This window comes from Sporosarcina sp. P26b (genome assembly GCF_002743245.1).
Taxonomy (GTDB): domain Bacteria; phylum Bacillota; class Bacilli; order Bacillales_A; family Planococcaceae; genus Sporosarcina; species Sporosarcina ureae_C.
This window is the reverse complement of sequence record NZ_PDYW01000019.1, coordinates 1-49,722: the sequence shown is the minus strand read 5'-3', so window position 1 is coordinate 49,722 and position 49,722 is coordinate 1. Positions and strand designations below refer to the sequence as shown.

The 49,722-nt window shown below is 42.3% G+C and carries 46 protein-coding genes and 2 pseudogenes; 43 read left to right on the top strand and 5 right to left on the bottom strand.

Annotated elements, in window-relative coordinates; translation table 11 throughout:
• The first annotated feature begins 107 nt into the window (after positions 1–107).
• On the top strand, positions 108–1,721 hold the full coding sequence (locus CSV69_RS13325) for an ATP-dependent nuclease (protein ID WP_233192396.1): 1,614 nt from the start codon (positions 108–110) through the stop codon (positions 1,719–1,721).
• Positions 1,711–2,799, top strand: a complete 1,089-nt coding sequence (locus CSV69_RS13320) for a UvrD-helicase domain-containing protein (protein ID WP_099693664.1) — start codon at positions 1,711–1,713, stop codon at positions 2,797–2,799. The genes CSV69_RS13325 and CSV69_RS13320 overlap by 11 nt, the downstream gene beginning before the upstream one ends.
• A 126-nt stretch (positions 2,800–2,925) precedes the next feature.
• Here CSV69_RS13320 and CSV69_RS13315 read toward each other — a convergent pair whose 3' ends face one another.
• Complete coding sequence (locus CSV69_RS13315; protein WP_099693663.1) at positions 2,926–3,543, bottom strand: recombinase family protein; 618 nt, start codon at positions 3,541–3,543, stop codon at positions 2,926–2,928.
• A gap of 533 nt (positions 3,544–4,076) precedes the next feature.
• On the opposite strand from CSV69_RS13315, the gene CSV69_RS13310 reads away from it, so the two are divergent.
• Both CSV69_RS13310 and CSV69_RS13305 read left to right on the top strand, forming a co-directional pair.
• Complete coding sequence (locus CSV69_RS13310) at positions 4,077–4,571, top strand: RNA polymerase sigma factor (RefSeq protein ID WP_233192395.1); 495 nt, start codon at positions 4,077–4,079, stop codon at positions 4,569–4,571.
• Positions 4,561–5,292, top strand: a complete 732-nt coding sequence (locus tag CSV69_RS13305; RefSeq protein WP_199170424.1) for a hypothetical protein — start codon at positions 4,561–4,563, stop codon at positions 5,290–5,292. The genes CSV69_RS13310 and CSV69_RS13305 overlap by 11 nt, the downstream gene beginning before the upstream one ends.
• Before the next feature lie 195 nt (positions 5,293–5,487).
• On the opposite strand, the gene CSV69_RS13300 is transcribed toward CSV69_RS13305, so the two are convergent.
• Both CSV69_RS13300 and CSV69_RS13295 read right to left on the bottom strand, forming a co-directional pair.
• Positions 5,488–6,753 (bottom strand): ATP-binding protein, encoded by a 1,266-nt coding sequence (locus tag CSV69_RS13300; RefSeq protein WP_099693661.1) that lies wholly within the window; start codon positions 6,751–6,753, stop codon positions 5,488–5,490.
• Positions 6,754–6,812: 59 nt separating this feature from the next.
• Positions 6,813–7,199 (bottom strand): rhodanese-like domain-containing protein, encoded by a 387-nt coding sequence (locus CSV69_RS13295; protein WP_085426088.1) that lies wholly within the window; start codon positions 7,197–7,199, stop codon positions 6,813–6,815.
• Between the two features lie 145 nt (positions 7,200–7,344).
• On the opposite strand from CSV69_RS13295, the gene CSV69_RS13290 reads away from it, so the two are divergent.
• The 4 genes and pseudogenes from CSV69_RS13290 to CSV69_RS13275 all read left to right on the top strand — a co-directional run bounded on the left by CSV69_RS13290 (position 7,345) and on the right by CSV69_RS13275 (position 12,896).
• Positions 7,345–8,178 carry a lipoate--protein ligase family protein gene (locus CSV69_RS13290; RefSeq protein ID WP_085426089.1) on the top strand — a complete coding sequence of 278 codons (834 nt, stop codon included), beginning with the start codon at positions 7,345–7,347 and terminating at the stop codon, positions 8,176–8,178.
• A 163-nt stretch (positions 8,179–8,341) separates the two neighbouring features.
• A pseudogene (locus CSV69_RS13285) lies at positions 8,342–9,814 on the top strand (vitamin B12-dependent ribonucleotide reductase); the annotation flags it as partial.
• A gap of 240 nt (positions 9,815–10,054) precedes the next feature.
• Positions 10,055–11,173: pseudogene (locus CSV69_RS13280) on the top strand (vitamin B12-dependent ribonucleotide reductase); the annotation flags it as partial.
• Between the two features lie 298 nt (positions 11,174–11,471).
• Positions 11,472–12,896 (top strand): carbon starvation CstA family protein, encoded by a 1,425-nt coding sequence (locus CSV69_RS13275; protein ID WP_099693658.1) that lies wholly within the window; start codon positions 11,472–11,474, stop codon positions 12,894–12,896.
• Positions 12,897–12,990: 94 nt separating this feature from the next.
• On the opposite strand, the gene CSV69_RS13270 is transcribed toward CSV69_RS13275, so the two are convergent.
• Complete coding sequence (locus CSV69_RS13270) at positions 12,991–13,980, bottom strand: DUF1385 domain-containing protein (protein ID WP_099693657.1); 990 nt, start codon at positions 13,978–13,980, stop codon at positions 12,991–12,993.
• Between the two features lie 122 nt (positions 13,981–14,102).
• Between CSV69_RS13270 and CSV69_RS13265 the strand changes: the two genes are divergently transcribed.
• From CSV69_RS13265 to CSV69_RS13145, 26 genes are all read left to right on the top strand, one after another.
• Positions 14,103–14,528, top strand: coding sequence for a hypothetical protein (locus CSV69_RS13265; RefSeq protein WP_099693656.1), 426 nt, complete (start codon positions 14,103–14,105; stop codon positions 14,526–14,528).
• A gap of 70 nt (positions 14,529–14,598) precedes the next feature.
• Positions 14,599–15,045: a type II 3-dehydroquinate dehydratase gene (gene aroQ, locus CSV69_RS13260; protein ID WP_099693655.1), complete on the top strand. Its 447-nt coding sequence runs from the start codon at positions 14,599–14,601 to the stop codon at positions 15,043–15,045.
• Entirely contained in the window at positions 15,039–16,100 is a 1,062-nt protein-coding gene (locus CSV69_RS13255) for a M24 family metallopeptidase (RefSeq protein ID WP_199170426.1), read from the top strand. Before aroQ ends, CSV69_RS13255 begins: the two co-directional genes overlap by 7 nt.
• A 24-nt stretch (positions 16,101–16,124) precedes the next feature.
• Complete coding sequence (efp, locus tag CSV69_RS13250; protein WP_085426098.1) at positions 16,125–16,682, top strand: elongation factor P; 558 nt, start codon at positions 16,125–16,127, stop codon at positions 16,680–16,682.
• Positions 16,683–17,383: 701 nt separating this feature from the next.
• Positions 17,384–17,593, top strand: coding sequence for a hypothetical protein (locus CSV69_RS13245; protein WP_029054553.1), 210 nt, complete (start codon positions 17,384–17,386; stop codon positions 17,591–17,593).
• Positions 17,594–17,971 carry a stage III sporulation AC/AD family protein gene (locus CSV69_RS13240; protein WP_085426100.1) on the top strand — a complete coding sequence of 126 codons (378 nt, stop codon included), beginning with the start codon at positions 17,594–17,596 and terminating at the stop codon, positions 17,969–17,971. It abuts the gene before it with no gap.
• Positions 17,972–18,006: 35 nt separating this feature from the next.
• Positions 18,007–18,906: a stage III sporulation protein AE gene (locus CSV69_RS13235; RefSeq protein WP_158232677.1), complete on the top strand. Its 900-nt coding sequence runs from the start codon at positions 18,007–18,009 to the stop codon at positions 18,904–18,906.
• 9 nt (positions 18,907–18,915) lie between these two features.
• The gene (locus CSV69_RS16905) at positions 18,916–19,083 is read left to right on the top strand and encodes a hypothetical protein (RefSeq protein WP_157129904.1); all 168 of its coding nucleotides are present in this window, start codon (positions 18,916–18,918) and stop codon (positions 19,081–19,083) included.
• A gap of 64 nt (positions 19,084–19,147) precedes the next feature.
• Positions 19,148–19,570 carry a hypothetical protein gene (locus CSV69_RS13230; protein WP_085426102.1) on the top strand — a complete coding sequence of 141 codons (423 nt, stop codon included), beginning with the start codon at positions 19,148–19,150 and terminating at the stop codon, positions 19,568–19,570.
• Positions 19,557–20,108 carry a SpoIIIAH-like family protein gene (locus CSV69_RS13225; protein WP_099693653.1) on the top strand — a complete coding sequence of 184 codons (552 nt, stop codon included), beginning with the start codon at positions 19,557–19,559 and terminating at the stop codon, positions 20,106–20,108. The genes CSV69_RS13230 and CSV69_RS13225 overlap by 14 nt, the downstream gene beginning before the upstream one ends.
• 269 nt (positions 20,109–20,377) lie before the next feature.
• Positions 20,378–20,869, top strand: coding sequence for an acetyl-CoA carboxylase biotin carboxyl carrier protein (gene accB / locus CSV69_RS13220; protein WP_085426104.1), 492 nt, complete (start codon positions 20,378–20,380; stop codon positions 20,867–20,869).
• 13 nt (positions 20,870–20,882) lie between these two features.
• Positions 20,883–22,229, top strand: coding sequence for an acetyl-CoA carboxylase biotin carboxylase subunit (gene accC / locus CSV69_RS13215; RefSeq protein ID WP_085426105.1), 1,347 nt, complete (start codon positions 20,883–20,885; stop codon positions 22,227–22,229).
• Positions 22,230–22,245: 16 nt separating this feature from the next.
• Positions 22,246–22,632 carry an Asp23/Gls24 family envelope stress response protein gene (locus tag CSV69_RS13210; RefSeq protein ID WP_099625168.1) on the top strand — a complete coding sequence of 129 codons (387 nt, stop codon included), beginning with the start codon at positions 22,246–22,248 and terminating at the stop codon, positions 22,630–22,632.
• A gap of 479 nt (positions 22,633–23,111) precedes the next feature.
• On the top strand, positions 23,112–23,486 hold the full coding sequence (gene nusB, locus CSV69_RS13205; protein WP_085426107.1) for a transcription antitermination factor NusB: 375 nt from the start codon (positions 23,112–23,114) through the stop codon (positions 23,484–23,486).
• A 77-nt stretch (positions 23,487–23,563) separates the two neighbouring features.
• Positions 23,564–24,433: a bifunctional methylenetetrahydrofolate dehydrogenase/methenyltetrahydrofolate cyclohydrolase FolD gene (gene folD / locus CSV69_RS13200; protein WP_099693652.1), complete on the top strand. Its 870-nt coding sequence runs from the start codon at positions 23,564–23,566 to the stop codon at positions 24,431–24,433.
• Between the two features lie 63 nt (positions 24,434–24,496).
• Positions 24,497–25,846, top strand: a complete 1,350-nt coding sequence (gene xseA / locus CSV69_RS13195) for an exodeoxyribonuclease VII large subunit (RefSeq protein WP_099693651.1) — start codon at positions 24,497–24,499, stop codon at positions 25,844–25,846.
• A 2-nt stretch (positions 25,847–25,848) separates the two neighbouring features.
• On the top strand, positions 25,849–26,091 hold the full coding sequence (locus tag CSV69_RS13190; protein WP_099625171.1) for an exodeoxyribonuclease VII small subunit: 243 nt from the start codon (positions 25,849–25,851) through the stop codon (positions 26,089–26,091).
• On the top strand, positions 26,084–26,968 hold the full coding sequence (locus CSV69_RS13185) for a polyprenyl synthetase family protein (protein WP_099693650.1): 885 nt from the start codon (positions 26,084–26,086) through the stop codon (positions 26,966–26,968). Before CSV69_RS13190 ends, CSV69_RS13185 begins: the two co-directional genes overlap by 8 nt.
• Positions 26,969–27,105: 137 nt before the next feature.
• A complete protein-coding gene (gene dxs, locus CSV69_RS13180) occupies positions 27,106–29,004 on the top strand; it encodes a 1-deoxy-D-xylulose-5-phosphate synthase (RefSeq protein ID WP_099693666.1) in 1,899 nt (632 codons plus the stop codon).
• 11 nt (positions 29,005–29,015) lie between these two features.
• A complete protein-coding gene (locus tag CSV69_RS13175) occupies positions 29,016–29,825 on the top strand; it encodes a TlyA family RNA methyltransferase (RefSeq protein ID WP_369823961.1) in 810 nt (269 codons plus the stop codon).
• Between the two features lie 77 nt (positions 29,826–29,902).
• A complete protein-coding gene (ahrC, locus tag CSV69_RS13170; protein WP_085428934.1) occupies positions 29,903–30,352 on the top strand; it encodes a transcriptional regulator AhrC/ArgR in 450 nt (149 codons plus the stop codon).
• A 17-nt stretch (positions 30,353–30,369) separates the two neighbouring features.
• Entirely contained in the window at positions 30,370–32,070 is a 1,701-nt protein-coding gene (gene recN / locus CSV69_RS13165) for a DNA repair protein RecN (protein ID WP_099693648.1), read from the top strand.
• 109 nt (positions 32,071–32,179) lie between these two features.
• Positions 32,180–33,133 (top strand): SpoIVB peptidase S55 domain-containing protein, encoded by a 954-nt coding sequence (locus CSV69_RS13160; RefSeq protein WP_085426114.1) that lies wholly within the window; start codon positions 32,180–32,182, stop codon positions 33,131–33,133.
• Positions 33,134–33,362: 229 nt separating this feature from the next.
• On the top strand, positions 33,363–34,157 hold the full coding sequence (gene spo0A / locus CSV69_RS13155; RefSeq protein WP_085426115.1) for a sporulation transcription factor Spo0A: 795 nt from the start codon (positions 33,363–33,365) through the stop codon (positions 34,155–34,157).
• Between the two features lie 799 nt (positions 34,158–34,956).
• On the top strand, positions 34,957–36,510 hold the full coding sequence (locus CSV69_RS13150) for a flagellar assembly protein A (RefSeq protein WP_158232676.1): 1,554 nt from the start codon (positions 34,957–34,959) through the stop codon (positions 36,508–36,510).
• Positions 36,503–37,222: a glycerophosphodiester phosphodiesterase gene (locus CSV69_RS13145; RefSeq protein ID WP_099693646.1), complete on the top strand. Its 720-nt coding sequence runs from the start codon at positions 36,503–36,505 to the stop codon at positions 37,220–37,222. The genes CSV69_RS13150 and CSV69_RS13145 overlap by 8 nt, the downstream gene beginning before the upstream one ends.
• A gap of 19 nt (positions 37,223–37,241) precedes the next feature.
• On the opposite strand, the gene CSV69_RS13140 is transcribed toward CSV69_RS13145, so the two are convergent.
• Positions 37,242–37,484 carry a DUF2627 domain-containing protein gene (locus CSV69_RS13140; RefSeq protein WP_085426118.1) on the bottom strand — a complete coding sequence of 81 codons (243 nt, stop codon included), beginning with the start codon at positions 37,482–37,484 and terminating at the stop codon, positions 37,242–37,244.
• A 211-nt stretch (positions 37,485–37,695) separates the two neighbouring features.
• On the opposite strand from CSV69_RS13140, the gene CSV69_RS13135 reads away from it, so the two are divergent.
• The 9 genes from CSV69_RS13135 (at position 37,696) to CSV69_RS13095 (ending at position 49,587) form a co-directional block, all read left to right on the top strand.
• Complete coding sequence (locus tag CSV69_RS13135; protein ID WP_099693645.1) at positions 37,696–38,790, top strand: Leu/Phe/Val dehydrogenase; 1,095 nt, start codon at positions 37,696–37,698, stop codon at positions 38,788–38,790.
• A 102-nt stretch (positions 38,791–38,892) separates the two neighbouring features.
• Positions 38,893–40,320 carry a dihydrolipoyl dehydrogenase gene (gene lpdA, locus CSV69_RS13130; protein WP_099693644.1) on the top strand — a complete coding sequence of 476 codons (1,428 nt, stop codon included), beginning with the start codon at positions 38,893–38,895 and terminating at the stop codon, positions 40,318–40,320.
• Between the two features lie 13 nt (positions 40,321–40,333).
• On the top strand, positions 40,334–41,338 hold the full coding sequence (locus tag CSV69_RS13125) for a thiamine pyrophosphate-dependent dehydrogenase E1 component subunit alpha (RefSeq protein ID WP_085426121.1): 1,005 nt from the start codon (positions 40,334–40,336) through the stop codon (positions 41,336–41,338).
• A complete protein-coding gene (locus CSV69_RS13120; protein WP_085426122.1) occupies positions 41,338–42,321 on the top strand; it encodes an alpha-ketoacid dehydrogenase subunit beta in 984 nt (327 codons plus the stop codon). Before CSV69_RS13125 ends, CSV69_RS13120 begins: the two co-directional genes overlap by 1 nt.
• An 18-nt stretch (positions 42,322–42,339) precedes the next feature.
• Positions 42,340–43,662, top strand: coding sequence for a dihydrolipoamide acetyltransferase family protein (locus tag CSV69_RS13115; protein WP_099693643.1), 1,323 nt, complete (start codon positions 42,340–42,342; stop codon positions 43,660–43,662).
• 463 nt (positions 43,663–44,125) lie between these two features.
• Positions 44,126–45,799 (top strand): methylmalonyl-CoA mutase family protein, encoded by a 1,674-nt coding sequence (locus tag CSV69_RS13110; protein ID WP_099693642.1) that lies wholly within the window; start codon positions 44,126–44,128, stop codon positions 45,797–45,799.
• Positions 45,792–47,948, top strand: coding sequence for a methylmalonyl-CoA mutase (gene scpA, locus CSV69_RS13105; protein WP_099693641.1), 2,157 nt, complete (start codon positions 45,792–45,794; stop codon positions 47,946–47,948). The genes CSV69_RS13110 and scpA overlap by 8 nt, the downstream gene beginning before the upstream one ends.
• Before the next feature lie 32 nt (positions 47,949–47,980).
• Entirely contained in the window at positions 47,981–49,030 is a 1,050-nt protein-coding gene (meaB, locus tag CSV69_RS13100; protein ID WP_099693665.1) for a methylmalonyl Co-A mutase-associated GTPase MeaB, read from the top strand.
• A gap of 116 nt (positions 49,031–49,146) precedes the next feature.
• The gene (locus CSV69_RS13095) at positions 49,147–49,587 is read left to right on the top strand and encodes a BrxA/BrxB family bacilliredoxin (protein WP_099693640.1); all 441 of its coding nucleotides are present in this window, start codon (positions 49,147–49,149) and stop codon (positions 49,585–49,587) included.
• Positions 49,588–49,722: the final 135 nt, after the last annotated feature.

The following is a 49,722-nucleotide window of genomic DNA, read 5'->3' as shown; positions in this document are numbered from 1 at the left end:
GTATGGTATTCTCAAGTTGTGCCACTATAAAACTTCCTCTCATTGTTTGTCTCGTAACTTCAATGATACACGAAATTTTATAGTGGCATTTTTTTATTTGAATTTAGATGGCTAACTTGATTGTACAATTGGCCATTATTAAAAACTTTAAATCGATAGAATCTTTATCTCTAAATGTTGATGAAGATATTAATATTATTGTAGGGGATAACGAGCAAGGAAAATCTACAATACTGGAAGCCATAAACTTAGCACTTACTGCATATTTGAACAAAAGAAGTATACATAATGAAATATCCCCTTTTATTTTTAATAGAAAAACTGTTAACACATATCTTAATTTTCTTCGAGATGAAAAGACAGTTGAACCTCCAAAAATTCTAATAGAGGTATACTTTCAAGAAAATGAAACAGTAGCAAGTTTGAAAGGAACAAATAACTCATTAAAAGAAGATACCTGGGGAATTAGTTTGTCAATAGAGTTGGATGAAGAGTTCACGGAAGAATACAAAGAGTACATTAAAAATCCGAATGATATTAATAATATTCCTATCGAGTATTATACTGTTAAATGGTATTCATTTGCTTTTTCTCCATTGACGACTCGAAGTAATCCCGTAAAATGTGTGCTTATAGATGCCACTGAAGGGAAAGCTTGGAATGGAACAGAAAGATATATTTCCAGTATTATTGGGAATACATTGGATTTAAAACAAAAAGTAGCATTGAACGTGAACTACAGAGACTTAAAAGAAAGTTTTTCTAGCATAGATACTATCAAAAATATCAATACTAGCTTATCGAGTAAGACGGGAGAGATATCAGATAAAGGTTTAAGTATATCATTAGACGTTTCTCAAAAGAGTGGCTGGGAAAGCCATTTAACAGCTTATCTAGATGATATACCTTTTGATTTAATCGGAAAAGGTGAACAAAATTCCATCAAATTAAAACTATCCTTAGAAACTAACTTAGGAGATGTGCATGTTATTTTAATAGAAGAGCCTGAGACTCATTTATCATATACTAACATGAGCAAATTGGTTAAGCAGATTTCTGAGAAATGCGTAGGAAAGCAATTATTAATTACTACTCACAGCACTTATGTTTTGAATAAACTCGGTTTAGATCACGTTATTTTTCTGAACAAGGGTAATACAATGACTTTAAAAGACCTTGATAAAGATACTTATAATTATTTCAAAAAGCTTCCTGGTTATGATACTCTTCGATTAATTTTAAGCGAAAAGGCTATTTTAGTAGAAGGGCCATCCGATGAATTGATAGTTCAAAAAGCATATTCACAAAAATATGGAAGACTTCCAATTGAAAATGGAGTGGATGTAATTACGATAAGAGGTCTTTCGTTTAAGCGGTATTTGGAGATTGCCGATAAATTGTCAAAGAATGTTTCTGTCATTACGGATAATGATGGTGATATTGAAAAGAATATAATTAAAAAATATGGTGAAAGATACTTAAACCACCCTAGTATCAGTATTAATTACGGTATTGATGAAAATTATAGAACATTAGAGCCACAGCTCGTTAAAGTAAATGGCGTGGATTTTTTGAATAAAATTTTAGACGTTGATTACCCTACTGAAGAAGAGTTAATAAAATATATGACAAGTCCAAGTAAGAAAAGCGAGTGTGCGATGCAATTATTTGATAGTGATGAAATTCTGAAGATACCGAAGTATATAGAAAATGCAATATAATAACGAAGTAATAATTGCTGCTGCCGGGTCTGGAAAAACAAGTGAACTAATTTGTAAGTCAAATAAAATGTTAAATAAAAGAATTTTAATTACCACATTTACTATTGAAAATTCTGAGGAAATAAAAAGGAAGTTTTTTGAGGACTCAGGATGTACTCCTTCCAACGTAAAGATTCAGACTTGGTTTTCATTTTTATTAAGCGATGGTGTAAGGCCTTATCAAAATTTTTTATATGATAAGAATAGAATTGAAAACATCGAGTTTGTCACTGGCCGATCTACGAATTATGTAAGAAAGAGTCATACTGAAAGATATTATTTTAGATCTGGGAAATATATTTATACGGATAAAATGTGCGACTTTATCATGGAAGTTAACAGACTCTCTAATCGAGCGATTATTAAAAGACTAGAGAGTTTATATGACGTAATTATGATTGATGAAGTGCAAGATTTAGCTGGGTATGACTTAGATTTTCTATTTGAACTATTTAAGTCGAAAATTAAAATTATAGTGGTAGGCGATAACCGACAAGCGGTACTATTTACCAATAATTCAGCCAAAAATAAGAACAAAAAAGGTGAGCATATCTTTAACCTTTTTAAAGAGTGGGAGGATAAAGGACTTTGTATAATTAGATATAAAACAGATTGTTATAGAAGCAATCAAGAAATTTGTGATTTAGCAGATTTACTTTATCCAGAGATGCCTAAAACAAAATCTTTAAATAAGGAAGCAACAGGACATGATGGTGTATTTCATATTACTAGCCAAGAAATTGGAAGTTATATATCAAAATATAAGCCGCAAGTATTGCGATATTATAGAAAAACAAAATTTGAAGGTGATAGCCTTCCATTGAATTTTAGAAAGTCGAAAGGCCTTACGTTTGATCGAGTTTTGATATTATGTAATGGTCCATTAAATAAATTTTTAAAATCTGGGGATTTTCAGACACATTTAAAATCTAGAGCCCCATATTACGTTGCTTTTACAAGAGCGAGACACAGTGTTTGTTTTGTAAGCAATGAAAAAAAAATAAAGAATGAGTATATTAAAAGTTACACACCTGAATAATCGGTATAGAATAGTCAAAGATTTTCAGCTGTAATCAAAAAAATAACAAGAGTATAAATGAAAAAGAAGGACTATTAAATTCACTCACTGACTTTGGTAGACCTTCTTTTTATTGAGTTTCTGCTATTATAAAGTTTTTGCTATCTCTTTCTCGAGTACTTTAACCAACTTGTAAAAGCTGGTCTTTTTTACTTGGGCTTCCTGCATGGCTTTCACTGCTGTTAGTTCTCCGGATTTCCACCTTTTATAAACTTCTTTGAATTCCTCTGTAACATGAACTGTTGGTCTGCCAAATCGAACACCTTTTTTTAAGGCCAAATCGATTCCTTCACGCTGCCGTTTCCGGATGCGTTCTCGTTCCTCTTCAGCCATCCATGAAAGAATCTGCAGAACCAAATCTGCAATAAATGTCCCCATATTATCTTTGTATCGTGTCGTATCGAGTAATGGCATATCTAACACCACAATATCTGCTTCAATATTTTTCGTAAGGTCATTCCATTCCTGTAGGATTCCTTCTTTGTTTCGACCAAATCGATCCAGCGAATGGATATACAAAATGTCGCCTTTTCGGATAATCATTTTAAGCAATTGATAGTTTACACGTTCAAAGTTTTTTCCGCTTTGCTTATCCAAATAAATATCGCGTTCATTAATACCCAATCTTTTCATAGCTTCCAATTGCCGATCTTCTTTTTGATCTTTGCTGCTGACGCGTATGTAACCAAATTTGCGTTGTTCCATAATTCACCTCGAAAAAGATTCTTTTCTCTTATTATACCTAAAAACATTTCGTAAAAGTGTATGCAAATTAATGAACGTTCGTAAAGTGTTTTAATACGTTTATGGACATTCTTTCCGCTGTTTTTGAATCCTTTTTAAATCGTTCGTAAAAGAGTACTTTTATGAACGGTAGGATTTTGAAGTTTATTTTGCGGATTTAAGAACAATGGTAAATCTGAACAGCATTGGAACTTACTATTACAAAATTTATACTTAGAAGCTGCAAAAAATATTGGGAGCAGAGATTGTTGAATACTTGAACACCGATATACTAAAGAAGTGCTTAGTTTCTCTATAACTAAGCGCTTCTTTCTATATACATAACTTATCTAGGTTATTGTGTTGACGTTTTCCTAATCTGAGTGCAATTCTATATATTTTTTTCAATCATTAGTCTAAATGCAGATTATATTAAGTGAAATATATTTTTTTGAAAAAACATGTCACCATTTCGTGTGTTCAAGTGTGTTAGTAGTGAAGGGAGTTGAGGGAGGTTGCGACAAAAGTGGTCGGATGAACGAGATGCAAAGCGAATGGTTGATACATATGGCAATATGTTATTTAGTATTTGCCTGGTTATTTTATGTAATGAGAAAGATGCAGAGGATGCCGTACAAGATACTTTTATGACGTATGTAACGAAATCTCCAACTTTTAATGATTCGGAACATGAGAAGGCTTGGTTGATAACGATTGCCACGAATCGCTGTAAGAATATGAGAAGGTACAATATTATTCGTAAGCATATAGATATCAATGATTTACAACTATATTCCAAGAATAATCAAAACCATGATCTACTCGACCACTTAATGAGATTGCCAACTAAACATAAAGTGGTTTTATTACTTCATTATGTGGAAGGTTATAAAGTCGATGAAATAGCAAAAATCCTTACCATTACTACGTCAGCCGTGAAAAAGCGATTACAGCGGGGAAGAGTGCTTCTTCGAGAAAGATATCGAAAGGAGAATGAATATGGATTTTGAGAAGATTAAAGATGCCGTTTCTTCTATTGAAATGTCAAAAGCCATGGAAGATCGTATAAAAGAGAATATCGTAAAGAAAAAATCGAGTTCAGGGAATTATATAAAGTGGATTTCGGTAGCATGTGCATTTGGAATCCTTCTATCTATATTAATAGGCACTTCGTTTTTTAATGAAAATGGCAATTTTACGATTATCGCTTATGCATCTAGTAAAGATGGGAATCAACTTAACACAAAACTCACATCAGAAAAAGCTACATTTAAATTATCAACTGAAGATAGAACGGATGGTAGTTTAATTAGTATAAGTGGTGGTGGAGCTAATTTGATTTTTACAGATGTTAGACTGAAAATAACCGGGGAACAGATTCAATCTATCACGTATACGTTAAGTGAAGGCAAGTTTGTGGAGGATGTTACATTTACATCTAAGGAGTATGTAAATACAGAATGGTTAGAAGCGGAAAAGATAAATTTTATTACTACTGAGCCTGGTTCTGGGAAATTCCAAGGGATAAAGGAAATCGGAAATACGTATACCGTTCAGTATAATGAACAAGACAAATATGAATATACACTTGCTATCCCCCATGATGGTAATAATATACTAACTGACGACAAAATAATTGAAGTAGTTGTTATCTATACCGACGGAAAATCCGAACAACAAGATATTATCGTAACTCAAGAATCAGATTCTATTTCATTGAAACTCCATTAAATCAATCAGATCTTTTAAGGTGTGTAGTAGCAGTGCTAAACTGGTTTTTTATGACTGTTGAATAATCTGCTGAAAAGCTCTCAAGGGATTGATGAATGGATAAAGCAAAGACACCGAATTCATAGGCAAATTCGGTGTCTTTGTGGTTTTAGTCACTAAACTGATTACTAGTAAAGGCGACATGTTTTATGTGTTTCAATACCCAATTGTCGAATCCGTTTCCCAATCATGCCGTGTAGCTTGTCTGTGCTGTTTTTGCAATTGGCGAATACGTTCTTCGTATTGAATAGTTGCTTCATAATGATAGGTAAGCGCGATTGACATATATAATTCGTTCAGCTGCGATACCGAAAGGCCTTTCGTTTGTTTTGCTATTTCCTCAACTTGGGCAATGGAGAGGATTTTTTTGCGGTCCAGCTTTTCAATGTATTGCTTGCGTACTGTTTCTGTCGGAGATTTGATTTCATACGTGCTGTCAAAGCGGCCTGCGCGATTGATGAGTGCAGGGTCGATACGTTCGGGATAATTGGTCGTGCCGATGATGAACAGGCCGTCACGGACATGTACGCCGTCGAGGATGTTCAAAAACGTGCTTCTCATATGTTCCGGCATGGAGTCGATGTCTTCGATCACGAGAATAGCGGGCGCCAAACGTTCGACTGTATTGAACACTTCTTGGACCGAATGACTACCCGTGTATTCTGTGATTTGCCAGTAGACGACAGGTGCGTCGGTTGTTCCCGTAATTGAGCGAACGAGCGTTGTTTTGCCGTTACCAGGCGAGCCGTATAATAATATTCCACGCTTATAAGGTAGACCGTATTCTTTAAAAAATGCGCCGCCATCTCGGAAAAATTCATCAATCGAACGGAATAGATCGTTCTTCAAATCTTCATCCAGCAAGACGTCGCTACGTTCGATTTGTGTGCCCGCAGCATATGTCTTTTTCTCCATACCTTCTTCGGTGTCCACCAAATACGTAATATTTGACTTCATCGCGTTCCGCTGTAATTGATTGAGTGACTCGATGAATTCTTTTACATGAGTGGCGGATGGGGCGAATACGGTATGTTCCGACCAGGTGGAGCCAGTTGCCACGTAATAGCTGATGTTGGCGATGGCGATTTCATGTTCAGGAAAGTAGATCAACTGATTGTCGATCGTGTCCGCACTCTGCAACGAAAATGCATTGGCGTCAGGGTCTTGTTGGATTTTTTGAGTCGGAAGCGTCGGGTATATGTGACTGAGTGACTCGAATGGCAATTGCTTGCGTTGGATCAGCTCTGGCAACATCGTTTCAGTGTATGAAGCGAATTCATCTACTTGGATGATTTGCCAGTCTGCAGGTGAACGCTGTTGAAGTGTGTCGAGTATGGCTTCAATGACGACACCATAATATTGGTAGTGTGTCAGTTTTTCGTATTGTGTGGGGTGAAGAGGAACTAAAAAGTCTGGTTTCATTACGTAACACTCTCCTTATAAATAAGTAGATCCCCCTTAAAAAGGAGGATCCATGATGATTATTTTGTTTTAATTTTTCCTGACCATTGCTTGAAACCACCGCGAAGTTGATAGATCTCCGTGCATCCTTTTTTCTTCAGGAACAATGCAGCACGGCCAGTACGGCTTGTGTTTTGATCGTAAAGATAAACCGGCTTATCGGGACGGATTTCTTTATAGCGCTGTGAAAACTGTGTGAATGGGATATTACGAGCGCCTAAAATATGTCCTGCGTCAAAATCTTTCGGTTCGCGCACATCGATTAATTGTGCTTTACGATACCCTTGAATAAATTCTTCTTGTGTTAAAGTAGTCAATGCTTTTCCGACCCGTATGTATGTGATGACAAAATACAAGATGACCGCGAGCACAGCTGCCCCTAAAACATAGTAATTTAAATAACTCAACAAACTTCCTCCTTCATCAATATCTCTATTATAAAGATTATCTAGCATCAGTTCAATCCTAATGATAAAATGAAAGGCGTTATTGTTTTTTTCATTGACGAATTCCTATACTATAAGTGAAGTATGAATACGAAGGAGAATGAATATGACAAAATCCATATGGCATTACGTGGACTCTGGAAAATGCAGTCCATCCTTCAATATGGCACTGGATGAAGCGCTTCTCGACTTACATAGTCGCGGAGAAATCGGTCCGGTTCTGCGGTTTTATGAATGGGAACCTGCTACATTATCCATTGGCTATTTCCAGCAGATAAAAAAAGATATCGATATGGAAAAAGTAAAAGAATTAGGACTCGGTTTCGTCCGCAGACCTACAGGGGGCCGTGGTGTCCTGCATGAACATGAACTTACATACAGTGTCATTGTCAGCGAAGAATATGAAGGTATGCCCGAAACCGTAACGGAAGCGTATCGTGTCATATCGGGTGGATTGCTCGAAGGGTTCCGTAACTTGGGACTTCAGGCAGAGTTTTCGATTCCTGACAAAGAGGTAACAGAACAGCTACGCAGTCCTAAAAGTGGTGTGTGTTTTGATGCACCAAGCTGGTATGAGTTGGTCGTCGAAGGAAAGAAAGTGGCGGGCAGCGCGCAAACACGTCAAAAAGGTGTCATTTTACAACACGGGGCTATTTTGATGAGTTTAGATGTCGATAAATTGACATCGATCTTCACCTATTCATCTCCTGCACTGAAAGAACGTGTCCGCAGAACGTTACCAGATCGTGCGATTGCGATTGATCGTTTGACCGATCGTGACATTTCAGTGAATGAATGCAAAGAGGCCTTTTCAAGAGGGTTTGAAAAATCCCTTGATATTTCACTGGAACCACTGGAATTAACCGCTGAACACCTTGCATTGGTTCACAAGATTGAGAAAGAAAAGTATGCGAACGATGACTGGAATTACAAAAAATAAAATTGGTTCTTTGGTTTTATTTTTTTGGACAAAATGGTATGACATCAACGATTTTAGAATTCTGATGAAAACTGTCGATTGATATACTATTCAATATGTAGTAGATTATTTAATAAGACAAACACTATATGTTGTGTTTGATGCTGTAGAAGGAGGATGTTATATGGTTACGATGTCGAAACAAGGCGAACCATCTTTGAACAAACAACAACTGAATGAGGACATTGCAAATTTCCCTCAAGTGCACCCGATTACAGATGATATGAAGTTGACTCACAGTGGGGTATCACGTCTGGTGATGATCGATCGATATTCATTTAAGGATATGGAAAAGAAGACATTGAAAGAAGGCGATTTCGTCGTTCTGACAGTGAGAGAAGATCCGAAGTTTCCGGCACGAGGGTTAGGCTATATTACGAAGCTCGACCTAGAGAACAACAAAGCGGATATTTGGATTGAGGAAGAGTATCGTTCATCCATCGAAGATATGGACGCTCAATCTAAAGGAATTATTACGCGTCCGCTTGATGTGCTTGAAAAACCTCTTGAAGTGTTCTACGAGCAGATCGCGAAACGTAATGCAACAGGTCTTGCTTCCGTTGAGAAATCGGAAGATCGACGCACACAGTCGTATAACATGTTTTATGATCAGTTGAGTGCATTGAACTTCATTCCGGCGGGGCGTGTACTGTATGGTGCAGGGTCAGATACGGATGTAACGTTCTTCAACTGTTACGTTATGCCGTTTGTTCCCGATTCACGCGAAGGGATCTCTGATCACCGCAAGCAAGTGATGGAGATCATGAGTCGTGGTGGCGGTGTAGGAACGAATGGTTCGACATTGCGTCCACGCAACACATTGGCGCGCGGTGTCAACGGTAAATCATCCGGTTCGGTTTCATGGCTTGATGATATTGCGAAGCTGACTCATTTGGTTGAGCAGGGTGGATCAAGACGTGGAGCACAAATGATCATGTTATCCAACTGGCACCCGGACATTTATGAATTCATCATCTCCAAGATGCAAAATCCGCGAATTTTGCGTTATTTGATCGAAAACACAGAAGATGAAATGATTAAGAAGCTGGCACATGAAAAATTGAATTTCAAACCATTGACAGCACAAGAAGAAGCGATGTATCAAGGTGTTGCAAATTATAAAGAAATCCCCGGTCAAGGTGGATTCAACGCAGCGATCATTCGTGACGCGGAGTTGAAACTCCAAGATGGCGGAACGTATACTGTTCATAATCCAGAATTCCTGACAGGCGCGAATATTTCCGTCACATTAACGGATGATTTCATGAAAGCGGTGGAAGAGAACGCGGAGTATGACTTGCGCTTCCCAGCAGTCGAAAATTATTCACCTGAACAAATGAAACATTATAACGAACAATGGCATGAAGTCGGCGATGTTCGTGAATGGGAACGTCAAGGACATGAAGTGCGTGTCTATCGTACGATCAAAGCCCGTGCATTATGGGATTTAATTAATATCTGTGCTACGTATTCGGCAGAACCTGGCATTTTCTTTATTGATAATGCTAATAATGAAACGAATGCGAAAGCCTATGGACAGCAAGTTGTAGCAACGAATCCGTGTGGTGGACTTCGCCTCACGTTAAAAATTGCGGGATGAAGCGGGAAAGCTGAGAAATAGTATAATTTATTGTACTTGCCAATCCGAACCGAAGGCTGGAAGTAAAATTCTAGTCAGGGGCAACGCATACCTGGTGATCCTGATCGATATTGATCAGACTATAATCCAGGCACGAGACCGCAACACTGTATGAAAGAAACAGTGAAAATGTATGCTGAACTTACAGGAAGACAACTGTAAGAACTAGAGGATAAAAAGCCTTTAGGATAACAACTGGAACAACCACTTGCACCATATTCTGTCTGTAACTTAGCTGCTGTGAACCTAGCTGAAATGACAGACAAAGAAACTAAAACAGTGAACTTTAAGAAATTGATAGAAACAGTTAAAACAGGTGTACGTATGCAGGATAACGTCATCGACGCGACACCGTATTTCCTTGAAGACAATAAAGTGCAAGCCCTTGGCGAACGCCGTGTAGGACTTGGGGTCATGGGACTTGCCGACCTTCACATCTATTGTGAAAAAACATATGGCTCCCCTGAAGGAAATCAATTAGTGGAAGAAGTATTTGAAACAATTGCAACCACTGCTTATCGTGAATCGATCGAATTAGCGAAAGAAAAGGGAAGTTTCCCATTCTTGATCGGTAAAACAGATGAAGAAACGAAAGCATTGCGTCACGCGTTTATCAATTCGGGCTTCATGAAACGCATGCCTGAAGATATCCGTGAAGCGATTCTTGAACATGGTATTAGAAATTCCCATCTACTTACAGTTGCACCTACGGGATCTACAGGAACCATGGTAGGCGTTAGTACAGGTCTTGAACCATATTTTTCATTCACATATTACCGCAGTGGCCGTCTAGGGAAGTTCATCGAAGTAAAAGCAGAAATCGTGGAAGAGTATTTGCAAGCTAATCCAGATGCAGATCCGAATAACTTACCTGATTGGTTTATTTCTTCAATGGAACTAGCACCAGAAGCACATGCGGATGTACAATGTATCATTCAACGCTGGATTGACAGCTCTATCTCTAAAACTGTTAACGCGCCGCGCGGTTACACAGTGAAGCAGGTTGAGAGTGTCTATGAGAGATTGTATAAAGGCGGAGCGAAAGGCGGTACAGTATACGTCGACGGTAGCCGTGATTCACAAGTACTCACCCTAAAAGCGGAAGATAATATCCCCGACACAGGAGAAGAAGTCGAAGTGGCGGAACAGCCAAAAGTTGTGCTCGTCAATACGATTCAGGCACTGCGTTCTACAAATGTTACGATCGGTTCAGAAGTGGGCGACACATGCCCGGTTTGCCGACAAGGCACAGTAGAAGAAATTGGTGGATGTAACACATGTACGAATTGCCAAGCGCAATTAAAGTGTGGATTATAAACAAATAATAGCGACCCTCAAGTGCATGTATAGCACTTGGGGGTTTTTTCAATATAATAATAACGATAAGTACTTTAGACTTGATATTTCTCTTTGCGTGTATAATTACTTACGCATACAACCCACAGTGCATAAGCGAATTATTGATACATATTTAACTACTTTCTAGAAAAATTAGATAAATCCATTAATCTGTATTGATAAAATATTCTCATTATTATATACTAAGATAACAAATAATCTGAGTATTCATTATAGAATCAGATCATTACATAGCAGACGAGAAAGAAGGGGTTTCATGCTGACGTTTTTATCATCCATCGTCTTGTTAATTGTAGGTTACCTGACGTATTCAAAAGTAGTAGAAAAGGCATTTGTAATTGATGATGCTAGAAAAACGCCTGCGTACTCGCAGGAAGACGGAATGGATTATGTACCGATGAGTTGGTGGAAAGGTTGGCTGATCCAGCTACTCAACATTGCAGGGCTAGGTCCTATTTTCGGAGCGATTGCAGGTGCATCATACGGTCCGGTCGCATTTATTTGGATCGTGTTCGGTAGTATTTTTGCAGGTGCTGTGCATGATTATTTCTCGGGTATGTTGTCCTTGAAGCATGGGGGCGCACAATTCCCTAGAATTGTAGGAGAGTATTTGGGAGATATCGCAAGGCGCTTCATCAATGTTATTTCCATCGTCTTAATGGTTCTTGTAGCAGCCGCTTTTACAGCAGGGCCTGCTCAACTTATTTCATCTATTACACCGCTATCATTTATCGTGTCACTCATACTAATATTTGGTTATTTTGTCTTGGCTGCTATTTTGCCTATCAACAAAATTATTGGACGTTTGTATCCGGTATTCGGCGTAGTGTTAATCGTCATGGCCGTCGGGATCGGTGGGGCGTTATTGTTCGGACCGGAGAAAATACCGAATCTGACATTACAAAACTTACATCCAGGTGAATTACCGATTTGGCCGCTACTAATGGTCACCATTTCTTGCGGGGCCATTTCTGGTTTCCACTGTACACAGAGTCCAATAGTTTCACGTACGATGAAAAAGGAATCGGAAGGGCGTAAAGTCTTTTACGGTGCGATGATTGCTGAAGGCGTTATTGCGATGGTGTGGGCTGCGGCAGGTATGACGTTCTTTGGGGGCACGTCCGGATTACAAGGCGCGTTGGCTGCAGGTGGTCCAGCAGGTGCGGTCAATGAAATCTCTAGTACTTTGCTCGGTTCATTTGGAGGATTATTAGCTATATTAGGTGTTATCATTTTACCGATTACAACAGGCGATACAGCACTACGTTCAGCGCGTATGATCTTTACGGAAGCGACTTCCAAATGGTTCAATCCCGATAAAAAGTGGGTCATTCTTGCTTCTACACTGTTGTTGGGTGTTCCGATGTTCTATCTTTCTACTATTGATTACTCCTTCTTATGGCGTTATGTAGGCGGAACAAACCAGTTAGTGGCAGCCGTTATGCTTTGGACCGCCACTTCCTACTTAATAAGAGGGAAACGGTCTCATTGGATTGCAGGTATTCCTGCGATGTTCATGACCGCAGTTGTCGTGACGTACTGGATGTATGCCCCTGAAGGACTGCACTTAGGTTACGGTTTATCAGTAAGTACGGGAATCATAGTATCCGTTGCGATTGGGGTGTTTTATGTACTGAAAGTAATCGAATCCAAACGACTACCAGCGTTTGTAAGTGAATAACGAAAAGGACTCTCAGCATTCGTGCTAAGAGTCCTTTTTGTGTTTTAACTAGACAAAGCCTCAAATGCATAACGCATTCGGGGCTCGTTTTCACTTATGAAAGAAGAGGTTTTGGCTCATTTGCTTCTTCTACTTCTACAGCAACTTCAGGGTTTAGCACTCCGACTCCATGCTCTTCGACTTCAAGTAACTTTTCGAATGAAGCAATGGCAACTTCGACTTGCTTGTCATCTGGCTCTTTTGTTGTCAGTAATTGCAACCAAAGTCCAGGATAGCCTAGATAACGAAGTACCGGCACGTTACGCACCGCATTCGTCAACTGCAATACTTCAAATGATACACCAAGCACTACAGGAATCAATAAAATCCGGTTCAGAACACGTAACCAAAGCGGATCAGTCGGAACTAGGAAGTAGATGAACATTCCGACAATCACTGTAAACAAAATGAAACTACTACCGCATCGGTAATGTAAACGAGATTGCGATTGAACGTTTTCTACTGTCATTTCCATATTGCTTTCGTAGTTATTGATGACTTTGTGTTCCGCTCCGTGATACTGGAAAACACGTTTGATAAGCGGTGTCAGTGAAATCAATCCAATATAGGTCAGCAACAAGAATAGCTTGAAGAAACTTTCAATCATGATTTGCGCCGTTTTGCCAGGTGCTACAGATTGGAATAACTCTGCTAAGAAAACCGGCACGAGAGTAAAGACGAATTTACCAAATATAAATGATAAAACGCCGACTGCTGCTACTCCGAGAATCATCACAAGTTTCGAAGTTTCTTCTTCTTTCGCATGCTCTTCTTCTTCGCCAGGCATCACGTCGTAACGATCACTCGCAAACGTCAAATGCTTGGAACCATTTCCAGCGGATTCAATCAATGCAACAATTCCACGGATTAAAGGGATTTTCTTTAATTTAGTACGAACAGGATGTGATTCTCTCGGTACGTGGTAGTACTCGATCGTATCATCTTTACGGCGAATTGCAGTGACCGTATCCTTCTTTCCACCGAACATTACACCTTCTATAAGTGCTTGACCTCCGTATGCTGGAGGAGTTTTCTGTTGGCTCATAACATACCCACACTTTCTGTCGTAAGAAACGATATTCCTATTGTACTAAAAAAACTGAAGTTGCACCATTGAGATGTTTAAAAATGTGTAAATAACCCGACACTGGAAGGGGAGGTATTGTCATGAAAATTACATCAACACATGTTTGGACAGCTGTCATGGCGGCTGTACTAGCTATCGTCTCGTTAAAATTCCTTAAAGTATTTAAATTTATAAAATGGTCGCCAATCGGCTGGACTAAGAAATTTCATATGTTTGCAACCTATCCTAGTTGGCTTAAATGGATCATATTGTGGGCAATCTGCTTTTTGCTATTTTTCATTTTATACTATCTCGCACGTCTAACGTTCAAGATTCCGCCCTCGGTGTCTTCATTAATCGTCACGGTCATTGCGATTATTTTTATTGAATGGATGATTCACGTAAAAGCGGATTTGACGATGACACAGTTCATTAAAAAAATATCGATTCCGTTTGCTTGTCTGTTTGCGATGATCTTCCGTTTCGTGATAGGAACGTCTGTCTACATGAAAAAAACATTTGGTTAGAACGGTATTAGTTTGTCCCGCTACCTCATTGTGCTAAAATAGGAAAGAAAAATGAGTGGGAGGGGATTAAGTGGAGCTGTTACTCTTAAATGGTCCAAACTTAAACCGGCTGGGCAAGAGAGAACCGGATATTTACGGTGCGGAAACATTAGCGGATATAGAAAGCCGAATCGAGCGTCTAGCGAATGAGTCAGATGTTACGCTTACGTGTTTCCAATCCAATATTGAAGGTGAGCTAATCAATCGAATTCACGATGCAGGCGATCAAGAAATTGATGGCATCATCTTTAATCCGGGCGCGTTTACACATTACAGCATTGCGCTGCGTGACGCGATCGCATCGATTTCTGTTCCAGTAATTGAAGTTCATATCTCGAATATACATACTCGTGAAGAGTTTCGGCACACCTCTGTCATTGCGCCTGTCGCGGCAGGACAGCTTTGCGGCTTTGGAACCGCGGGCTATGATCTCGCTTTCCAAGCGTTCTTGTTACAACGAGAGGAGAGAAAATCTTGAAAATAGAGAAATTAAGAAAGTTATTGGAAGAACAGCAACTCGATGCATTATTCATCACGAACTCATACAACCTTCGTTATATGACCGATTTCACGGGATCAGCGGGAACTGCCATCATTTCAAAAGATGACGCAGTATTCATTACAGATTTCCGTTATATGGCGCAGGCCAATGACCAACTAACAGGGTATCGAATCGTCCAACACACGGAAACGATGATTCACGAAGTTGCGAATCAAGTGAAAGAAATGAAAATCGATACACTGGGCTTCGAGAAAGAAGACCTTAGTTATAGCCAGTTTGAGATGTATGAGAAGCAAGTTGAGGCAAAACTAGTGCCTGTCGCTGGATTAGTAGAGAAGTTGCGATTGATTAAAAATCCTGAAGAAATAGAAGTGCTCAAGCAAGCGGCAGCGATTGCAGACGCAGCATTTGTCTATATTTGTTCAGTCATCCAAGCGGGTAAAACAGAGCTTGAAATCGCCAATGAACTAGAATTCTTCATGCGCAAACAAGGCGCGACTTCTTCATCATTTGACATAATTGTTGCTTCAGGCGAAAGAGGGGCTTTACCACATGGGGTTGCTTCTGATAAAGTGATTGAGACTGGTGATTTAGTTACAATGGATTACGGTGCCCTCTATAATGGGTATATCTCTGACATCACAAGAACAGTTGCGATCGGCGAACCTTCTGCTAAACTTCGTGAAATTTACGAGGTAACGTTACATGCTCAAGAATTGGGTGTGGAACAGATCAAACCTGGTATGACAGGTATCGAAGCCGATGCAATTACACGCGACTATATTAAGTCCAAAGGTTACGGCGAAGCATTCGGTCATTCAACTGGTCATGGTATCGGAATGGAAGTCCACGAAGCTCCATCGTTATCATTCCGTTCGAATACAGTGCTTGTGCCGAATATGGCCGTAACCGTGGAACCGGGAATTTATCTTCCTGGAATTGGCGGCGTGCGGATCGAAGATGATATACTGATCACAGAAACAGGTAACGAACGTTTGACAAAGTCTACTAAAGAACTGCTTATATTATAATCGGTTAAAAATGGAGGAATACGAATGATTTCAGTAAACGAGTTTCGTACAGGATTAACAATTGAAGTGGATGGAGACATTTGGCGTGTAATGGATTTCCAACACGTAAAACCAGGTAAAGGTGCAGCGTTCGTTCGTTCGAAGTTGCGTAATCTTCGCTCAGGTAACGTCAATGAAAAGACATTCCGTGCTGGAGAAAAAGTAGCAAAAGCACAAATTGACAACCGTCGTATGCAGTATTTGTATGCGGATGGCGAGATGCACGTATTCATGGATAATGAGTCATACGAGCAAATCGAACTTTCTGAAAAGCAGTTGGAGTATGAGCTGAAGTTCTTGAAAGAGAATATGGAAGTTCACGTGATTACGTACAAAGAAGAAGTACTTGGTGTTGAGTTGCCAGTGACAGTTACGCTTGAAGTAGCTGAAACAGAGCCTGGTATTAAAGGTGACACAGCTAGTGGTGGTTCGAAGCCAGCGAAAATGGAAACTGGCGTTGTGGTTCAAGTGCCATTCTTCGTTAACCAAGGCGATATGTTGATTATCAACACAGAAGAAGCGGAATACGTTTCCCGCGCGTAAGTAAATAGGTAAAACGAGGATGTCCCAGGAATGGGGCATCCTTTTTTGCGTGGAAATAAATTGAAATTCTAAAGTGCTTGTGAATAGTGAGTGAATTTGAGAGTGCGAGGGGATGGAAGCTCCAGCTGGCGGACGCTTTCCCATGGGCCTGCGGTGAGCCAACTAGTCGCTGCGTTCCTTTAGTTGTCTCACCTGATCAGGCTGATCCCGCGGGAAGAGCCGTAACGAAGAACGGCTTTTGCGAGTAAAAGCGAAGCGTTAGGAGCACATCTTTGCACTTCGCCGCCAGCTTCCGCTTCCATCCTACTTTGATAGTGGTAGTACTTATATAACTCACTGTAGGCAGTATGTGAATTATTGTTTGTTTTAACTTATTTTAATTAATGTACTGAAGTTCAAAATGGATTACAACACTTACTTTAATGACTAAAAAAGTATCACCCACTCGCATTGCAAGGGATTGGCGCGAAGGAGGGGCGACTCCGGGAGGATCAGCGGGACAGGTGAAACACCTTGTGAGCGTAGCGAGCGGTGTGGTTCACCGCCCGCCCTCCGGAAAGCGTCCCCTCCGTAGCGCCAATCCCAACCCCAACACAAACTTCTCCTAATTCTTTCAATCAATAATGACACCTAAACTTTTATACTTTTGCATATCCAACAACCATGTTTCATAGAGTGGACTATGGAGGAGGCGTAGCGGGATGGAACTGAATGATTTATTGCGCATCGCCGGCGTCGGATTGGTGATTGGGGTATTGCACGTATTTTTCGAGCAAACAGGCAAGAAAGAATTCTCGTTTTTCCTGTTTTTCTTGGCCTATCTGTACATCTCGATCGAGCTATTGATGTTCCTCAGAATATTCTTCACGGAGATCACGGAATTCTTTAGCTGGCTATCCATGGCGATGTAAATGGCAGTTCTCTTTCAATTATTTGTCGTGTATCTCTTGCTGCTTCTACTTTCATTTGCTGCACCTGCCTTGCACCCCATTCTGTACACCGCGCTGTTCTTACTCGTCACGGTGTATGTGGTGTTCACGGTACTAGTGCCCTTTGGTTCGACATTGATCGAGTTAACAGAAAAAATGCCGTCGCCTTATGCCACGCTATTAGTAGTCAGTGCAGGTCTGTATTATGTGGCAGAAGTTCTGTCGCTTCAGATGAAGGATGAAGGGTACGGGGCATTTGCGCAGTTGTTTCAGACTAGCATGAAAGTAGTCATCATGACGTTGTGGCTACCGTATATCACGCAATTGATCGAGACGATTCACGCGTTCATTCCCTGGTGAACGAATCCTTACAATACTGAATGGACGAGGCATCTATGCTGAATTTTCTGCAGGAAAGTATCGCCGGTATCATCGGACCATTTTTCTTGTTGCTCATCATGTTGCTCCTAGCATCTCTCGTCGATTTCTTTCTTCCGGCGTTTCAAAAATGGACGAGGTTTCTGTTGCTGATTATGATCTTGGTCTTGCTAATTGAACCAGCGAGGGAGAGTTTTACGCAGATCCAGGTGATCACGCATACGATCGCTTCTTTATTCCTCGGGATGTATCCGTTAATTGCTGCAATGATTTTGGCATCCGGCGCGACGTTTGGCGTCTTGAATTTTCAACCCGCCTTGCTGTTGTTTGCGCAAGGAGCTGTCGTTTTTGCGGATAAGTTTCTGTTGCCAATATTGCTGACGGCGCTATTGTTCGATATCTTCACGCGATTGGTGCCGGAGATTCCGTTCACGAAAATGGCAGATCTACTGCGTACGTCATTGCTTGCAGTCGTTTCTGCGATGGTGGCAGCCTATTCCATCTTCATTACGGCAGGTGGTGCGCTTTCTTGGACGATGAATGGGGCATTGAATGAACCGCTGAAGGAGTTGATCAAGCAGAATATTCCCGTCATCGGTTCGCTGTTGACGGATACGCTGGGATCGATCGGGCGTTATTCTTCCGGTGCGACGGCGTACATGAGTGTCTGGCTACTTGTATCGATTTGGACGATTGCGCTATTGCCGGCGGTGCGAATTCTTTGTATTGCGTTCTTATTTAGATGGACCGCAGCAATTATCGAACCGTTTTCACAAAAAGAAGTATGTGGGTTACTGGATGATATTGGTCGTACGTTGTTTGTGTTATGTGCCATTTCGTTTTTGCTGACATTCGCTTTCATCTATACGACGATTTTCATTGTGACGTTCATTAAACTCATGACGTTCGGGAAATGAGGCAAGTGTATGGAAGTATTTTTAGTGGGTCTAGCAAACTTGGTAGTGCTTGCTCTGATTATTCAGCTGCTAGCTAGCCAAGAGATGGAAAGAATGATTATTCCTTTGTGTAAAGTAGCGATCGGCATTTGGATTTTGCAATATTTTCTACAGTTCGCAAGTCATAAGTTACTGTGACGCTACATATTATGCAAATGTAGAATTCGTTTTGGTCAAGTCTCGTTGAGATGGTGATGGAACTATGGAAAAGCCCACAGGGAAACCCCGATTGATCATGATCGGTTTGATGGTTATGGTGGTTAGCGTTTTATACATCACCAGTACGGCGAATGTAGGAGGGGAGAAACAGAAAAAAGAAGAGAAACGCATGCTGTCAACACTTGAAGAAACACTTGAACAAATGGAAGGGCTAGGGAAAGTGACGGTTTATTTTCATTATGATGAAAAAGAAGAAGAGAGCCCGTTAGCTAATTACTTCTCAGTTTCATCCGCTTCGAAAAACCAATCGCCACTACAGGGGTTGCTTGTCGTAGCGGAAGGGGCAGAAGATCCAGCTGTACGAAACGGACTTTCACAACTCTTAGCCAACGTCCTACAATTGCCTGAACATCGTATCGTCATCGTGGAAATGAAGAAAAGGGGGAATCAACATGAAAGCCAATAAACGAACAGTTTGGTTTTTAACATTACTCAGTCTAGTCGCAGTGATTTCAATCTACTACGTGAAGAATGAATCTCCAATGCCATTTGATGGAATTGCAATCTTCACGAAAGAAACAAAGGACGCAACGAAGTTACTCGAAAAGGAAGGCAAGTCGGAAGAAGTAAAGCCGGTATTTGCTGAATCGTATATTTTCCAGGATATGCGCATGGAGGTTCGCAATGAACGCAGCGAAACCGTGCAGCAGTTGACAGAAAAAATGACGTCCTCTGACTTCTCTGCTGAAGAGAAAAATGAAATTTTCAATGAAATTGCAGATTTAAGGAAAATAAGTTCGACAGAAGCGTTGATGGAGATGCAAATTGCAGCGCTTGGTTACCCAGAGGTGTTTGTACGCGGAGAGGGTGATCGCGTCAACGTGACAGTGTTATCGAATGAAAGTCACTCACCGAAAATGGCTGATGAAATCACACAGTATGTGATGTCGAGTTGGGATGGCGCACAAACTGTAAAAGTAGATTTCGCGGAAACGAAAGAATAATGATAAAAGGAAGTCCATGCGGCTTCCTTTTTTGTGTCTGCAAAAATCCCGAACTCATATAATTTTCTATTTTCAGTATATGGGTAAACCGTTTATTCGACAATTGATAACGCATCGACACGATTTTAGTTTAATAGTCATAAAATTTGGAAACTAAACTGTATTTTTCAAGAATAATAGAATAATTTGTGTTTTAGCTATTCCATAATTGCGGTAAAACGTCTATCATAGTATACGATAGGTAGAAAAATTAGTTAGGAGAATCAGTTATGTTGAAAATTCAAGAAATCCGCGAAATTATTAAGTTAATTGATCAATCATCCATCCAAAAGTTCACATTTGAATCAGATGGAGGGAAAATTAAACTAGAGAAAAATGATGGACAAGCCGTAACAACGGTTACTGAAGCACCTGCAGCACCGGCTCCAGTTCAAGCTCCAGCAGCACCTGTAGCGGTAGCAGCTCCAACTCCGGCTCCAGCACCTGAAGCGCCAGCAGCTGAAGTAGCGGCAGACGAAACATTACACAAAATTACATCTCCAATGGTTGGAACATACTATCAAGCTGCATCACCTGACGCAGAAGCATACGTTAAAAAAGGTGATAAAGTTACAGCTGAATCCATCGTTTGTATCGTAGAAGCAATGAAATTATTCAACGAAATCGAATCAGAAGTATCTGGTGAAATCGTTGAAATCTTAGTGCAAGACGGTCAACTAGTGGAATACGGACAACCTTTATTCCTTGTTAGAGAAAACTAAGGAGGAGTAACTAATGAAAAAAGTTTTAATTGCAAACCGTGGAGAAATCGCAGTACGGATTATTCGTGCATGTAAAGAAATGGGTATCAAAACTGTTGCTGTCTATTCTGAAGCAGATGCAGAGGCGCTACACGTTCAACTGGCAGATGAAGCAGTTTGTATCGGACCACGTCTATCAACAGACAGCTATTTAAACTTCTCAAACGTGATCAGTGCTGCAAAAGCAACGGACTGTGACGGAATCCATCCTGGTTATGGCTTCCTTGCAGAGAACGCAAGCTTCGCAGAACTATGCGAAGAAGTAAATATTGAATTCATTGGGCCAACAGCGGCAGCGATTTCGAAAATGGGAACAAAAGATGTAGCGCGTAATACAATGGCGTCTGCAGGTGTTCCGATTGTTCCTGGTTCTGACGGCATCGTGGACGACGCAGATCATGCACTTGAAATCGCAAGAGGTCTTGGATTCCCAGTAATCATCAAAGCAACAGCTGGTGGTGGCGGTAAAGGAATTCGTGTGGCACGTGATGAAGACGAGCTAGTCAAAGGCGTTAAAATCACACAAAAAGAAGCGGCTGCGGCTTTCGGTAACCCAGGCGTTTATATCGAGAAATATATCGAAGTATTCCGTCACGTAGAAGTACAAGTACTTGCAGACAAGTATGGCAATGCGATTCACTTAGGTGAGCGTGATTGTTCTATACAACGCCGTATGCAAAAACTTGTCGAGGAAGCTCCATCTCCTGCGTTGACTCCTGAAATGCGTGCTGAAATGGGTGAAGCGGCTGTTAAAGCAGCTAAAGCTTGTAACTATCGTGGTGCGGGTACTGTAGAATTTATTTTTGATCATATTAATCAAAAGTTCTACTTCATGGAAATGAATACACGAATTCAAGTCGAGCATCCTGTAACAGAAATGATCACGGGAATCGATTTAATTCAACAACAGCTAAAAGTAGCTTCAGGCGAAGAATTAGCATTTAAACAAGAAGATATTAAATTCAATGGCTGGTCAATTGAATGCCGGATCAACGCAGAAAATCCTGAAAAGAATTTCATGCCATCTCCTGGTAAAGTAACGATGTACTTACCACCAGGCGGCTTTGGTGTACGTGTGGATTCAGCAGTATACCCAGGCTACACGATTCCTCCGTTTTACGACTCAATGGTCGCAAAACTGATCGTTCATGCGGATACGCGTGAGCAAGCGGTCGCTCGGATGAAACGTGCATTGGATGAATTCGTAGTAGAAGGCGTCCATACAACGATTCCTTTCCACGCGAATGTAATGGATAATGAAATCTTCCAGTCGGGTGATTTTGATACAAAGTTCTTAGAAAAGTACGACGTCATGAAATAATTGGAGGAGAAGTGTAATGGCTGATAAAACAAATGCATCGTTTGTCGGAATGACACCGTCTGGAGATGCTGCACTCGGACGAGTCCAACTCGCACCTGAAGTACTCGAAGTCATCATTGGCATCGCGACGTCAGAAGTGCGTGGCGTAATTGCCACCCAAGGAAATTTTGCGACAGGCGTTGCGGAAAAGTTGGGTAAGGTAATGTACGGTAAAGGTGTAAAGACCGAATGGGCAGACGAAGGACTAAAAATCGATGTGTATTGCATTATCGAGTATGGCCATTCCATCCCTACGATTGCTACGGAAATTCAAAGTGAAATCCGCCAAGCGATTTATCATATGACTTCGCTTCAGACGCATGAGGTAAATGTCCATATAACAGGCATTCATTTCGAAGACTGAACGGTTTTTTTGAATGAAATTATAACTGAAGACAAACCTCCTACTGATCGTGGGGGTTGTCTTCGGTTTTTTTGTGGTGGTTGTAGTTTTTTAGTTTTATAGGCAGGAGATGTGGCGGGCTATGAGCGGTTGAATGTTGTCTATGATCACTCCAGCGAATCTTATGAGCGCTTGCCGACCGTAATAGAGCACTCAGCACTTGCTATAGAGCGGTCAAGAGTGTTCTATGAGCACTTAATCGAATCTAAGAGCGAATCCGTTTATTGGTCTTCACCGCAAGCCCATAGGAAATCGTCCGCCTAGAACGTCGATCCATGTTGCCTTCAACCGTAACCACTATGCTACGTCAATGAAATTTATGAACAACTTGACCAAAAATGCAAACTGGTGACATAAAATCGCTGGATTCTACTAGTTCTTTTCCTGCCTTTTGTGCTATCATTAGGTTTTGAAGATGAGCGGTAGAGGAGATAACGATTATGAAACGACGAGAAGCACGTGAAAAAGCAATTCAAACACTGTTTCAGCTGGACAATAGTGAGATGAACGTGGACGAAGCGATAGGTTATATCGTGGAAACACCACTGGATTCATTCTACGAACAACTAGTTCGAGGTACAGCGGAACATTTGACAGAAATCGACAGTGAAATCACAAATAAATTGGAAAACTGGACCATCGATAGATTGCCGAAGATCGAACGTACAGTGTTACGATTGGCTGTCTATGAACTGCTTCATAATGAAGAAGTTCCGAATCGGGTCATCATGAACGAAGCGATTGAGCTATGTAAGACGTTCGGTGACGAAAAGTCGGGCCGTTTTGTTAATGGGGTACTTTCTAAATTTAAGTAACCAAAATCGTCACTACTAGTAGCAAGCTTGAGCTCGATCAACTTTCAATACAAATAAAAAAGTTTGGTGGGAAAATCATGTCTAGTAAAAAGATTGATGGAAAAGCAATAGGACAAGAAATCCGAAATGAACTAAAAGAAGAAGTCGCTTCTTTAGTAGCACAAGGGGTTCAACCTGGTCTAGCTGTTATTTTAGTTGGAGAAAATCCGGCATCTGAAACTTACGTGAGAAACAAAGAAAAATCTAGCAAGGAAGCCGGTATGAAATCCGTGCTTACTAAATTGCCCGACACCGTGTCAGAAGAAGAACTGTTAGCTGAAGTGGAAAAACTCAACCAAGACGATACGATTGATGGTATTTTGGTGCAATTGCCGTTGCCTAAGCATATTGACGAAAACAAAGTCATCCGCGCGATCAGTCCTGAAAAAGACGTCGACGGATTCCATCCGATGAATGTCGGTAAAATGTTGATTGGTCAAGAAACGTTTTTGCCATGTACTCCATACGGCATCATGCAGTTGCTTGAACGATCAAACGTAGATATTGCGGGCAAACACGCGGTGATTATTGGTAGAAGTAATATTGTAGGGAAGCCGATGGGACAACTACTGTTGCAAAAAGATGCAACGGTTACGTATTGCCATTCCCGTACAGAAGATCTGAAGAAATTTACGTTACAAGCGGATATTTTAATTGTCGCTATTGGCATGGCTAAATTCATTACAGGTGATTATATCAAAGAAGGCGCAGTGGTTATTGACGTCGGTATGAACCGTGATGAAAACGGTAAGCTATGTGGGGACGTTGATTATGAATCAGCAGAGAAGCAAGCGAGCGCTATTACACCGGTACCAGGTGGAGTAGGTCCGATGACGATTACGATGCTATTGAAAAATACTGTCGAAAGTGCGGAGAATAAATTAAAGGCACGTACGCAAAATAAGTAATTCTAAACGAGAGACGCTCTTCATGAGCGCCTCTCTATACATAAAAGGGCAGGTGACGGAAACATGTCCAATCAAACTTTTTTAACCGTTCAAGCGCTAACGAAATATGTCAAACGTAAATTTGACGCAGATCCTCATTTGCGAAATGTTTATGTAAAAGGTGAATTGTCGAACGTTAAATTGCATCCGTCCGGCCATATTTACTTTACGTTGAAAGACGATAAGACGAGAATCCAGGCGGCCATGTTCCGTTCTCGTTCCAATACACTTCAATTTAAGCCTGAAAATGGTATGAATGTACTGATCACAGGAGATGTGACGGTGTTTGAAACGGCAGGATCGTATCAGCTCTATGTACAAACGATGGAGCCAGACGGTATCGGGGCGCTGTACCTAGCTTTTGAACAGTTGAAAAAGAAGCTTCAGCAAGAAGGATTGTTTGAACAACGATTCAAGCAACCTATTCCGCAAGTACCTCAACGAATCGGTATTATTACTGCTGAATCGGGTGCTGCATTACGTGATATGTACTCGACGATCAATCGACGCTTTCCAATGGCGGAGATGCACTTATTCCCAGCTCTTGTGCAAGGTCGTACCGCAGTCCCTTCGATTGTCAAAGCAATTGAACAAGCGAATCGCATGGCGAACGTGGATGTGTTGATTGTGGGGCGGGGCGGTGGCTCTATAGAAGACTTATGGGCATTTAACGAAGAAGATGTGGCGCGTGCTATTTTCTCCAGTCGCATTCCGATCATCAGTGCAGTAGGACACGAAACGGATACGACAATTGCAGATTTTGTTGCGGATTTACGTGCTCCTACGCCGACTGCAGCAGCTGAGATGGCCGTTCCGGACCAACTCCAATTATTCCAACATCTGAAAAATCAACAGCGGTCCATCTATATGGCTGCACAAACATTGATTAAGCAGTTGAATAAGCGGTTAGAAACAGCCCAAGCTGCCTATCCACTTCAATATCCGGATCGGCTATATCGACCGTTTATCGAGAAAATTGATGGCCTTGAAGATCGATTGCATCGTAGCAGTGTCGCCATCGTCCAAGGGAAACGGATGAATTTTGATGGCTTATATGCGGGTTTTCAGTACTACACACCCATTCGACGCATCCAGCTTGAACAGCAACAGACAAAACAATTGGACATGCGTTTGAACCGTGCAGCACAGCAAACAATTACACAACGTCAGCAGCATTTTGTGTCATTGATGCGCATGATGCAAGCCCTGAATCCATTACAAGTGATGGAAAGAGGCTTTTCGATCGGTTATAAAGATGATGAAGTGATTAAATCCGTTCAAGATGTAGTGAGCGGTGATCACGTAACGCTTCAATTGGCGGACGGATCCATTTCTACTATTGTAAAAGAAATCATTCCAAAGGAGGTCGAGTAAGGATGGCAGAAGATAAAGAAATGCAATTCGAGCAGGCAATGCACCAGTTAGAAGAAATTGTACAGAAGTTGGAGGCTGGAGAAGCGCCTTTGGATGATACGATCACATTGTATAAACAAGGGATGGAGCTCTCCGCCTATTGCCAGAAAAAATTACAAAATGCAGAAAAACAATTGATTCGCATGATTGATCAAGAGGGTAATGAATCTTCATTTGATCCGACAGCAGGTGAGCCGAATGAATGAGAAACTACAAGCTTTTGTCGATAAAATGATTCCGGAAATTGAACGGGAATTAACGAATCAATTAACGAAGCCTGATATTCCAGCTGCTTTGCACGAGTCCATGACGTATTCCATCGCTGCGGGCGGGAAGCGTATTCGTCCTTTACTCGTTATGGCTGTGTTACATGATCTGAATAAAGATTCGGCAGATGCATTGAAAGTGGCAACTTCTGTCGAATTGATACATACATATTCATTGATCCATGATGATCTACCTTGCATGGATGACGATGATTTCAGAAGAGGAAAACCTACGAACCATAAAGTGTATGGAGAAGATGTGGCGACACTTTCTGGAGACGCTATGCAAGCAATGGCATTTCAGGCGCTCGCGGACCTTCGTGAAACACCACCTTCTGCTGCGATTGAACTCGTTGGGTTACTCGCGAAAGCTTCAGGTGCACAAGGGATGGTCAAAGGACAGGTCCTTGACATGAAAGGTGAACATCAATTATTACCTTTAGCTGAATTAGAGGAAGTTCATATTCATAAAACAGGCGCATTACTCTCATACTGTATTGAAGCAGGCGCTGTACTAGCACAAGCTTCAGCAGAACAACGCGAGCAACTTAACCGTTTTTCTCGCAACATTGGATTAGCTTTCCAAATACAAGATGATATTTTGGATGTTACCGCTACGACCGAGCAATTAGGTAAGCCGGCAAATAGTGATACATCAAGCGAAAAGTCGACGTATCCTTCATTACTTGGACTAGACGGAGCGCGTGAACAATTAAAAGCGCGTCATGAAGAAGCCCTAGATGCGTTACAGTCTATTGGATTAGAAGAGTCAGTTTTGCGTTTGTTAGCGGATTACATCATTGAGCGAAATATGTAATTTGAAACCGTTATATTTGTGTCGTACGTTGTTACTGTTATAATGTAGAAACAAACTACAGCTACTTGATTTGATGAACAATAAATAGCGCGTACGAATGGAAAGACCTACTTACTAGATGAAGGTGTGTGATCATGATGGATCTAACAACGATTACCAATCCATCTTTTATAAAAGAGCTCGATAAAGAACAATTGGAAGCATTGGCGGCAGATATTCGTCATTTTTTGATTGAGAATTTATCGGTGACTGGCGGGCATATCGGGCCGAATCTGGGTGTTGTCGAATTAACGATTGCATTGCATAAAATATTCGACAGTCCAACCGACAAGTTTTTATGGGATGTAGGACATCAGTCATATGTCCATAAAATTCTGACGGGCCGAGCTGGCGAGTTTGATACTCTTAGAAAATATAAAGGATTGAGCGGATTCCCTAAAATGGCGGAGAGCATACATGATGTATGGGAAACCGGCCATAGTTCAACATCTTTGTCAGCGGCTATGGGAATGGCGGTTGCACGAGATATTAAAAAGGAAAATAGTTTTGTCATCCCGATCATTGGTGATGGAGCTTTGACTGGCGGTATGGCGCTTGAAGCATTGAACCATATCGGTCACGAAAAGACGAATCTCACGGTCATTCTAAATGACAATGAAATGTCTATTGCTCCAAACGTTGGTGCATTGCACTCGATACTTGGAAAATTACGTACTGCTGGAAAGTATAATAACGTCAAAGACGAACTGGAATTCTTGTTGCGTAAAATCCCAGCGGTAGGCGGCAGAGTCGCGACAGCTGCGGAACGTGTGAAAGACAGTTTGAAATATTTGGTAGTTAACGGAGTCTTCTTTGAGGAGCTTGGATTCACGTATTTAGGACCGATTGATGGCCATGACTTTGTGGAATTGGAGCGTTCTCTTCAATATGCGAAGAAAATGGAAGGACCGGTATTACTTCATGTGATTACGAAAAAAGGTAAAGGGTATAGCCCAGCTGAGTTAGATAAAATCGGTACATGGCATGGTACGGGGCCTTATAAGATCGAAACGGGAGATTTTGTGAAATCCCCTGTAAAAGGTCCTGCTTGGAGTGCGTTGATTTCTGAAACAGTGCGTAAATTGGCGAGAGAAGATCGACGCATTGTCGCGATTACACCTGCAATGCCTGTCGGATCAAAACTTGAATCTTTCGCTGCAGAATTCCCAGATCGATTCTTCGATGTAGGAATTGCCGAGCAACATGCGACGACGATGGCAGCAGGACTTGCCGCGACTGGAATGAAACCGTTCCTAGCGATTTATTCGACATTCTTACAGCGAGCATACGATCAAATGTTGCATGATGTGACACGTCAGAAGCTCAATGTCTTTATAGGTATTGACCGTTCGGGACTTGTTGGTGCGGATGGAGAAACACATCACGGTGTATTTGACATTGCGTTCTTGCGTCATTTGCCAAACTTGGTCATCATGATGCCAAAAGACGAGAATGAAGGTCAACACATGGTGAAGACCGCTATCGATTATGATGAGGGCCCAATCGCTCTTCGTTTCCCACGTGGAAATGGTTATGGTGTACCGATGGATGAAGAGCTTCATACGATTCCAATTGGTACGTGGGAAGTTTTGCAAGAAGGTGAAGACGCGACGATCTTGACATTTGGAACTACAATTCCAATGGCGTTCGCTGCGGCTGAACAACTAAAAGCACAAGGCAAACATGTCGCGGTTGTGAATGCGCGTTTCATTAAGCCGATGGATACGGATTTACTAGATGAGCTATTTTCGAAAGGTAAACCGATCATTACGATTGAAGAAGCTGTACTTGCTGGAGGATTCGGCAGTGGTGTAATGGAATATGCAGAACAAGTCGGTCATACAGGTACGATCTTTGAGAGAATCGGTATTCCGGATGAATTCATTGAACACGGCGGTGTGGATAAATTATTAATTGAAGTCCATATGACACCAGATCATGTGGCGGAAGTAACTGCAGCGGCTATTAAGCAAGCAGCGGAAAGAGAAAGAGTATGAGTGGTGCACCTGTGAAAAAAGAGAGAGTGGATATATTGCTTGTGGAGCGTGGTTTGACAGAATCACGTGAGCAAGCAAAACGTTCCATCATGGCGGGACTTGTATACACTGATACGTCTAGAATTGAAAAAGCAGGAGAAAAAATCGCGGTCGATGCGCCATTGACTGTAAAGGGTCCTGCGATTAAATATGTAAGTCGTGGTGGCTTGAAATTGGAAAAGGCATTGGTGTCTTTGCCTATTTCCGTGAAGGAAAAGATTGTTCTCGATATCGGTGCTTCGACAGGCGGCTTTACAGATTGCGCACTACAAAACGGAGCGAAACATTGTTACGCGCTAGATGTAGGGTATAATCAGCTCGCTTGGAAGATCCGACAGCATGATCAAGTGACCGTGATGGAGAGACAGAACTTCCGTCATGCGACTGTAGATATGTTTACAGAAGGGTTGCCGGAAGCTGCGACAATCGACGTTTCATTCATTTCGTTATCACTAATTTTGCCTGCTCTAAAGAAAATTATTGTACCAGGCGGACAAGTTGTGGCGCTCGTAAAACCACAATTTGAAGCGGGTAAAGATAAAGTCGGTAAAAAAGGGATTGTCCGTGATCCTGCTATCCATCTTGAAGTCTTGGAAAAGATTGCTAAGATGGCGGTGGCGGAAGGATTTTCAGTAAAAGGGGCTACCTATTCGCCTGTTACAGGTGGAGAAGGCAATATAGAGTTCTTGTATTATTTAGTAGCTGAAGACAAAGCGACAACTGATTTCACGACAGATGACTTTAAAAATTTAGTCAAACAGGCTCATAATGATTTAACATAACGCGCAATGAGTTGCGCGTTTTTTATATGATTAGTATACTTTTGTTTATGAACCCAAGACGATCGGAGTGAATGAAATTGAATAAAGGACAACGGCATCTACGTATTAGAGAGATTATTACAAATCATGAAATTGAGACACAGGATCAATTGGTCGAAAGTCTAAAAGATGCTGGAGCAGATGTCACGCAAGCTACCGTTTCGCGTGATATTAAAGAAATGCACTTGATTAAAGTACCTTCTCCGTCAGGGAATTATAAATATAGCCTACCGCCGATCCACCGTTATAATACGGAAGAGAAATTGAAGCGTATGCTAGAAGACGCGTTTGTCGGAATCGATAGTGCAAGTCACTTCATCATGCTGAAAACGCTTCCCGGTAATGCGCAGGCAGTAGGGTCGCTTGTCGACAACTTGGACTGGGATGAAATGCTTGGAACGATTTGCGGCGACGATACATGCTTGATCATTTGCCGTGAAGAATCTCAAACAGAGTATGTAAAAGATAAACTATTATCAATGCTATAAGTGAGGTGAGGATTTCTTTGTTAAGCGAACTTTCGATTAAAAACTTTGCTATTATTGAACAACTTGAAATCGCATTTGACGACGGATTAACGGTGTTGACCGGTGAAACAGGTGCCGGGAAGTCAATTATCATCGATGCTGTCCAACTACTCGCTGGCGGCCGTGGATCACAAGAATTCATTCGTCATGGTGCAAAAAAAGCTGAGCTTCAAGGACTTTTCACTATCGATCAAAATATCAAAGCCGTGTCAGAGAAATTGACGGAATTTGGCATCGATACAGAAGAAGGTATTGTAATTTTACGTCGAGATATTAGTGCTAGCGGGAAATCCGCTTGCCGTGTCAATGGTAAACTCGTAACGATTGCTATATTGCGTGAGATTGGTTCTTTGCTAATCGATATTCACGGACAGCATGAAAATCAAGAATTGATGAATGAAAAGCGCCATATTCATTTGCTGGATTTCTTTATTGGTGAGCCAATTGAGCGAGCTATGTCGACCTATACCGAACTTTATGATAAATATAAAAAACTTCAGCAACTTATTGCTACGAAAACGCAAGACGAACAACAAATCGCACAAAAAATTGATCTGTACAAGTTCCAATTGGAAGAAATCGACGCGGCTAATTTAATCGTCGGCGAAGAAGAAGCACTGGAGTCTGAACGTGTGAAGCTCCAGCACTTTAACCGTCTATTTGATCGCTTGAACACGTCATATGAAGCATTATCGCTGGAATCGCACGGTCTTGACTGGGTTGGTAATTCGATGAGTGATCTTGAAGAAGCTGCGTCAATTGATGAAGAGCTAAAAACTATATCTGAAACGGTCAATTCGTCATTTTATGCGCTACAAGATGTCTCGCATGATTTAAAACGAATGATTGATGGCATGGAATTCCGGCCGGATCGATTGGAATTTGTCGATGATCGATTGGCATTATTTTTGACATTGAAGCGTAAATACGGCAAATCGTTAGAAGATATTTTGATTTATCGCGATAAGATTGCTGATGCACTCGATCAACTTGTCAATCGTGACGAAAGATTGCATCAAAATCAGGAATTGTTGGCACAATACGTAGAAGATCTCGAAATTGAAGCGAACGAATTATCTATTATTCGTAAAAAAGCGGCGCTGTCTCTCGAAAAAGGGATTGAAGAGCAACTAAAACAATTATATATGGAAAAAGCGACATTCAAAGTACAAATCAGTCAAAAACAACCGCATCAATTTGACGCCAATGGATTTGACGAAGTAGTGTTTATGATTTCCACGAACTTGGGTGAACCTCTCAAACCGTTAGTACGAGTGGCGTCGGGTGGCGAATTATCTCGAATGATGTTAGCGTTAAAAACCATTTTTTCTCAACATCAAGGTGTGACATCGATTATTTTCGATGAAGTGGATACGGGTGTGAGCGGACGTGTAGCACAGTCCATTGCTGAAAAAATTTCCATGATCTCTAGTCATTCACAAGTGTTATGTATTTCGCATTTACCACAGGTAGCTGCAATGGCCGATCATCACTATTTGATTAAAAAAGATGTGCATGATGGTCGGACAACTACGGCAATTCATGATGTTATGCAAAGAGAACGTACGGAAGAATTATCGCGTATGCTTTCTGGTGCAGAAATTACGACTTTAACGCTTCAGCATGCAGAAGAATTATTAGTATTAGCTGAACAGCGCAAACAGGAATTTCGTAAATAAAGTGTAATGTACAAGGTTTTCCATGGGAATGGGTACTGTTTATTTTACCCTTTCATACTTTCCCGACGAAAGGACATACCAAAGGTATCTTTCGTTGAGGAGGTGAAACATGGGATGGAATAAATCTTTCAAAACACTTTTAGCTCTTGTCTTGATGCTCTGCCTTGTGCCTGGAATTTCATTAGCCGAAGAAGAAACGCTCATTCCAATGGGAGACTCCATTGGTATTCAAATGGATTTGAGCGGGATTTATGTAACGAGTGACGTTAAGATTGATCAGCAGGAATGGCTGAAAAAAGGCGATATTATTCGCCAATTGAACGGTAACGATATGAAGCAACTTGTTAATTTTGAACGTGCTGTGCAAAAGGACAGCGCTACGATGATGCTCGACATTTTGCGAAATGGTAAACACGAAACCATTCAAGCAGATCGGTCGCTCATTAAGCGCGCCACACCCTTCCTTAAGGACCGAACGGAAGGTACCGGCACATTAACTTACGTCGACCCGAAAAGTGGAACATACGGAGCGCTGGGACACCAGATCATTGATAGTACGTTACAGTCTGCTCCGCCGTTTGAAAAAGGCGCCATTTATTTATCGGAAATTAGTCAAATTAAGAAAAGTTCTCCAGGATTTCCGGGATATAAAATTTCTTCCATTATTGATCAGAATAAGTTCCTCGGAAATATTCAAATCAATAATGTGTATGGAATATTTGGTAATTGGAAAAATGCATACAATAAAGTATTGGCTGAACCCCTTGAAATTATGCAGCCGTTTGAATTGATGATCGGTCCAGCGGAAATATTTACTACGGTGGAAGGTTCTACTGTAGAGAAATTCACCATCCAAATTACGAAGATAGAAGAAGAACAATTCCAAATCCAAGTAACTGACAAAAAATTACTGAGTAAGACGGGTGGGATCTTGCAAGGAATGAGCGGGAGCCCCATTATCCAAAGCGGTAAATTTGTCGGAGCCATTACGCATATGTTTGTGGACGAGCCGGAAAAAGGGGCCGCGCTTTTCCTGAAAACGATGCGAACAAATGAAAAGTAAAAAAAAGCAGCCTGTGCGTAAAAATGCACAGGCTGTTTTTTCGTATATGTGTTCGATACGAAGAAAAGCGAAGAAAGTCGAAATAGGTAGAAAGCATCGTTCATAAGTAACATTTCATCCAAATTTTTAAGATAAAGTAGTAATTACCAAAAATATGACTTACGATAATAAGAGAAAAACAGCGGGAAAACGAAATGTATCGCCGATCTTAAATCAGGGGGAATGGGTAATGGAAAAAGTGAAAGTGGCAATTGCTGACGATAATAAAGAACTTGTGAAAACGATGATGTCTTATTTTGAAAAGCACGACGAAATAGAGGTAATTTGGACAGCGAATAATGGGCAAGTGTGCTTGACAATGTTAGAAGAAGAGCGTCCTGACATTTTATTGTTGGATATTATCATGCCACATCTTGACGGTATTGGGGTGCTGGAGACGTTGAATGAGACGAATAAAATGGGGGATATGCAAATCATGATGTTGACGGCATTTGGACAGGAAAATGTTATGTCACAAGCCGCAACTCTTGGCGCTTCGTATTTCATGTTAAAGCCTTTCGAATTCGACCGACTGATCGGACAAATCTTCAAGGCAGCTGGAAAACCGAAGAATACTATGCCTACGTTTGTCGTGCAGGAATCTCCACAGCAAACAGGTGTCGTGACGCAAAAGGTACTCGATACTGCGATTACGTCGATGATCAAAGAAATCGGCGTGCCCGCTCACATTAAAGGTTACGCGTTTTTACGCGAAGGCATACAGATGGTGTATAGTGATGTGGAATTGCTTGGTTCCGTCACGAAGATTCTGTATCCGGATATCGCGAAGAAGTACAATACGACACCGTCTCGCGTCGAACGGGCGATTCGCCATGCGATTGAAGTGGCGTGGAACCGTGGAAATTATGACTTGATTTCGAAGACGTTCGGTTATACGGTGCATCATTTGAAGAGCAAGCCGACGAATAGCGAGTTCATTGCAATGATTGCGGATAAGATCCGTTTGGAGCATATGGTGAGCTAACGTAGTGAAAAAATAAATAAGGAATGACGTAAACCAACTAATCGGGTGTGTTAGTTGGTTTTCATTTGTTGAGGTTGAGGAGTGTAATGTGTTGGGGTAGGGGATTTGCGCTTCGGAGGGGACGCGTTCCGGAGGGCGGGCGGTGAACCACACCCCTGCGCTGCGCTCCGGCGGGTGTTTCACCTGTCCCGCTGATCCTCTCGGAGTCGCCCCTCCTACGCTACAATCCCTTGCATTGTAAGTAGAAGATACTTTTTGTTGCGCATTAAAATAAGTGTTGTAATCGATTTTGAACTGTAGGACTTGGATCTAAAGAAGTTAAAACAGAACAATAATTCACATACTACCTACAGTGAGTTATATAAGTACTACCACTATCAATGTAGGATGGAAGCGGAAGCTGGCGGCGAAGTGCAAGGATGTGCTCCTAACGCTTCGCTTGTACTCGCAAAAGCCGTCCTTCGTTACGGCTCTTCCCGCAGGATCAGCTCGAAAGGAGAGACAACCAAAAGGGAGCTTGCGACCTGTTTGGCTCACCGAGAGCCTATGGGAAAGCGTCCGCCAGCTGGAGCTTCCATCCCATCGTACTTACTAAGTAACTCACCTCTTTTAAGTATTTGATCTTGACCTAAACTATGCAATAAGCGAATCTAGGAATAAAGTCAGTATTTTTATATAGCACAATGAAAAAGAGCGAATGCTGTGAGGAATGGCTTATTTACATGGGTTAAACGCAAAAAGTGCTATCTCTAGCGCGCTGGTATCTTCTATACTAGTAAATAAAGAGGGAGGGATTTCGTTGTTAGTAGAGAATGATTACTTTGATCTTCTAGAAGTGAACAATACTATCATGATGAATACCAAAAAAGCGGGATATCCACTAAAGTCATTTGACGCGCTGGCTGCCGATATTCCTAGGCTGAAACTGAACTCATTCAAGGAGCTGATGAAAGCTCTTCAAACGGTGGGCGTGCATGAGATCGGCACGTACTCCGCTCCTTGTGAAGTATATATATCACCAAGCAAAATGAAGGTGGAACTGTATATTCATGCAACAAACGAAGAGTTTCTTAAAGATAAGGAACAATTTTTGAAACAAGCTGAAGAATTGCTTGACCAAAAAGAAGTAAACTATGACAAAGAGAGTCTGCTTGGCTTGGCGTATCTACCAAGTAATCCGATGGTTATTGCAGTAGGCAAAGAACCCGTTAAAGGGGAGAGCGCACAAGTCGAGTATATCACGATGCCGGACCGTAAACCGAATCTTCGTGAGGACGGTTCTGTCGATCACTATGAACTGAACTTCGTGACATCGATTGCGAAAGATGAATGGTTAGGGGAAAAGACGCCTGCTAAAGAAGGATTTGAAGGTCATAACGTTTTTGGTGAACCGATAGCGGCTAAAAAAGGCGAGGACATTAAATTGGTCTATGACCGTAAATCGGTCGGAGAGTTTGAAGAAGACGGAAAGATCGTCTTGCGTGCTTTACATGGCGGTGCCTTGGAAGAACTGAACGGTGCAATCAGTGTCGGTAAGCAACTAATCATTCCGGATGATGTAGGTACCAAAACGGGTTCAATTACATTTGACGGATCTGTGCGTGTAATGGGAACAGTCTCAGCTGGCTTTTCTGTCAATGCGACAGGGGATATTTCCATCGAAGGAAAAGAAGGCGTGACAAACGCCAAGGAAATCTATTCTGAAGAGGGCGATGTCTATATTAAAGGCGGCGTGTTCGGTGGAGGAGAAACGATTATCAAGGCAAAGAAAAACGTATTCGTGAAACATGCGAATAATTGTAAAATCTATGGAGAGCAAGTCAATGTCGGTCTCTATTCACTTGGCTCTGAACTATACGGGAACCATATTTGTGTCGATAAACATAAAGGCCGCATCATCGGTGGTCTTGCGGAGGCATTATTTTCTATCGAATGTGCAACGGTCGGAAATAACTCTGAGCGTTTGACGAAACTGATTGTCAAAGGGGTTAATAAAGAACTAGAGCTCGAAGAAATTCAACAATTGGCAGAAAAGCTAAAAACGGAGCACGAAGAACTGAAGAAAATCCGGCTGACGCTTGATAAAATGTCAAGTATCAAAGCAAGTCTACCGGAAGGCCAGTTTGACATGCTAGAAAAGACTTTGCAAGCAAAGCAACAACAAATTATGTCGCTCGATCAAACAGTTAAAAATAAGTTGCAGCTCGTGCAAGTAGCTAGCACACCTAAAATAGAAATCACACGCGAGGCACATCCGGGCGTACAGATAGTAATAGGTGGAAAAGTTAGTATGTTGAATCGTATAACGAAAGGCGTTTTCGAATTAACGAGCGAAGGAGTATTGAATGTCTGACAGTCAAATTTTTGCCCACCGCGGTGCTTCTGGAAATTATTTCGAAAATACGATGCGTGCATTTTGGGGAGCCGTACAAAAAGGTGCGGATGGAATTGAATTGGATGTTCAACAGACCAAGGACGGACAACTGGTCGTTATTCACGATAATGAGTTATTGCGTCTTGCTGGGATTGACCAGCGCATTGATCAATTGACATCGCAGGAACTGCAACACATCAAAATTGGCAAAAGCGGATATCGCCGAATGTTTGGCCATTCCATCCCTGCGTTATTTGATGTGGTTTCTTTCTGTGCGGAGCATAACTTAGCACTAAATGTCGAATTAAAGGAAACGGTGTACGGGCAAGCTGCTGTACTAGAACAAATACTTCATTACGTAGAACCGTTATCAGCCGTACATCTTTCATCCTTCGATTATGAAACAATGCGTTTAGTAAAAGAACTGGATCGTAACGTGGAGACTGCTTTATTACTTCGAAAAAAATCGGTCGACTGGCAGAATCTTGCTTCGTATGATGTGGATGCATTTCATTTTCATAAGCGATTATGGAAAGACCCGTATAAAAGTCACTTGATTGAAAGTGGAAAGACGTTGCGGATGTATGGAATAACGGGGACGGAATCGTTCTTATCCGAGACACCTGAAGTAACAGGTTGGATTACAGATTATCCTAAACGTGTCCGCAAAAAAATAAAAGGGCCAAGGTAACTGCTGTACCTTGGTCCTTTTATTTCAAGTCCTTTTTAAATCTGTCAGCTGCTCGTCCACTTCTACGATCGCGGCGCAATAAGAAGCCAGCAAAAAATCCAAGACCCGCGGCAAATAGTATGAATCCGCCTAAAAATTGCATCCAAATGAATGGGAATGGCGAAAATAAATGGCCGAACAAGGAATCACGCATTAGTTTTATTCCCAGAGCCGCTGCAATCCCTGGAATTAACAGCACAATAAACGCAGCAAGACGCACCATATGATTCAACCCCTTACTTATTTAATTTTACCGTGTGGTCATAGATTGTCAAGGACTCTGCCATCATGTACGATATAGGTAGATGGTTTATAAACACCCCGTGAGAATGATGTCCAAAATGTGTCAGAGTTGCATTCTCGCCACAAGAAATTTAGAATCAGTACCATACGCACGAATCTTTAAAGTCTTTTACTAGCCTGGAGGGATATTGATGGAATTATTTACGTACATGGAAGATCACGACTATGAGCAACTGGTACTTTGTTACGACAAGACATCCGGATTGAAAGCAGTAATCGCGATTCACGATACGACGCTTGGACCAGCACTTGGTGGCGCACGCATGTGGACATATGCAAGCGAAGACGCAGCTATTGAAGATGCATTGCGTTTAGCTAAAGGCATGACGTACAAGAACGCTGCGGCTGGTTTGAACCTTGGTGGCGGAAAGACAGTTATTATTGGAGATCCTAAAACAGATAAAAACGATGAGCTTTTCCGTGCATTGGGTCGTTACATAGAAGGTCTAAACGGACGATATATTACAGCAGAAGACGTAGGGACAACTGAATACGATATGGACATGATCCACTTGGAAACAAATTTTGTTACAGGTATCTCTTCAGGAGAAGGTACTTCAGGAAATCCATCCCCCGTTACTGCACTCGGTATCTACAAAGGAATGAAAGCCGCTGCGAAAGAAGCATTTGGCGATGATTCACTTGAAGGCAAAACGATCGCAGTTCAAGGCGTTGGAAACGTAGCCTACACAATGTGTGAGTACTTGCATGCTGAAGGCGCAAAGCTTATCGTTACGGACATCAATGAAGCAGCAATACAGCGTGCAGTAGACGCATTTGGTGCAACAGCTGTTGCGCCGGACGATATTTATTCACAAGAAGCTGATATTTTTGCTCCATGTGCTCTCGGTGCGGTCATCAATGACGAAACGATTCCACAACTGAAAGTAAAAGTAGTTGCAGGTTCTGCCAATAACCAATTGAAAGAGCCAGAGCACGGTGATCGCTTGCATGAAATGGGGATCGTCTATGCTCCAGATTACGTTATCAACTCAGGCGGCGTGATCAACGTAGCTGACGAATTGATCGGCTACAATAAAGCGCGTGCACTAAAGCGTGTAGAAGGAATTTACGACACAATCTTAAAGATTTTTGCTATCTCTAAACGCGACGGTATTCCATCCTATCAGGCTGCTGACCGTTTGGCAGAAGAGAGAATTGCAAGAGTTGGCGCAACAAGAAGCACATTCTTGCGCAGTGAAAAAAGTATTATATCAAATAAGTAAGTTACAGGAAGAGTCATAGCGGTAGGCGGGAGATACCTGCCCACCGCTTCACTCGCCTGTTCATTTTTATGTAAATGCTGTAAGCGAAAGGAGTCCTTTGCGTTGAGTAAAGAATATGATGTAGTAATTTTAGGCGGGGGAACTGGCGGATATGTTGCGGCCATTCGCGCGGCACAACTAGGTTTGACAACAGCCATTGTAGAAAAATCCAAGCTCGGCGGTACGTGTTTGCACAGCGGGTGTATTCCGAGTAAAGCGATGCTGAAAAGTGCGGAAGTCTATCGCGTGACACGTGAAGAGGCGAATGAATTTGGCGTGAATACAGGTGACGTTTCACTGGACTTCTCACAAGTACAAAAACGTAAAGGTAAAATTGTTGATCAATTGCATGCAGGAATTGAAGGCTTGATGAAAAAAGGAAAGATCGATGTCTATCATGGAACGGGTAGAATACTAGGGGCTTCTATTTTTTCTCCAATGCCTGGAACTATTTCCGTGGAAATGGACAATGGTGAAGAGAATGAGATTCTAATTCTTAAAAACCTCATAATTGCAACTGGATCGAAACCAAGATCATTACCAGGACTCGAAGTGGACGAGAAATCCGTAATGACATCCGACGGAGCTTTATTAATGAATGCGCTTCCATCTTCAATTACGATCATCGGCGGAGGCGTCATCGGTATTGAATGGGCGTCTATGCTAGCAGATTTCGGTGTGGATGTAACAGTGCTCGATCGTCTTGACGAGATACTAGCGACGGAGGATAAAGAAGTTGCAGTTGCTATGCATAAAGCGCTTAAAAAGCGTGGTGTGAAATTCATTTTAGGTGCAGAGATTTTAACAGATTCATTGCAGAAAAATGATAGTGACGTGACGATTTCCTATAAACTCGGTGATGAAGAGCAATCTATCACGAGTGAGAAAATGATGGTGTCTGTTGGACGCGCTCCAGTTATCCAAGATATTGGTTTGCAAAACACAGATATTCAAGTCGATAAGGGCTCGATTCAAACGAATACACATTATCAAACAAAAGATGACCATATATATGCAATCGGTGACGTGATTGGTGGACTTCAACTGGCACATGTGGCAGAACACGAAGGATTGCACGCAATCGAACATATTGCTGGAAAACGACTAGATCCGATGAATTATGATCTGGTACCACGCTGTGTTTATTCGTATCCTGAAACGGCGGCAGTTGGCTTGACGGAGCAACAAGCGAAAGATCAAGGGTTCGATGTGAAAATCGGCAAGTTTCCGTTCAAAGCAAACGGCAAAGCATTGGTTAACGGTCACGCAGATGGTTTCGTCAAAATTATTGTGGACGAGCAGACAGATGATATTATCGGTGTCCATATGATGGGTTCGCATGTAACGGATTTAATTTCTGAAGCGGGCTTGGCGATGGTGATGAATGCAATTCCTTGGGAAATATCCTCGGCTGTCCATCCGCACCCGACATTATCAGAAGCGTTCAGTGAAGCGGCATTAGCAGTTGAAGGGCTAGCCATTCACATGTAAAGGAGGAAGTGGAATGAGTAATCGGCATATTGAATTGGGTTTGACAGATGAAGATGTGTTACAGATGTACGAGACGATGCTGATGGCACGTCGTTTAGATGAGAGAATGTGGTTACTGAATCGCGCGGGGAAAATTCCATTCGTCATTTCTTGTCAAGGACAGGAAGCTGCGCAAGTAGGGGCTTCATTCGCTCTCAATAACGAAAAAGATTGGATCGCACCGTATTACCGCGATATGGGAGTTGTCTTGCATTTCGGCATGACGCCGAAAGAATTGATGTTATCGGCTTTTGCCAAAGCAGAAGATCCGAACTCCGGCGGACGGCAGATGCCAGGTCACTTTGGCCAACGCAAGAATCGTATCTTGACAGGATCTTCACCTGTTACAACACAATTACCACATGCTGTCGGCGTAGCATTAGCCGCGAAAATGAATAAACAAGATTTCATCACGTTCGTGACTCTTGGAGAAGGTTCTTCCAATCAAGGAGATTTCCATGAAGGCATGAACTTTGCGGGTGTGCATAAATTACCGACTGTAATTATGGTGGAAAATAATAAATATGCAATCTCTGTACCTATAGAAAAACAAATAGCGTGTGAAAATGTCTCTGACCGTGCGATTGGTTACGGTATGCCGGGCTATACAGTAGACGGACGCGATCCGTTGACAGTGTATGAAGTGGTGAAAGAGGCTGCGGATCGAGCTAGAAACGGTGACGGGCCAACGTTGGTTGAAGCGGTATGTTATCGATTGACGGCGCACTCTTCTGATGATGATCAACGTCAATACCGTGATGCAGAAGAGTTGGAAGACGAAAAGAAAAACGATCCGTTATTGTCATTCATTCAATATTTGCAAGAAGTAAATGTTTTGACGGAAGAGAAGTTTGAGGAGATTGAAGAACGTGTGAAACAACAGGTCGATGAAGCGACAGAGTATGCGGAACAGGCGGAATATGCGAAGCCTGAACATGCACTGCGCCATGTCTATGAAGAAAAGGGAGGCGAAGCATAATGGCCAATCGTTCATTTATAGATGCGATCAACATGGCAATGAGAGAAGAAATGGAACGCGATGATCAAGTATTCGTTCTTGGTGAAGACGTCGGACGTAAAGGCGGCGTGTTCAAGGCAACAACTGGTCTATACGATCAGTTCGGCGAATACCGTTCGCTAGATACGCCATTAGCTGAGTCTGCAATTGCAGGTGTGGCGATTGGGGCTGCGATGTACGGTATGCGTCCAATCGCAGAAATGCAGTTTGCTGATTTCATCATGCCGGCGGTCAATCAAATCGTCTCAGAAGCCGCGAAGATTCGTTATCGTTCGAATAATGATTTCACGTGTCCAATCGTGATTCGTGCTCCATTCGGTGGGGGCGTTCACGGTGCTCTTTATCACTCGCAGTCTGTCGAATCGATGTTTGCTTCGACACCTGGCTTGAAAATTGTCATCCCATCCACACCTTACGACGCAAAAGGCTTGCTAAAAGCAGCAGTACGCGATGAAGATCCCGTATTGTTCTTTGAACATAAGCGAGCGTATCGCCTGATTAAAGGGGAAGTACCGGACGATGATTATGTATTGGAGATCGGTAAAGCGGATGTGAAGCGTGAAGGTGATGATCTCACGATTATTACGTATGGTCTGTGCGTTCATTTTGCACTACAAGCTGCAGAACGATTGGCTGAAGACGGGATCTCTGTTCACATTCTCGACTTGCGTACGGTGTATCCATTAGATAAAGAAAGTATTATCGAAGCGGCTTCAAAAACTGGTAAAGTGCTATTAGTGACAGAAGACAACCTAGAAGGCAGCATCATGAGTGAAGTTTCCGCTATCATTGCAGAAAATTGTTTATTTGAATTGGATGCGCCAATCAAACGACTAGCAGGACCTGATGTACCTGCGATGCCATATGCCCCTTCTATGGAAAAGTTCTTTATGATGAATCCTGAAAAGGTCGAAAAGGCAGCAAGGGATTTAGCGGAATTTTAACTAAGGAGGCGTAACGAAATGGGCATTGAAAAAATTACTATGCCGAAACTGGGTGAAAGTGTTACAGAAGGAACCATTGAAAAATGGCTCGTCGCTCCCGGTGATAAGGTAGCTAAATATGATTCACTTGCAGAAGTAACGACTGATAAAGTTACAGCGGAAGTACCTTCTTCATTCACAGGCACCATCACGGAAATCATCGCAAAAGAAGGCGACACGATTGAAGTGGGGGAAACGGTTTGTTTAATTGAAATTGAAGGTGCGTCAAACGAGCCAGTGCGCGTCTCTGCACCTGAAGTAGAAGCTCCAGTTGAAAAACCGGCTGGGAAGCCCGTACAGCAAGCGCCAAAAGCAAAGCCTGCACAACCTGCGACTGGCGGTAAAGCAGCGGGTAGATATTCTCCAGCTGTATTAAAGTTGTCTCAGGAAAACGGTATTGATTTGTCGCAAGTAAGTGGTACGGGTCGTGAAGGACGCATTACGCGAAAAGATATTCTGGCGTTTATTGAAAACGGCGGGGCAGACTTACAAGTAGCGCCACAAGAGACTCCTGCTCAAGAAGAGCCGCTACAAGAAGTTGCATCGTCCGATAAAAAGGTAACTGAACAACCAGCTTCGTCGAACGTTAAGCTTGAAAACGGAGATATCGCTATTCCGGTAACGAGTGTACGCCGCGCGATTGCGAATAATATGGTTCGTTCCGTAACCGAAGCGCCACATGCATGGATGATGATAGAAGTGGATGTCACAGAACTCGTCTTATTGCGTGATAGTATAAAGAAGGAATTCAAAGAAAAAGAAGGCTTCAATTTGACGTACTTCGCATTTTTCATCAAAGCTATTTCGCAAGCTTTGAAAGAATATCCAGAAATGAACTCGATGTGGGCGGGCGATTCGATCGTCATGAAAAAGGATATCAACATCTCGATTGCGGTGGCAACGGACGATGCGTTATTCGTTCCAGTCATCAAAGAAACCGATGAAAAGACGATCAAAGGAATCGGTCGTGAAATTCACGAGCTGGCAGGGAAAGTACGTAATGGTAAGTTGAAATCGACGGAAATGCAAGGCGGCACGTTCACTGTCAACAATACGGGCTCATTTGGTTCTGTCCAGTCGATGGGGATTATCAATTATCCGCAAGCTGCTATTTTGCAGGTGGAGTCGATCGTCAAGCGTCCGGTTATAATGGACAATGGCATGATGGCTGCGCGTGATATGGTGAATCTGTGTCTGTCACTTGATCACCGTGTGCTAGACGGCCTCGTTTGCGGACGTTTCCTAGCGCGTGTGAAAGAGTTGTTGGAAGGCATGGCGAAAGATAAGACTTCAGTATATTAATAAGTAGCGACCTCCAAACTTGGTTTGGGGGTTGTTTTTTTTGTCTAGTAATAAAAGATTAGTTTTGAAAAAAACAGGGGGGAGTAAGTTTGTGTGTATGAAGGGATAGTGGAGGCACTTATATCACTTACTGTAGCTAGTGTGCGAACTAATGTTAGTCTGGACTTATTTAAGTTCAAGTACAGAAGTTAAAATTTCATTACAACACTTATTTTAATGCATAACGAAAACATCATCCACTTACATTGACAAGGATTGGAGCGCGAGTCCTCTAGGTAAGCATCCCCTCCGAAGTGCCAATCCCTACCCCAAAACTCTGCCAGCTATCCCATGCATAAAATGTCATAAATTTGTATGGTTATGAAAAATTAGACGGAAACTTCTGATTTTCCTCTTCCTTCATAACCGACACTACGGTACACTAGAATTATTGATGGTTTAAAAAAGGGGAAGGAGCACCATTATGCCTATACATAATATGAAAACATTTACATTCACAGCCCCAAACTTTTCCGAATGGAAAGAAGCGGCTGTTCTATCACTCAAAGGGAAGCCTTTTGAATCGTTATACACTAAAACAATCGAGGGCATTGAACTCAATCCGCTTTACACAAAAGAGGACCTCGATCAATTAGAGGTCTCACGCGTAACCAAGCCTGCATTTGGCTGGACGATCGCACAACCTGTAAGTGCAACAAATGGGGAACAGTTTGTGCAACAGATGAAGGAATCATTGGCACGCGGCAATGAAGCCATTGCTTACAACGGACTAAAATCTTTAGTCTGGACGGAGCAGGACATCAAACAAGTAGCAGAGTTGATCACGCAATATCCGATTTTATTCACTGAAGTGCAAAGCGATGATCCAATCTTGCAAGCCTTCAGATATATAGAAGAATCGAAGCGTCAAGACGTTACTGGAATATGCATTAGTGCAGTCCCGGTACTACCTGAAGGATTCCCAGGAGTTCGTACGAAAGGTGCCGATTTATGGACAGCGCATCACGAAGGTGCAGACGCGGTCACTGAACTTGCGTTATCACTATCACTCGCAGCTGAACTAGCGGATGAAGCTTCTTCATTTGAAGAATTTACAAACGACTTCTATGCACGATTTGCTTCGGATACACATTTTTTCATGGAAATCGCAAAGTTCCGTGCATTCCGGGTGTTGTGGAAGTTATTTAATGAAGCCTATGGAGTGGAAAATGCCAAACAAGTACCTTTACTTGGGATTACTTCACTGCGCTCCTACTCGAAGCTCGATCCATATGTAAACTTATTACGTGGCGGCAACTCTGCATTCGCGGCTATTTTAGGCGGCGCAGATTGGTTGACGGTATTGCCACACGACGTATTGACAGGTACGTCTCCAAGTTCGAATCGTTACGCACGCAATATTCAGTTGATTCTGAAGGAAGAGACACATATCGATCAAGTTCTTGATCCTGCAGGCGGTTCATACTATATCGAGTCGTTGACGACAGAATTAATTCGTAAATCATGGGCGAAGTTCTTAGAGATTGAAGAGAATGGCGGTTATCAAGCGTTCTTGCAGTCTGGTGAATTAAGCAAGCTTTACGCGCAGCGTCAGAAAGAAATGGCGACAGGTAAGAAGACGTTGATCGGTACGAATGTCTATGCAGAATTGACGGATGTAAATTATGCGAACGAATCTACCGTAACAGTTTCCAAACGATTGGCAGTGCCATTTGAAAATATACGTTCTAAACAGAAAGAAGAATTACCGAAAACGGTCTTACTAAACTTTGGCGCGTTGAAAGATTATAAACCACGCGCAGATTTCGTCAGCGGATTTTTGGCAGTTGGCGGGATCGAAGCGACGTGGAGCCCTTCTTTCGAGACGAACGAACAAGCGCTCAGTTGGATCGAAGAACAACAGCCGGATTATGCGGTAATTTGTGCGTCCGCTGCAGACACAGGAGAAGCGGTAACGAACTTCCTCGCTTCGTATAAAGGGAATTGTCCAATTGATACAGCAGGGAAATATCCAGCAGAAACAGCAGATCAGTGGCTTGCAAATGGACTGAATGGTTTCATTTTTGCAGGACAAGACAAGATCGAAAAATTGAATTCTATTATTATGCAAACAAAAGGAGGCCGTTCCGTTGAGTAAACCTGATTTCCGTAAAGTCAATATAGAACAATCACTCAATGAACTCTCACAGCAAACTTCGTCAAAAGAGAATTTTTTAACGAATGAAGGAATCAATGTAGCGCCTGTCTATACAGCAAAGGACATTGAAAACACTGAGCATTTGAAAGACTTCCCTGGTATTGCACCGAACACACGCGGACCGTATCCGACGATGTACGTGGCACGTCCTTGGACGGTTCGTCAGTATGCTGGTTTCTCTACAGCGGAAGAAAGTAACGCGTTTTACCGTCGGAACTTGGCGATGGGGCAAAAGGGACTTTCTGTTGCGTTTGACCTTGCGACTCACCGAGGGTATGACTCCGATCATCCTCGTGTAACGGGTGACGTAGGTAAAGCGGGAGTTGCCATTGATTCTATTGAAGATATGAAGATTTTATTCGCAGGTATTCCACTTGATCAAATGTCGGTATCAATGACGATGAACGGTGCGGTTCTGCCGATCATGGCGTTCTATATTGTGGCAGCTGAAGAGTCGGGAGTGGCGCCTGAAAAGCTTTCAGGTACTATCCAAAATGATATTCTAAAAGAGTATATGGTACGTAATACGTACATCTTCCCACCGGCTATGTCGATGCGGATCATTGCGGATATTTTCTCGTATACATCTGAAAACATGCCGAAATTTAACTCGATTTCGATCTCGGGTTACCATATGCAAGAAGCGGGAGCGACAGCGGATATCGAGCTGGCGTATACACTTGCAGACGGCTTGGAATATGTTCGTACTGGCTTAAAGGCGGGAATAGATATCGATTCATTCGCACCACGTTTGTCATTCTTCTGGGCAATCGGCATGAACTATTATATGGAAATAGCAAAAATGAGAGCGGCACGGAAAATTTGGGCGCAGATGATGCAGTCATTTGAACCGAAAAATCCGAAGACACTTGCATTACGTACGCATTCTCAAACGTCAGGCTGGAGTTTGACGGAGCAAGATCCATTCAACAACGTAACGCGAACATTGGTCGAAGCTAACGCATCATCTATGGGTCACACGCAGTCATTGCACACGAACGCATTGGATGAAGCAATCGCATTACCGACAGATTTCTCGGCTCGTATTGCACGGAACACGCAGTTGTTCTTACAAGAAGAGACGATGATGACGAAAGTAATCGATCCTTGGGGCGGTTCGTACTATGTGGAGAAGTTAACGGAAGAGTTAATGGAGAAAGCATGGGGATTAATTGGAGAAATCGAGTCGCTCGGTGGTATGGCAGAAGCGATTGAAACCGGCTTGCCGAAAATGAAAATTGAAGAAGCTGCGGCGAAGCGCCAAGCGAAAATTGATTCCAAAGCGGAAACGATTGTCGGTGTGAATAAATATCGTCTCGATACGGAAGATGCGATTGATATTCTCGATATCGATAATACGATGGTACGCCAGAAGCAAATTGACCGCATTAACGATATGAAAGACAAGCGGGATGAAAAAGTAGTTCAGGCAACGCTTACAGCCATCACAGAAGCGGCTAAGAGCGGCGAAGGGAACTTACTTGCATTGGCAGTAGACGCAGCAAGAGCGCGCGCAACAATCGGTGAAATCTCGGATGCAATTGAATCCGTATCCGGTAGACATAAGGCGGTGATCCGTTCAGTGAGTGGTGTGTATAGCGCGAACTTCTCGAATGAAGAGGAGATCCAAGAAGTAAAAGATATGACCGATGAGTTCCTTGAAAATGAAGGCCGTCGTCCACGTATTTTAGTAGCGAAAATGGGTCAAGACGGACATGACCGCGGAGCGAAAGTAATCGCGTCTTCGTTTGCTGACTTAGGATTTGATGTCGATATCGGTCCTTTATTCCAAACACCTGAAGAAACAGCTCTACAGGCAGCGGAAAACGATGTGCACGTGATCGGTGTAAGTTCACTTGCGGCAGGTCATAAAACATTAGTTCCGACATTGCGTGAAGAACTGAAGAAAATCAATCGTGAAGACATTTTAGTCGTTGTAGGTGGCGTTATTCCGGCACAGGATTATGATTTCTTGCGCAAGAATGGTGCAGCGGCAATCTTTGGCCCAGGTACGGTTATTCCAGTGGCGGCTCAAAAGGTCATTGAGGAGATTTACCGACAGCTCGGCTACGAGGAAGTGACGGATTGACAGAAAAACAAAACGGACGAGATGAATCAGCAATGCATGTGATGCGCGGAATTAAATCCACTCACGATGGATTTGTTGCCTCTTCCCGTAAACGCTTTGTTAAGAAAGATCCATCTCATAAAAATTTGGATGTATTGAAGCAGGAAATAGAAAATGGCTCACGTCTTTATTTGGCACGCGGTATTACGTTGCTCGAAAGTACGAAACCGAGTGATAAAGAGGTTGGTCAGGAAGTGTTGACTAGCCTTCTGCCGAAAACGGGCAACTGTATTCGAATTGGGATTACGGGTGTACCGGGTGCAGGGAAAAGTACATTTATCGAGGCATTCGGTTTGATGCTGGCGGATATGGGACATAAAGTGGCGGTACTCGCGATTGATCCGAGTTCTACGTTGACTGGCGGAAGTATCTTAGGTGACAAGACTCGTATGGAGGAGTTGGCGCGGCATAAAAACGCGTTTATCCGCCCTTCTCCGTCAGCTGGGACGCTTGGCGGCGTGCATAAGAAATCACGCGAAACGATGTTGCTTTGCGAAGCGGCAGGGTATGACGTGATTTTGATTGAAACGGTCGGAGTCGGGCAAGGCGAAACGATTGTCCGGGGCATGGTCGATTATTTCATGTTGCTCGTGCTGACTGGTGCCGGTGATGAACTGCAAGGAATGAAAAAAGGAATCATGGAGCTAACAGACGGTGTCGTCGTGCATAAGAATGACGGGGCGAATAAACCGCTCGTCAAAAAGACAGTACGCGAATATACACGGATCATGCACATGCTCCAACCGGCTTCTCCTGAATGGACATCGAAAGTACAACCGGTGTCTTCTATAGAAAAAACAGGCTTGGAAGCGGTATGGGAAACCATTTTGGAGTTCGAACAAGAAATGAAAGATAAGAATCATTGGGATACAAGACGTCAACACCAGACACGTGATTGGTTCCATGCGATGATTCGTGATCACTTGATTGACTCATTCTTTTCAGAGCAAGGCCGTAAAACGCAGGTGAAGGTACTCGAAGAAGAATTGCTAGATGGACATCTAACAGTGACGGGGGCAATTGATCGATTGTTTTCTTCTTGATTCTTGCGTAAATATGCTATGATTAAAGAGGATAGCCAATTATGATTAGGGAAGCTTCATAGCGGAACTGAACGCGCTATCACAAATATATATACCAAGAGAGGAGATATTGTAAAATGACTATGAACTTTGATTTTTACATGAACGATATGACTAGCCAAGCGAGATCCGAAATGGAGGCTAGCGGCTACAAGCAATTGCAAACAGCTGAGGACGTGGAAGAAGCATTCAAGCAACCAGGTACGACGTTAGTAATGGTGAACTCGGTATGTGGATGTGCCGGCGGAATCGCTCGCCCAGCAGCTGCACACGCAGTACACTACGACAAGCGCCCTGACCACTTGGTGACGGTATTTGCTGGACAAGACAAAGAAGCAACTGCACAAGCACGCATGCACTTCGGTGAAGACCACATCCCATCCTCTCCATCATTTGCTCTTCTAAAAGACGGCAAGCTGATCGGTGAAGTAGGACGTTTCGAAATCGAAGGACATGATCCAATGTCTGTAGTTGTGAATCTTCAAGAACAGTTTGAAGAGCACTGCGAAGAACTATAACAAACAAAAGCGGAATGCGCCGTCTAGTCTCGACAGACGCTGGAGGTCCTGAAGCAAAAGGCCGCACTTGCCTTTTGAATCAGGACCGAAGCGATCCGAGAGACTGGCGCATGTAGCTAGATGAAACAAAAGCGG

Bases quoted from the DNA above. Each gene is read 5' to 3' on its own strand.
- CSV69_RS13325 (WP_233192396.1), top strand. From the start codon at position 108: ATGGCTAACTTGATTGTACAATTGGCCATTATTAAAAACTTTAAATCG.
- CSV69_RS13320 (WP_099693664.1), top strand. From the start codon at position 1,711: ATGCAATATAATAACGAAGTAATAATTGCTGCTGCCGGGTCTGGAAAA.
- CSV69_RS13315 (WP_099693663.1), bottom strand. From the start codon at position 3,543: ATGGAACAACGCAAATTTGGTTACATACGCGTCAGCAGCAAAGATCAA.
- CSV69_RS13305 (WP_199170424.1), top strand. From the start codon at position 4,561: ATGGATTTTGAGAAGATTAAAGATGCCGTTTCTTCTATTGAAATGTCA.
- CSV69_RS13300 (WP_099693661.1), bottom strand. From the start codon at position 6,753: ATGAAACCAGACTTTTTAGTTCCTCTTCACCCCACACAATACGAAAAA.
- CSV69_RS13290 (WP_085426089.1), top strand. From the start codon at position 7,345: ATGACAAAATCCATATGGCATTACGTGGACTCTGGAAAATGCAGTCCA.
- CSV69_RS13275 (WP_099693658.1), top strand. From the start codon at position 11,472: ATGCTGACGTTTTTATCATCCATCGTCTTGTTAATTGTAGGTTACCTG.
- CSV69_RS13270 (WP_099693657.1), bottom strand. From the start codon at position 13,980: ATGAGCCAACAGAAAACTCCTCCAGCATACGGAGGTCAAGCACTTATA.
- CSV69_RS13265 (WP_099693656.1), top strand. From the start codon at position 14,103: ATGAAAATTACATCAACACATGTTTGGACAGCTGTCATGGCGGCTGTA.
- efp (WP_085426098.1), top strand. From the start codon at position 16,125: ATGATTTCAGTAAACGAGTTTCGTACAGGATTAACAATTGAAGTGGAT.
- CSV69_RS13245 (WP_029054553.1), top strand. From the start codon at position 17,384: ATGGAACTGAATGATTTATTGCGCATCGCCGGCGTCGGATTGGTGATT.
- CSV69_RS13240 (WP_085426100.1), top strand. From the start codon at position 17,594: ATGGCAGTTCTCTTTCAATTATTTGTCGTGTATCTCTTGCTGCTTCTA.
- CSV69_RS13235 (WP_158232677.1), top strand. From the start codon at position 18,007: ATGCTGAATTTTCTGCAGGAAAGTATCGCCGGTATCATCGGACCATTT.
- CSV69_RS16905 (WP_157129904.1), top strand. From the start codon at position 18,916: ATGGAAGTATTTTTAGTGGGTCTAGCAAACTTGGTAGTGCTTGCTCTG.
- CSV69_RS13230 (WP_085426102.1), top strand. From the start codon at position 19,148: ATGGAAAAGCCCACAGGGAAACCCCGATTGATCATGATCGGTTTGATG.
- CSV69_RS13225 (WP_099693653.1), top strand. From the start codon at position 19,557: ATGAAAGCCAATAAACGAACAGTTTGGTTTTTAACATTACTCAGTCTA.
- accB (WP_085426104.1), top strand. From the start codon at position 20,378: ATGTTGAAAATTCAAGAAATCCGCGAAATTATTAAGTTAATTGATCAA.
- accC (WP_085426105.1), top strand. From the start codon at position 20,883: ATGAAAAAAGTTTTAATTGCAAACCGTGGAGAAATCGCAGTACGGATT.
- CSV69_RS13210 (WP_099625168.1), top strand. From the start codon at position 22,246: ATGGCTGATAAAACAAATGCATCGTTTGTCGGAATGACACCGTCTGGA.
- nusB (WP_085426107.1), top strand. From the start codon at position 23,112: ATGAAACGACGAGAAGCACGTGAAAAAGCAATTCAAACACTGTTTCAG.
- folD (WP_099693652.1), top strand. From the start codon at position 23,564: ATGTCTAGTAAAAAGATTGATGGAAAAGCAATAGGACAAGAAATCCGA.
- xseA (WP_099693651.1), top strand. From the start codon at position 24,497: ATGTCCAATCAAACTTTTTTAACCGTTCAAGCGCTAACGAAATATGTC.
- CSV69_RS13190 (WP_099625171.1), top strand. From the start codon at position 25,849: ATGGCAGAAGATAAAGAAATGCAATTCGAGCAGGCAATGCACCAGTTA.
- CSV69_RS13185 (WP_099693650.1), top strand. From the start codon at position 26,084: ATGAATGAGAAACTACAAGCTTTTGTCGATAAAATGATTCCGGAAATT.
- dxs (WP_099693666.1), top strand. From the start codon at position 27,106: ATGGATCTAACAACGATTACCAATCCATCTTTTATAAAAGAGCTCGAT.
- CSV69_RS13160 (WP_085426114.1), top strand. From the start codon at position 32,180: ATGGGATGGAATAAATCTTTCAAAACACTTTTAGCTCTTGTCTTGATG.
- spo0A (WP_085426115.1), top strand. From the start codon at position 33,363: ATGGAAAAAGTGAAAGTGGCAATTGCTGACGATAATAAAGAACTTGTG.
- CSV69_RS13145 (WP_099693646.1), top strand. From the start codon at position 36,503: ATGTCTGACAGTCAAATTTTTGCCCACCGCGGTGCTTCTGGAAATTAT.
- CSV69_RS13140 (WP_085426118.1), bottom strand. From the start codon at position 37,484: ATGGTGCGTCTTGCTGCGTTTATTGTGCTGTTAATTCCAGGGATTGCA.
- CSV69_RS13135 (WP_099693645.1), top strand. From the start codon at position 37,696: ATGGAATTATTTACGTACATGGAAGATCACGACTATGAGCAACTGGTA.
- CSV69_RS13125 (WP_085426121.1), top strand. From the start codon at position 40,334: ATGAGTAATCGGCATATTGAATTGGGTTTGACAGATGAAGATGTGTTA.
- CSV69_RS13120 (WP_085426122.1), top strand. From the start codon at position 41,338: ATGGCCAATCGTTCATTTATAGATGCGATCAACATGGCAATGAGAGAA.
- CSV69_RS13115 (WP_099693643.1), top strand. From the start codon at position 42,340: ATGGGCATTGAAAAAATTACTATGCCGAAACTGGGTGAAAGTGTTACA.
- CSV69_RS13110 (WP_099693642.1), top strand. From the start codon at position 44,126: ATGCCTATACATAATATGAAAACATTTACATTCACAGCCCCAAACTTT.
- meaB (WP_099693665.1), top strand. From the start codon at position 47,981: ATGCATGTGATGCGCGGAATTAAATCCACTCACGATGGATTTGTTGCC.
- CSV69_RS13095 (WP_099693640.1), top strand. From the start codon at position 49,147: ATGACTATGAACTTTGATTTTTACATGAACGATATGACTAGCCAAGCG.